Origin of the sequence: Streptomyces sp. GD-15H, assembly GCF_045291515.1 — a bacterium.
GTDB lineage: Bacteria > Actinomycetota > Actinomycetes > Streptomycetales > Streptomycetaceae > Streptomyces.
In genome coordinates, this window is the sequence record NZ_CP149447.1 from 1027357 (window position 1) to 1083644 (window position 56288).

Below are 56288 nucleotides of genomic sequence, written 5' to 3' on the forward strand. Positions count from 1 at the left end.
AGGACGCCCTGGAGGCAGGCTGGATCGCGGAGGCGTGCACCCTCTCGCTGCGCGAGCACCGTCCCGTCACGCTCGAGGAGGCACGCCGGGCATGAGCGGTGGTAGGCACTCCTGGACTCCGGTGACATGAGCAACGTGTGTGGGGGCAGCCCTTCGGAGGACGGCCCCCACACACATCACGTCGCCTCACCGGTACAGCGCGGGCTTCTCCGCCAGTTCGACCGCGACCCGGCCGCCTTCCTCCAGGGCCCGGACGCCGGCCTCGCAGACGGCGGCCGCCGCGTAGCCGTCCCAGGTGCTGGGGCCTGCGACCTCGCCCCGGCGGGTGGAGTCGACCCAGGCCTGGAGCTCGTCGTCGTAGGCCTGGGCGAAACGTTCGCTCCAGTCCTGGGTGATGGTGCCGCCCCAGCGGCCGGCCATGTGGGTGACCAGGTCGTGGCCGTCGCCGACGCGGGCGGTGCCGCGTTCGCAGACCACCTCGGCCTGGACCTGGTAGCCGAAGCCGCAGTTGACGAAGATCTCGACGTCACTGATCGCGCCGCCGTCGGTCTCCAGGACGACGAACTGCGGGTCGCGCAGCCCGTCCGGGGCGCCGGTGGAGGGGGTGGGGCGCAGCACCGTGACCGCGGTGATCTCGTGGCCCAGCAGCCAGCGGGTGGCGTCCACTTCGTGCGCCACGGAGTCGCTGATCAGCATGGAACTGGTGAAGAACGGCGGGCTGGCCACGTTGCGGTGCCGGTTGTGCAGCATCAGGGGGCGGCCCAGTTGCCCGCTCTCCAGCAGGGCTTTGAGGCGGACGTACTCGGCGTCGTAGCGGCGCATGAAGCCGACCTGGACGCGGCGGTGGCCGAGTGCCTGTTCGGCTTCGAGGACGCGCAGCGCGGAGGCCGCGTCGGGAGTGAGCGGTTTCTCGCACAGCACGGGCAGGTCGTGCTCGAACGCGGTGAGCAGGGCCGCCTCGTGGGCCGGTCCCGAGGAGGCGATGAGTACGGCGTCGACGTCGGCCGCCGCCATCGCGGCGGCCGGGTCGGTGTGGGCGGTGCAGCCGTCGACGCCGGCGGCCACCGCCTTGGCCCGTTCCGCGTCGATGTCGACGACGGCGGTGACCCGCGCGCCGCTGATGACCCGGTCGATCCGGCGCACATGGTCCGCGCCCATGCGGCCCGTTCCGATGACGGCGATTCCCAGGGGTCCGTGCCGGTTCATGTCGTCGCCTCCCCTTTCCGGGTGGTCGGGCGCCAGACCGTCAGGCGCCGCAGGAGCGCAGGAAGTTGCGGGTGCGGACCGCGATCGGCAGCGGCTTGTCCGGTTCGCAGGGGTACATGTCCTGCTCGACGATCGCGAACAGGTCCACGTCCAGCTTCTGGGCGGCCGTGAGGACCGGTCCCAACTCCGGTACACCGGCCGGCGGCTCGCACATCACGCCGCGCTGCACGGCGGGGCCGAACGGGATCTCGTCCTTGACCACGCCGGCGAGGATCTCCGGGTCGACCTGCTTGAGGTGCAGATAGCCGATGCGTTCGCCGTAGGTCTCGATCAGCTTGAGGCTGTCGCCGCCGCAGTAGGCGTAGTGGCCGGTGTCGAGGCAGAGGTTGACCAAGGAGGAGTCGGTGGAGTCGAGGAAGCGCTCGACGTGTTCCTCGGTGTCGATGTGGGTGTCGGCGTGCGGGTGGACGACGATGTCGAGACCGTAGGTGTCCCGCACCTCCCGGGCGAGGCGTTCCATGCCCGTGGTGAGGTGGCCCCACTGCTCGGTGGTGAGCTCCGGGGCCTCCAGGATCTCGGCGGTCTTGTCGTCGCGCCAGAAGGACGGGATGACGACGAGGTGCTTGGCGTCCATGGCCTGCGTGAGGGAGGCGACCCGGCCGACCTGCTCCCAGGTGGACTCCCACTCGGAGGGGCCGCGGTGCAGTCCGCAGAAGATGGTGCCGGCGGAGACCTTGAGGTCCCGCTTCCTCACCTCGTCGGTGAGGCGGGCCGGGTCGGTCGGGAGGTAGCCGTAGGGGCCGAGTTCGATCCAGGAGTAGCCGGCCTCGGCGACCTCGTCGAGGAAGCGCTGCCAGGGCACCTGCCGCGGGTCGTCGGGGAACCAGACACCCCAGGAGTCGGGGGCGGAGCCCACCCGGATGCGGTCGAGCGCGACTGCCATGTCAGGACTTCCCTTCCGAGGATGCCACTGCGGGGGCCTGGAGGTCTTCCACCTCGGGGAGCTCCTCCACATCGACGCCGCGCACCTGCGCCAACTCGTGCTTGAGAGCCGCGAGTTCGGTGCCGCCGGCCATGTGGTTGGTGAGTTCCTCGAGGGTGACGTCGCTGCGGGAGGCGGAGAGTTCCATGGTGCCCAGGCGCAGGACGCTGAAGTGGTCGCCGACCATGTAGGCGTGGTGCGGGTTGTGGGTGATGAAGATGACGCCGAGGCCGCGGTCGCGGGCGGCGGCGATGTACTTCAGCACCACACCGGACTGTTTGACGCCGAGGGCGGCGGTGGGCTCGTCGAGGATGAGGACGCGGGCGCCGAAGTAGACGGCGCGGGCGATGGCCACGCACTGGCGCTGGCCGCCGGAGAGGGTGCCGATGGGCTGCTCCAGGTCGTCCAGGACGATGCCCATGTTGCGCAGTTCCTCGTCCGCGGTCCTCTTCATCCGCTCGATGTCGAGGCGGCGGACGGGCCAGGGGCCCCTGGTCATCTCGGAGCCGAGGAAGAAGTTGCGCCACACCGGCATCAGCGGGATGACGGCGAGGTCCTGGTAGACGGTGGCGATGCCCTTGTCGAGGGCCTCGCGCGGGGTGGAGAACCGTACCGGGGTGCCGTCGACGAGGAACTCGCCCTCGGTGTGCTGGTGCAGTCCGGAGACGATCTTGATGAGGGTGGACTTGCCGGCGCCGTTGTCCCCGAGGACGCAGGTCACCCGGCCGGGGTGGACCGTCAGGTCGACCCCGTGCAGGGCGCGGATGTTGCCGTAGGACTTGCCGGCGCCGCGGAGTTCGACCAGGGGGTGTTCCCCGTCCGGGGCGGTGTCCTGCAGGACGGCACCGTGGGTGCCGGTCATGTCGTCGGTCATCGCTGTCACCTCCGGGTCGCCGTGCGCTGGACCCACAGATTGATGAGGACGGCGCCGAGAAGCATGACGCCGAGGAATGCCTTGAACCAGTCGGGGTTCCAGCCGGCGTAGACGATGCCCTGCTGCACCATGCCGAACATGAAGGCGCCGAAGACCGGGCCGATCGCGGAGCCGTAGCCGCCGGTCAGCAGGCAGCCGCCGATCACCGCGGCGGCGATGTAGATGAGCTCCTGGCCCACGCCCTCGCCGGACTGCACGGTGTTGAAGGAGAACAGCTGGTGCATGCCGACGAACCAGGCGCCGAAGCCGACCAGCATGAACAGCGAGATCTTGGTGAACGTCACCGGCACGCCAACGGCGCGGGCGCTCTCCTTGTTGCCGCCGACCGCGAAGATCCAGTTGCCGTACTTGGTGCGGAGCAGCACCCAGGAGGCGAGGACGGCGAAGACCAGCCACCACACGACGGTGATCTTCACCTGGATGCCGCCGACCTCGAAGCTCGAGGCGAAGACCGCCTTGGCCTGGTCGAAGCCGTCCATGTCGCTGATGTCGTCGGTCGCGACGTTCCCGGTGACCAGCTTGGTCACTGCCAGGTTGACGCCCTGGAGGATCAGGAAGGTGCCCAGGGTGACCAGGAAGCTCGGCAGGCCCGTCTTGACGAGGAACCAGCCGTTGAACATGCCGATCGCGAGGGACACCCCGAGGGCGACGATCACGCCCACCCAGATGTTCATGGTCAGTTGGTAGCTGAGCATGCTCGCGGTGAGCGCCGAGGTGATCACGGCGACACCTGCCGACAGGTCGAACTCGCCGCCGATCATCAGCAGCGCCACCGGCAGCGCCATGATGCCGATGGTCGACGACTGGTACAGGATGTTCGCCATCGAGCTGCCGTCCCGCACCGGCGGGGCGGTGAAGAGGAAGAAGACCAGGACGGCGACGGCGCCGAGGAAGACGCCGACCTCGGGCCGGGCGAGCAGTCGCAGCGCCAGCGGGCGCCGCACCGTCCGGCCGTCGGTCTCCTTCGGGCCGGGGCCGGCGGTGGGATCACCGCCGGCTCAGCCTGTCGGGTCATACTCATCACCGAGTGCCCTTCGCGGCGTACTCGGAGACCGCGTCGACGTTGGACTTGTCGACGAACGCCGGGCCGGTCAGCACCGGCTGCTCACCGCCGCCGCTGTAGTTGCCGTTGTTCTTGTAGAGCCACAGGCCGTCGATGGCGAGGTAGCCCTGGAGGTAGGGCTGCTGGTCCACGGCGAACTCGATGTCGCCGGCCTGGATCGCCTTGGTCAGGTCCTTGTTGAGGTCGAAGGTGGCGACCTTCGCCTCGCTGCCAGCGTCGCCCACCGACTGCACCGCGGTCGGCGCGAACGGGGCGCCGAGGGTGGCGACGTAGTCGATGGCGGAGTCCTGCTTGAGCTTGGCGGTGATCGTCGACTTCACCGACGGCATGTCGGTGCCGTTGACGTTGAGGATCTGGGTCTCGCCCTCGAAGGTCTTCTTCAGGCCGTCGCAACGCTGGGTCAGGCCGACGTTGCCCTGCTCGTGGATGACGCAGACGGTGTTCTTGGCGCCCACCTCGTTCAGCTTCTTGCCGAAGGCCTCGCCCGCGACGGACTCGTCCTGGCCGAAGAACTCGAGCAGCCCGAGGTCCTTCCAGTCGGTCAGACCGGAGTTGAGGCCGACGACGGGTATGCCGGCCTTCCCCGCCTTGCCGATGACGCTCTTGAGCGCGTCCGGCTTGGCGAGGGTGACGGCGATGCCGTCGACCTTCTGGTCGATCGCGTTCTGCACCAGGTTGGCCTGGTTGCCCGCGTTCGGGTCGGCGGAGTAGACGAGCTTGACGTTGTCCTTGGCGGCGGCGGCCTCGGCGCCCTTGCGGACGATGTCCCAGAAGGTGTCGCCGGGTGCCTGGTGGGTGACGAGGGCGATCGTCATGCGGGGCGTGCTCGCCTTGCCCGCCGAGGCCTCGTCCCCGCCTTCCTCCGACTTCTTGCCGCCGGAACCGCTGGAGCAGCCGGCAAGGGTCAGGGCGGCCGCCGCGGCCACCGCGACGAACGGCGCGATTCTGCGGGGGCGGTTGTGAGAAGAGCGGTCCATCTTGCCTGCACCTCACTGTGCTACGCGGAAAAAAGGGCGGGTTTCCGAGGATCCTCCCCGGAGCCTCGGACGTCCGGTCTGTGTCGTGCGAAACGGCTGTCGTGCTGTTGGGACGGGATCCAATCCCTTGACGCACACTCTGTCAATACTTTGTCAAGACATCCTTTCACTAGCTAGTCCGAATGTAAGTACAAACTATTGACATCGTCGCCCTCCGAGACCTACACCTGAGGGGCGGCAGGTCCCTGGTTTTCCACGTCCCCACCGTCGCAGGGCACTACGGGGCCCGCATCCCCAGCAGTTCGAGGAGCTTCGCTCGATGACCGACTCAGACGCACCACAGTATTTCGACCTGATCACCATGGGTCGCATCGGGGTCGACCTTTACCCACTGGAGACCGGCGTTCCGCTGGCGAAGGTCGAAACGTTCGGAAAGTTCCTCGGCGGTTCGGCCGCGAACGTCGCGGTGGCCGCCGCCCGCCTCGGTCGTTCCACGGCGGTGATCACCCGCACGGGAGACGACCCCTTCGGTACCTATCTGCACGAGGCGCTCAAGGAGTTCGGCGTCGACGACCGCTGGGTCACCCCGGTCGCCGCGTACCCGACGCCGGTCACCTTCTGCGAGCTCTTCCCGCCGGACGACTTCCCCCTGTACTTCTACCGTCGGCCCAAGGCCCCCGACCTGGAGATCCACACCGCCGAGCTGGACCTGGCGGCCGTCCGCGCGGCCGGGATCTTCTGGATCACCGGCACCGGTCTGAGCGAGGAACCGAGCCGGTCGGCGACGCTCGCCGCGCTGGAAACGCGTGCCAAAGCGGGTACCACCGTGTTCGACCTCGACTGGCGCCCGATGTTCTGGCGCGATCCAGACCAGGCCCGCCCTTACTACCGCGAGGCGCTGCGGCACGCCACGGTCGCGGTCGGCAACCTCGACGAGTGCGAGGTCGCCACCGGTGTGCGCGAGCCCGAGGCATGCGCCGAGGCGCTGCTGGCGGCCGGTGTGGAACTCGCGGTGGTCAAGCAGGGCCCGAAGGGCGTGCTCGCCGTGCACCGCGACGGCACCCGCGCCGAGGTGCCGCCGGTCCCGGTCGACGTGGTCAACGGCCTCGGGGCGGGCGACGCCTTCGGCGGCTCGCTCTGCCACGGCCTGCTCTCGGGAGGGGACCTGGAGCGGACCATGCGTCACGCCAACGCCGCCGGCGCCCTCGTCGCCTCGCGCCTGGCCTGCTCCTCCGCCATGCCGACCGGGCCGGAGGTCGAAGACCTCCTCGCGCGGGCCGTGCCACCGGGCGACGCGAGCCTGCCGAGCAAGTCCTGAACGGAGTCCTTCCCTTGAACCTCAGCATCTCCGACCTCACCGCGGTCCGGGCCCGGAACCCGGAGGCAGTCGCCGAGGCGGCGGCCCGCCGGGCACGCCGTCCGCTGATCGGCGACAGCGGACGGCTCATGATCGTGGCCGCCGACCATCCCGCGCGGGGCGCGCTCGGCATCGGCGACCGGCGTCTGGCCATGGCCGACCGCGCCGATCTGCTAGAACGTCTCTGCGTCGCGCTCTCCCGGCCCGGCGTCGACGGGGTACTGGCCACCGCCGACGTCCTGGAGGACCTGCTGCTGCTCGGCGCGTTGGAGAACAAGGTCGTCATGGGGTCGATGAACCGCGGCGGGCTGGCCGGTTCGGCCTTCGAGATGGACGACCGCTTCACCGGCCACCGTCCCGAGGACATCGAGCGGTTCGGCTTCGACGCGGGCAAGCTGCTGGTCCGCATCGACTACGACGACCCGGGCTCCCTGACCACCCTGGAGTCCACCGCCCGCGCCGTCGACGCCATGGCCGAACGCCGTCTCCCGGTGTTCGTGGAGCCGTTCATCTCGCGCCGGGTCGACGGCAAGGTCCGCAACGACCTGTCGGCCGAGGCCGTCATCCGTTCCATCACCATCGCCTCCGGCCTCGGCGGCACCTCCGCCTACACATGGCTGAAACTCCCCGTCACCGAGAACGCCGGCGACATGGCGGAGGTCCTGCGGAGCTCCACACTGCCCGTGGTGCTGCTCGGCGGCGAGGTCGGCGACCAGGAGGCCGCGTACGAGCGGTGGGGCAAGGCCCTGAGGCTGCCCTCCGTGCAGGGCATGGTCGTCGGCCGCTCGCTGCTCTACCCGGCCGGCGGGAGTGTGGAGGAAGCGGTGGACACGGCCGTGAGCCTGTTGTGACCGGAAAGCCCGTGGTAACCGGAAAGCCGTAGTGACCGGAAAGCCGTAGTGATCGGAGAGGCTGTTGTGATCGGAAAGGCTGCCATGACCCCTCACCTGCCCGCGGGCAGCGCCCGGACCGGCCCGTACCTCGTCGACATCGCCCCGGAGACCGCAGGCTGGGGCCACGCCGGCCTGCGGGTGCTGGAACTGCCGCCGGGCGGCACCCACACCTTCGACACCGGCGACAGCGAGTGGATCGTCCTGCCGCTCAGCGGCGGCTGCACGGTCGCCGTCGCCGACGACTTCGGCCACGACGCGTTCGAACTGACCGGCCGCACCGGCGTGTTCGACGGCGTCAGCGACTTCGCATATGTGCCGCGCGACGCCCGCGCGACCGTGACCTCGGACGCCGGCGGACGGTTCGCCCTCACCGGTGCCCGCTGCACCCGACGCCTGCCCGCCCGCTACGGGCCTGCCTCCGCCGTCCCGGTGGAGCTGCGCGGCACCGGCAACTGCTCCCGCCAGGTCAACAACTTCGGGGCGGCCGGGGTGTTCGAGTGCGACAAGCTGATCGCGGTCGAGGTCATCACCCCGGGCGGCAACTGGTCGTCCTTCCCGCCGCACAAGCACGACGAGCACCGGCCGGGCGAGGAGTCCGTACTGGAGGAGATCTACTACTTCGAGTTCGCGGACCACGACGGCACCCCCGGCCTCGGCTACCAGCGGGTCTCCCCCTCCGGTCCGGGCCGCGAGACGGACGTGCTCGCCGAGGTGCGCGACGGTGACGTCGTCCTCGTCCCGGACGGCTGGCACGGGCCGTCCATGGCCGTGCCCGGCCACCACATGTACTACCTCAACGTCATGGCGGGCCCCGAGGACGAACGCGCCTGGCTCATCTGCGACCACCCCGGCCACGCCTGGATCCGCTCGACCTGGCCGGACCAGCCCGCCGACCCCCGCCTCCCCCTCTACACCGCCCCCGAGAGGTCCGCATGAGCGCCGCCACCCGCCGACTGACGACCGCCCAGGCCCTGATGCGGTTCCTGTCCGCCCAGTACACCGAGCGGGACGGCGCACGGCACCGGCTGATCGCGGGCACCTGGGGCATCTTCGGCCACGGCAACGTGGCGGGCGTCGGGCAGGCACTCGTCGAGTACGCCGACGTCATGCCGTACCACCAGGGGCGCAACGAGCAGGCCATGGTGCACGCGGCCGTCGCCCACGCCCGCCAGCTCAACCGGCTCTCGGCGCAGGCCGTGACGACCTCGATCGGCCCCGGCGCCACCAACCTGGTCACCGGCGCCGCCCTCGCCACCGTCAACCGGCTGCCCGTGCTGCTGCTCCCCGGCGACTACTTCGCCTCGCGCGCCGCCGACCCGCTGCTCCAGCAGCTGGAGCACCCGGTCGAGGCCGACGTCTCCGTCAACGACACCCTGCGCCCCGTCTCGCGCTACTTCGACCGGATCACCCGCCCCGAGGCGCTGATCGCCTCCGCGCTGAACGCGATGCGGGTGCTCGCCGACCCGGCCGAGACCGGCGCCGTCACCCTCGCACTGCCGCAGGACGTGCAGGCCGAGGCGTACGACTGGCCGCAGGAGTTCTTCACCGACCGCGTCTGGCCCGTACGGCGTCCGGCGCCCGACCCGGCCGAGCTGACGGCGGCCGTGAACGCCGTACGGGCCGCCCGCCGCCCGCTGATCGTCGCGGGCGGCGGCATCCACCACAGCGAGGCCGAGGCGGCGCTCAAGGCCCTCGTCGACGCCACCGGCATCCCGGTCGCCTCCACGCAGGCCGGCAAGGGCTCCCTGCGCCACGACCACCCGGCCGACCTGGGCGGCATCGGCCACACCGGCACCGCGGTGAGCGACGACCTCGCCCGCACCGCCGACCTGGTGATCGGCGTCGGCACCCGCTACACCGACTTCACCACCGCCTCCTGCACCCTCTTCGCCCACCCCGACGTGCGCTTCCTCAACCTCAACATCACCGGCTTCGACGCCCACAAGCTGGCGGCGCACACCCTGGTCTGCGACGCCCGCACCGGTCTCGAGCAGCTGGCCGGGGCGCTGGCCGGGCACCGCGTGGACGCGGCGTACGAGGCGGAGTACCGCGCCGGCAAGGAGCACTGGGAGCAGGTCGTCGAGACGGCCTACCGCGCCGACGACGAGAACGCCGTACCGACCCAGACCCAGGTGCTCGGCGCGCTCGACGCGGTCGTGGGCGACGCGGACGTGGTCATCAACGCGGCCGGTTCGCTCCCCGGCGACCTGCACAAACTGTGGCGTGCGCGCAGCCCGCGCCAGTACCACCTGGAGTACGGCTACTCCTGCATGGGCTACGAGATCCCGGCCGCCCTCGGCGTCCAGCAGGCCGCGCCCGGCACACCGGTCTGGGCGCTGGTGGGCGACGGCACGTATCTGATGATGCCGACGGAGATCGTCACGGCCGTCCAGGAGCGGCTGCCCGTCAAGATGGTGCTGATCCAGAACCACGGATACGCCTCCATCGGCGGCCTGTCCGAGGAGACCGGCGGCGAACGCTTCGGCACCGCCTACCGCTACCGGGCCGAGGACGGCACCTTCACCGGCGCCCCGCTGCCCGTCGACCTGGCCGCGAACGCCGCCAGCCTGGGCATGGACGTGCTGCGCGCCAAGACGGTGCGGGAGCTGCGGGACGCCCTGGCCCGGGCCCGTACCGCCGACCGTCCGACGTGCGTGTACGTCGAGACGGACCCGGCCCCCACCGCTCCTTCGGCCGAGGCCTGGTGGGACGTGCCGGTGGCCGAGGTCGCCTCCCGCGAGGCCGCCGTCCGGGCCCGCGAACGGTACGACGCCCGGGTCTCCGCACGCCGCCGCCACCTCTGATCAGCTCCCGCCCCCGCCCCACCCCGACCGCCCCCTCGACAGGAAGGCACGTCCATGGCGAAGACCGGTGACCGGACCCGTGCCGGGACCGAACCCGCGCTCAGCACACTGGACTTCGCCCTGGACCGGGGCAGTCCGATACCGCTGTACCACCAGCTCGCCCAGCAGCTGGAGGCGGCGATCGAACGCGGCGTCCTCGCCCCGGGCAACCTCCTGGGCAACGAGGTCGACCTCTCCGTACGCCTCGGTCTGTCCCGCCCCACCGTCCGTCAGGCCATCCAGTCCCTCGTCGACAAGGGGCTGCTGGTCCGGCGGCGCGGGGTGGGCACCCAGGTGGTGCACAGCCAGGTCAGACGTCCACTGGAACTGAGCAGCCTCTACGACGACCTGGAGGCGGCGGGACAGGGCCCGACCACACAGGTCGTACGCCATGAGACGGTCCCGGCGCCCGCCGAGGTGGCCGCCGCGCTCGGCCTGGCCGAGGGCGGCGAGGTCGTCCTGCTGGAACGTCTGCGCCGTACCCACGGCCAGCCGGTCGCCCTGCTGTGCAACTACCTGCCGTCGGGACTGCTGGAACTGGACGACGCCCGGCTGGAGTCGACCGGCCTGTACCGCATGATGCGCTCGGCCGGCATCACCCTGCACAGCGCCCGGCAGACCGTCGGCGCCCGCTCGGCCACGCCCAAGGAGGCGTCCCGCCTGGACGAGAAGGAGGACGCCGCCCTGCTCACCATGCAGCGCACGGCCTACGACGACACGGGGCGGCCCGTGGAGTTCGGCAGGCACATCTACCGCGCGTCCCGGTACGCGTTCGACTTCCAGCTGCTGGTCAGGTCCTGAGGCTCGCGCTGAAGGGCGTGACCGGGCGCTGGAGGCGCTCACCGTCCACGGTGAGGTCGACCGCCTCGTTGAAGAAGGCCAGTCGGCCCCTGACCGCGGCCACGGCGGGCAGCGGATCGGGGTAGCTCCACACGATGTTCGGCGGTACGGCGCCCCCGCCGCGCCAGGACCAGTACTGGTCGGCCGTGCCCTTGTACGGGCAGTCGGTGCTGTGGTCCGTAACCTCGAAGAGGTCCAGGCGGACGTCCTGGCGCGGCAGGTAGTAGCGGATCGGCAGGGAGGTCTCGAACAGCAGGACCGGGGACCGGGTGTCGGCGACGACCGTGCCGTCGATCTCGACCCGGACGTGGCGGCTGCTCGGCATGGCGTCCACCCGTGTGTGCGGGTCACGGGGGTGGACGAAGACCTCCTCCTCTTCCTCGTACCAGTGGTCGAGTCCCGTGTCGGTGCGCCGGAACCACTCGAAGGCGAGGTGGCCGGCCAGGTCGTCCGCGGGGAACGTCCAGGCCGCATTCGGGCGCACCCCGCCGCCCGCCTCGAGGTCGTAGAAGACCGTCGAGCCGGTGTGCTTGCCCGTGGGCGGGTCCTGTGCGGGGCGGAGGAGGTCCGTGCGCACCTCCTCGCGGGGGAAGGCGTACTGCGGGACGGGCAGGCGGGGCTCCCAGACGAGGATCGGGTGGCGGCTGTCGACGACGGTGACGTCGCCCGCGGTACCGCGCACCCAGCGCTCGCTGGGCTCCCACAGCAGGCCTTCGGGGGTCGTCCGCATGGCGCGGGCGGCGGGGTGGGTGGTCATGGCCGCACTCCCTTCGGGTGTCCGGATGTCCCTTCCACGGTCCCACCGACGGACGCGGACGTCTCGGTGCGCCCCGTCCAGCCGGGCCCGCTGCTCCGCCGTCAGCTCCAGGTCCACCGCCGCCGGGTTCTCCTCCAGCTGGGCCGTCGAGGGCACCCCGGTCAACGGGACGATCGGCAGCTCGTGGCCGAGGCTGCCGTCGGGGAAGAGGTCCTCCGGCACGTCGGTGCGGGGACGCAGATGGCTGTGCGGGTACTGGAGCACCTCGTAGCCGGGCAGCCCGGCCGCTGCCGCAAGGGCGCGGACCCACTCCACCCGCCACACAACGGCGCGTTGGGGTTCAGCGGGCGAACGGCCCGTCCAGCGCGGCCCATTGAAGTAGCATGATGGTCTTGGCGTCGTTGATCTCACCGGTGCGGATCATCTCCAGGGCCCGGCGGAAAGGCAGTTCGAGGATCTCGATGTCCTCGCCCTCCTCGTCCAGCCCTCCGCCCGCGTGGGTCCGGGTCGAGGCTCCGTAGGCGGCGGCGTAGAAGCTGACGCGTTCGGTGACCGAACCAGGGCTCATGTAGACGTCGAAGACGTGCCGGACGACTCCGATGGTGTGCCCGGTCTCCTCCACCACCTCACGGCGCATGGCGATCTCCGGGTGTTCCTCCTCGTCGTCGAGCAGGCCGCCCGGTGTCTCGATCAGCATGCCGTCGGGGTGGCCGTTGACGTACACCGGGAAACGGAACTGGCGGGTGAGCAGCACGGTTTCCCGTTCGGTGTCGTACAGGAGCATCGTGGCGCCGTTGCCGCGGTCGTGCGTCTCACGTTCCTGGGTGCTCCAGGTCCCGTCGGCGCGCTGGAAGTCGAAGGTCGTCGTGCGCTCGACGTACCAGTGGCTGGACAGCAGCCGCACGTCCCGCACCTTCACCCGCGGGTTTCCGGTCAGATCCCGGCCGGCCCGGTCGAGTCCGGTGCGGCCCCGGCGGTCGGGGCTGTCGATCCCGGCGGTCATCGGCACCCCGCCGGGTGGGAGGACACGCGCAAGGAGGACACATACAGAGTGGTCATGCCCGCTTCTCTCCTCCACGCCCATCCGGGATCACGCACAGACGGCCACGCGGCGCGGCCACGAGCGAAAGGCGGATCAGCGGCGAAGGCCCGCTCCGGGGCTTCGTTTGTCACGCTGCCACCGTACGCCGCCACGACCGGCGAGACAGCGCCTCCGGGAGCGACGCCCGCAGTGGAAGAGGAGTACAGACATTTCGGCGACGCGGCAGGACGCGGCGATCAGTACGTCCCGTGCCCTTCAATCCACCGGGCCATCTCCTCGAACGCAGCAAAGGCAAGTCGAAGACGGAGATCATCCGGTGCCTCAAACGGTACGTCGCCCGCGAGGCTTACTACCTGATCAAACAAGACAGCACCCCGAACAGTCAGTCCGGAGGGGTTGACGTTCAGGAGAGCGTCGCCGGAAGCCACTACCTCTCCTTCGCCCTGGCCACCCACCTCGACCAGGCCGGCACCATACCCTCGGTCGGCTCGATCAGCGACGCCTCCGACAACGCGCTGAGGGAGTCCACGATCGGCCTCTACAGAAGGAGATCCGTACCCGCGGGGAACCGCGTCAGCCGTTGAGCAGGCCACGGGGCACGGCCACCACGTCGCAAGCGCCTCGGCCGCCGGATTCCTGGGCGTCGCCGGTCGAAACACATGCACTATGTATGTTTCTGCGAGGGGGCAGATCGAGAGGGGATGAAAAAAGTGGCCACGAAGGCGAGCTCACGCCGGAGCCAGCAGGAACGTACCAGGGCAACCACGGACGCACTGCTCTCGACCGCTCGCGAGCTCTTCGTCACTCACGGGTTCGCGGCCACCTCGCTCGGTGCGATCTGCGACCGGGCCGGGGTGACGCGAGGCGCGTTCTATCACCACTTCAGCAACAAGGAGCAGATCTTCCGCGAGGTCTACGCGGTGGAACAGAAGGAGCTGGCGGCTGTCGTCCGGCGGGCGTTTTGGACGCAGCGGGATGCGTGGGACGGGATGTTCGCGGGGTGCAAGGCCCTCCTTGAGGCCTCCCTCGAGCCCGCCGTACGCAAGATCACCCTGGTCGAAGCGCCGGGTGCGCTCGACTGGAACGCCATGCGGGACATCCAGGCCGGTTGCAAGGAGCAGATGCGGAGCGGGCTGGCCGTCGCCGTCGAGGCGGGCTGCATCCCCGCCCGCCCCTTGGCCCCGCTCACTTCACTGCTGTACGGCGCGATCTGCGAGAGCGCCCTGGACGTCGCACACGCAGAGGACCAGCGCGCCGCGCTGCGGGACACGCTGACGCAGTTGGATCTGCTGCTCGCCGGAGCGGCCGGTCGTGCGGCGCCGGGCTGCGCGCACAAGGATGAGTAGGTCCCCGCACAGACCTCGCCACCTCCATCCAATTTACATACACACTGTCGGTATGTATGTTCGGGGCACCGGGTAGTCCGTGCACAGAGGGGCGAGTGGTTCGAGCATGCGCGCGATGCAGCAGGCTGAATGGGGTGGCGCCGAGACCATGGCGCTGGTCGAGAAGGAAATGCCCGAGCCGGTGTTCGGCGAAGTACTGGTCAAGGTGGTCGCGGCCGGGGTCAACCCGGTGGATGTCTATACGCGCCAGGGCGTCGCCTACAACCGCGTACTGGACCTGCCGTTCATCAACGGCTGGGATGTCGCCGGAGTGGTGGAGGAAGTCGGCTACGGGACAACCCGTTTCCAGGTCGGCGACCATGTACTGGGTATGCCGTGGTTCCCGCGGGCGGCCGGCGGCTACGCCGAGTACACCACCGCGCCGGCCCGCCACTTCGCTCGTATGCCGGACGGGCTGAGCTTCGCCGAGGCTGCTGCGCTACCCCTGGCCGGACTGACGGCGTGGCAGATGCTCACCGAGGTCGCCCGTGTCGAACCGGGGCAGCGGGTCCTCATCGCGGGGGCGGCGGGCGGCGTGGGCCACTTGGCCGTCCAGGTCGCCAAGGCCCGCGGCGCCCATGTCATCGGCACCGCCCGCGCGGCCAAGCACGCATTCCTGGTCGGCCTGGGAGCCGACACGACGGTCGACTACACCACCGCAGATGTGTCTGCCGCAGTACGTGACGTGGACGTCGTCATCCAGATGTTCGGTGGTCGGCCCGGACTCAAGGCGCTCGAATGCCTACGGCCGGGCGGGATCCTCGTCAGCGGGCAGGCTGCCTGGACCCCCGGACTGCACGAGCGCGCCGCCGAGCTTGGCGTGCGCGCCCGCGGATACCTCGTCGACCCCGACGCCGTGGGCCTCGAGGCGCTCACCGACCTCGTCCGAAAGGGGCGGCTCAAAGTGCACATCGACAAAGAGTTCCCGCTGGCCCGGGCCGCGGAGGCACACCACCTGATAGCCCAGGGCCGCACCACCGGCAAGGTCGTGCTCAATGTCGCCGAACCGGTCTGAGCAGGCCGGCGACCAGGCTCCGTCCCACGTGAACACCGAACTTCCTGGAGGAATAAGTGCGGGAGAGGCACACATCACCGGTTGATGTCGTACGGGCCTACGCGACGGCCAAGAGCCGCGCCGACATCCCGGCGGCGCTGAAGAGCTGTCACCCCGACGTCGTCTTCGAAACGATCCCCTTTCAGGCCGTCGCGCGGGGCACCGAGGAAGCCGCACGGCAGTTCGCCGGCTTCCTGCGTGCGTTTCCCGACTACGACGTCGAGTTGGGGTACCTGCACGGGATGAGCGGTCTGGTGGTCGGCTCCGGAACGATCCGGGCGACCATGGCGGGGCCGCTGGCCGGGATCGACCCCACCGGCAAAGCCTATGCGCTGCCGTTTGCTTGCCACTGGACTGTGCGGGACGGGCTGATCGCCCACGAGCGGTTCTTCTTCGACTTCCATCAGATGTGCGAGCAGCTCGGCCTGTCCACCGACGCCGCGGGAGCCAAGGTCGCCGCCTGGCGGGAACACGCGCAGCGAGCGGCGCGATGACGACGTACGTATGCGTCCATGGGGCCTGGCACGGCGGCTGGTACCTGCGGGCCCGTGTCCGCCGCGCTGCGGAAAGCCGGCCACGAGGTCTTCACCCCGACGCTGACCGCCCGAGAAATGACGGCGCTTCGGATAGGAGGAGGGAGGGTGCCGGCCCTGCTCCCTCACCTGTGAGCTGCGGCCATGCGTGCCACGATGAGCGCATGGGTGGTGGACGCCGGTGCCTGCTCACAGAGAAGACGCCCTTCCCCGACGATCTCGACGAGGGACTGCGCGCCCAACTCACCTTCCTCATAGAGGTGGATCAGCTCCGAACCATCATCCGTCAGTCGCTCCTTGTCGCGGCAGACCGCCGCGAGAACGACGCGGAGCACTCGTGACTCCCCCGGATTAAATCCGGGCAGCTTCTCCTGGCGGTGACTGGGCCACGTCGGGAAGGGCCGGCCCTGAAGCGCGCGCCTGCCGTGCCACTGCGCCGGGGAGCATTCCCTCCGTCCGTTGCGTGCGCGCCGCGCACTGGAGGAGCACTGGTCCGCAAAAACGACCAAGGGGCGGTTCCGGATTACTCCGAAACCGCCCCTGATCTGCGACTCCCTCAAGTCGGGACGACAGGATTTGAACCTGCGACCCCTTGACCCCCAGTCAAGTGCGCTACCAAGCTGCGCCACGTCCCGGTGCGCTCACGTGCGGTGAACCGCGTGATCGCGCGGACAGTACTTTACCCCACGTCCCTGGCTGCGCCGAAGACGGTCCGGGCGCGGGACAATCGACGTATGGGCAGCATGGACAGCACCTCCCGGGACACGGACAGCACCTCCTCGGACATGGACAGCACCGCCCCGCGCCGGCCGGAGGGTGTGCGGGACCGGGACGGTGAGGGGCGGGCGCGCAACGCCCGGCCGCGGGACGGGCTGGGGCGGCCGCTGCCGTACGGCGCGGAGGGTGTGCCCCGGCAGCCCGAGGGGGTCGTCCGGCCGCCGGAGGAGAGCGTCGCCGAGGCGCAGCGGCTGCTGGACGAGGGGAAGCCGTTCCACGCGCACGAGGTGTTCGAGGACGCCTGGAAGTCGGGGCCCGAGGAGGAGCGGGAGCTGTGGCGGGGGCTCGCCCAGCTCGCCGTGGGGCTCACCCACGCGGCGCGCGGGAACGTCACCGGCGGGGCCCGGCTGCTGCGGCGCGGTGCGGGCGCGGCGGAGGAGTGGGCCGCGGGTGCCGGGTCCGCGCGTCCGCACGGGATCGATCTCGGCGGGGTCGTGGCCTGGGCCCGGGAGCTGGCGGCGGAAGTGGAGCGGGGGGAGGGCGTTCCCGTGGACGCCGGGGCGCGGGCGCCACGGCTGCGGGACACGTCCCGGCGAGGGTAGTCCCGGACGCGGTGCGCGGAGTGTCAGTGGGGTGCGGCAGACTCGGGGCGTGCGAAAAATCCATGTCATCGGTATCGGCGCGGGCGACCCCGACCAACTGACCCTGCAGGCGGTCAAGGCGTTGCGCGGCACGGACGTGTTCTTCCTCCTCGACAAGGGCGAGGTGAAGGCGGACCTGACCGGGCTCCGCCGGGACATGCTCGACGCACACCTGCCGGAGCGGACGTACCGCGTGGTCGAGGCGCGCGACCCGGAGCGGGACCGGAGGGCCGGCGGGGCGGCCTACTCCCCCGCCGTCGGTGACTGGCGCAGCGCCCGCGCGGACATCTACGAGCGGCTGATCGCCGAGGAGCTGGGCGAGGGCGAGGTGGGCGCGTTCCTGGTGTGGGGGGACCCGTCGCTGTACGACAGCACGCTGGGCATCCTCGAGGAGGTGCTGGCGCGGGGCGGGGTCGCCTTCGAGTACGACGTCGTGCCGGGGATCAGCAGTGTCTCGGCGCTCGTCGCCCGGCACCGCACGGGGCTCAACCGGGTCGCCCGGCCGGTCCAGATCACCACGGGCCGGCGGCTCGCGGAAGGCTTCCCCGAGGGGGTGGACGACGTCGTCGTGATGCTGGACGCCCACCAGACCTTCCGGCAGTACGCCGGCCAGGACGTCGACATCTACTGGGGCGCCTACATAGGCACCCCGGACGAGATCCTCGTCTCCGGCCCGCTCGCCGAGGCCGCTCCCCGGATCGAGCGGCTGCGCGCGGAGGCTCGCGAGCGCAAGGGCTGGATCATGGACACCTATCTGCTGCGGCGGAACCTCGGGGACGGCTGAGCCGCCTGAGACCTGTCGCGCCGGATGTCGCGTCAGAAGGATCCCAGGCGTTCCAGGGCGCTCGCCACGTCGGGCACCGGGCTGACGTCCTCCGGCAGTGGTGGGCGGCGTACGACCACGACCGGCAGGCCGAGGTCGCGGGCCGCCGTGAGTTTGGCGGACGTCGCCGATCCCCCGCTGTCCTTGGTCACCAGTACGTCGATGCGGTGCTCGCGCAGCAGGGCCGTCTCGTCGGCCACGGTGAACGGTCCACGGGCCAGCAGGACGCGCATGTGCGGCGGCACGGGCGGCTCGGGGGGCTCCACCGACCGGAGCGTGAAGTGGAGCCGGGTCAGCCGGGCGAAGGCGGCGAGGCCCAGGCGGCCGGTGGTGAGGAAGGCTCTCTGTCCGAGCCGGGGCAGTAGTTCGGCGGCGGCGTCCAGCGAGGGGGCCGGGTGCCAGCGGTCGCCCGGTCCGGGCTGCCAGCCGGGGCGACGCAGCACGACCAGGGGCACGCCGGTCGCGGTCGCGGCCCGTGCCGCGTTCGCCGTGATCCGCTCGGCGAACGGGTGCGTGGCGTCGACCAGGGCCGTCACGCCCTGGTCGCGGAGCCAGTCGGCGAGCCCCCGCGCCCCGCCGAAGCCGCCGACGCGCATCCCGCCCGCGACCGCTCCGGGCCGTGCCACCCGTCCGGCGAGGGAGGTGGTCACCCGCACTCCGGGACGGGCGGTCAGCTCGGCGGCGAGTTCGCGTGCCTCGGTGGTGCCGCCGAGGACCAGGACGTGCGCAGACATGACGCCGAGCGTACGAGTCCGGCCGCCGGAGGTGCCGGGGCGGGCCCGGAAGGGGCATCGGAGGGGCGCCCATGGGGCAGGCCCACGAATGTCGGACACGCGCTGTGACCAGGACTCGGGTGTCGGCAACGTCCGTGGCCCCGTACGTCTTACGATGACGCCGGGGACTGGAGGAGTCATGGCCGTGGACTTGAGCAGGCGGGCCTACCGGATCCAGCGGTGGTCCGCGCGGGTGGCGCTGGCCGCGGCCACGCTCGCGGTGCTGTTCCCGCTCCTCTACGGGGGTCTGCGGGGGCTCGCGCTGCTGCTCTGCGGCGCGGCGGGCCTCGCCGTGAGCGCCGCGGCCCTGTGGTGGACGCTGACCCTGCGGGGTCCGCTGCGCTGGGTTGCCGGGCTGGTGGCGCTGTGTGTGCCCGCGGCTGTCGTCACGCTGTTCGCCGTCACCCTGTTCTGGGTGCTGCCGCTGTCACTGGCCCTGTGGGGGCTGGCCGTGTGGAGCGGCCGGTACGCGCTGCGGGGGACGGGGAGCGAGCGGCTGGGAGAGCGGCGGGCACCGCCGCCCCGGCGGCCGGTGCTCATCATGAATCCCCGGTCGGGCGGCGGAAAGGTGGGCCGGTTCGGCCTGCGGGAGAAGGCGGAGCGCCTGGGTGCCCGGGTCGTCCTGCTCGATCCGGAGGGGCCGAACGACGTGACCGCTCTGGCCCGGGAGGCCGTCGCGGACGGCGCCGATCTGCTGGGCGCCGCCGGCGGTGACGGCACGCAGGCGCTGGTCGCGGCCGTGGCCGCCGAGCACGACATCCCTTTCCTGGTCATCAGCGCCGGGACGCGCAACCACTTCGCCCTGGACCTGGGCCTGGACCGCGGTGATCCGGCCGCCTGCCTCGACGCGCTCAGCGACGGGGTGGAGCTGCGCGTCGATCTCGGTTTCGCCGGTGACCAGCCCTTCGTGAACAACGCGTCCTTCGGCGCGTACGCGTCGATCGTGCAGAGCCCGGCCTACCGGGGCGACAAGATCGGCACCAGTCTGGAGCTGCTGCCCGACCTGCTCACCGGGCAGCAGGGTCCCCGGCTGGTCGCCCGCGTCGGCGACACGACACTCGACGCCCCGCAGGCGGTGCTGGTCAGCAACAACCCCTACCGCACCGATGACCCCTTCGGTCTGGGCCGGCGGGACCGGCTCGACTCGGGTGTCCTCGGTGTCCTCGGCGTCAAGGTGGAGGGCGCGGTTCACGCCGCCTCGCTGCTGCTGGATCCCGCGCCGGGCGGACTCACCATCCTGACCGCCCCCGAGGTCGTCATCGAGGGGGACCGCGCGGAGATAGAGGCCGGGGTCGACGGGGAGGCCCTGGTGCTGCCGGCTCCCGTCCACTGCCGTATCGCACCCGGCGCGCTCCGTGTCCGCGTCCCCCGCAAGCGGCCCGGCGTCACGCCGCCGCCACCGCGCCTGGACTGGCGGCGGCTGCGCAAACTGGCGGCGACGGTCGGCCGTACGGCGGCCCCCAGCCGATTCCGGCACCACGACGTCCCGCAGACGCAGGGCAAGGAGCCCTCTCTCGGCTCACGGTAGGTCCGGCGCACACCGCACCCACCGGCACCCGGCTTCCCGCACCCGACGCCCTGCTCCCTGCTCCCTGCTCAGCGCACCAGCAGTTGCACGCCGCCCACCACCGTCGCCGCGATCACCAGCCGCTCGAAGAGCTGCTGGTTGATCCGGCCCACGGCCCATTTGCCGAGGAACGCGCCGGGCACGACGAACAGTACGAGCGCCGCGTCGAGCAGCAGCGACTCCGCGTTGATCAGTCCGAGGCCCACGCTGAACGGCACCTTGGACGTGTTGACGATCAGGAAGAAGAAGGCCGACGTCCCCAGGAAGCCCAGCTTCCGGAAGCCCGCGGAGAGCAGGTACAGGGACATCACCGGTCCGCCCGCGTTGGCGACCATGGTGGTGAAACCGCCGAGGACGCCGTACGAACGCGCCTTGGCCTTGCCGGCCCGGGAGGTGACGGCGTCGGGTTCGTCCCTGGCCTCGTCCCCCTTCGCGGCTCGCCGCCGCCACACCGTCACCCCGGCCATCAGCAGCAGGATCGCCCCGATCGACGTCCGTACGGCCTCGTCGTCCGCCCACGTCAGGAAGACGGTGCCGACCACGACGCCCGCCGCGACCGCCGGGAACAGCCGCCACAGCGTGGGCCAGTGGGCGTGCCGCCGGTAGGTGAGGACGGCGAGCACGTCCCCGGCGATCAGGATGGGCAGCAGTACGCCGGTGGAGGCGCGCGCGGGCAGCATCGCCGCGAAGATGGCGAGGCTGACCGTGTTGGCCCCGCTCACAGCGGTCTTGGAGAAGCCCACGAGCAGGGCCGCGAAGGCGAGGGCGGCGAATTGCCAGCCGTTGAGGTCCCAGAGCGTCATCGTGTTCATTGCGGGGACCGATGCTATGTCCACCTGATGAGCGCGGTAAGCACCGTCTCGCCTGATGGCCCTGCCGTCAGCGCCCGCGGATCAGTGTCGTTCGGCCCCGGCCGAGCTGCCCGTCGGAAAGGGCGCGCCCACCCGCCGGATCGTGCGCGCGCCGCGGGGGTCGCCGTGTTTGCGCCGGAGCGCCCAGGGCACTCGCGCGGTCGGAAGCCGTCAGCCGCGACAGACACCGCAACAGACGGCGGACGGACGAGAAGGACAAGAACGAGAAGGGAACCCCCACCCCATGACCGTTGTGCGGAGCACGTTGCCCGACGAGGACCGCCGAATCGCCTGTGAGGCACTCCAGAGCACCCTGGTGGATCTCCTCGGCCTCTCCCTGATCGGCAAGCAGGCGCACTGGAACGTCGTGGGCCCGCGGTTCCGTTCGGTCCACCTCCAGCTGGACGAGGTGGTCTCGGTCACGCGCACCGGCGCCGACACGGTCGCGGAGCGCTCCGCGACGCTCGGCGTGCCGCCGGACGGCCGTCCGGAGACCATCGCCAAGGTCTTCTCACTACCCGCCCCCGATGAGGGCTGGCTGCGGGACGAGGACGCCGTGCGGGTGATGGCCGAGGCGCTGGGGACCGCGATCGTACGGTTGCGCGAGCGCGTCGACGCCACCGAGAAGGCGGACCCGATCACCCAGGATCTGCTGATCTCCCTCACCGCCGAACTGGAGAAGCTGCGCTGGATGTTCGAGGCGGAGAACGCCCCGGCCGGCTCCTGACGGACGCACGTGGCGCCCCCGCTCCACTCTCTCTTCCACTCCCCTGACCCCTCCTGCTCCCGCTCCCCTGTCCCGCTCTCCCGTTTCCCGGGACAAGGTGATCATCGCGCGGCACAATGACCGCGACGGCCGGATCCGGTCGTGGGAGCGAGGGAGGGCGAGAGACGTGGGTGAGAGTCACACCCCGCCGAGGGTCCCGGCGCGGCTGGACACCTCTGTCGCGCACAACGCGCGCGTGTGGAACCACTGGATCGGCGGCAAGGACGACTACGAGGTCGACCAGCGGGTCGGTGACCATGTCGCCTCGATCATCCCGGTCATCCGGGACATCGCCCGCGCGGACCGGGAGTTCCTGGGCCGGGCCGTCGCGTACCTGACCGGTGAGCGCGGGGTGCGGCAGTTCCTCGACGTCGGCACTGGACTGCCGACCGCGGACAACACCCACGAGATCGCGCAGCGGATCACGCCCGACGCCCGGATCGTCTACGTCGACAACGACCCGATCGTGCTGGTCCACGCCCGGACCCTGCTCACCGGCAGCCACGACGGCGCAACCGCCTACATCTACGCCGACGTGCACGACCCGGACGCCATCCTCGAGCGGGCCGCCGTCACACTCGACTTCGACCGTCCGGTCGCGGTGATGATGCTGGGCATCCTCAACTTCGTCCTCGACACCGACGAGGCCCGCGAGATCGTACGGCGGATCATGGCCGCCGTCCCCTCCGGCAGTTTCCTCGTGCTCACCCACCCCACCTCCGACGCCGAGGTGGGCGGCGAGAACCAGATCCCCGCGATGGAGTTCTGGAACGAGAACGCCACTCCCCCGATCACCGCCCGCAGCGCCGAGGACATCGCCGCGTTCTTCGAGGGGCTGAATCTTGTCGAGCCCGGCCTGGTGTCCTGCTCGCAGTGGCGTGCCGGGGCGGACGCCACGGTCGTCGTACCGCAGTACGGCGCGGTGGCCGTGAAACCCTGACGCGACCGTCGATCCGATCCGGCCGAGCCCTTCGAGGAGGACACACCGCCGCGGAGCGGCTGGCACCCCGTAAGCCCGACCCGTTGAAAGTATGATCAAGCGATGTCTGACACGACCGAAACCACGCCGGGATGGCTGTCCTCCGACGAACTGGAGATGACACGTGCCCGCATGCCGATCCTGTACGTCGAGTCCGTCCCCGTCCGGGTCGACGACAGCGGCGAAGTCACCAGCGTCGGCCTGCTGCTGCGTATAGGGCCCGACGGCACGGTCAGCCGGACGCTGGTCTCCGGCCGGGTGCTGCACCACGAGCGGGTCCGCGACGCACTGCTGCGCCACCTGGAGAAGGACCTCGGCCCGGTGGCGCTGCCCCGGATCCCGGCATCGCTCCAGCCGTTCACGGTCGCGGAGTACTTCCCCACGCACGGCGTCACGCCGTACCACGACCCGCGTCAGCACGCGGTGTCCCTCGCCTACATCGTGCCGGTGACGGGTGACTGCCGGCCCCGGCAGGACGCCCTCGACCTGGTGTGGTTCAGCCCGCAGGAGGCCCTGTCGGAGGCCGTGCAGAGCGAGATGCCGGGCGGGCACGGCGTGCTGCTGAAGCAGGCGCTGGCCCACGCGGGCTGCGTGAGCTGACCCGGCGGGAACGGCGCGAGCGGGATCAGGTGGCGTCCCGGCGCTCCGGATGGGTGAGGTTCGCCCCGGTCGAGGGGTCGAAGACATGCGCCTTGCCCATGTCGACCCGGAGTTCCACGGGTGTTCCCTCACGGGCGCGGGTGGCGGCGTTCAGCCGGGCCACGATCTGCTGCGTGGCGCCCGCGCCGGTGTCGCGCAGACCGGAGTCGGTGGCGAGTTCCTCCAGTTCGGCGGTCGTCACCGGTCCGCCCTCGGCGTTGAAGTAGACGTACACGTCGGAGCCGAGCGACTCCAGCACGTCCACGGTGGCCGTGACGACGGGGCCGCCCGACTCGCGGGCCAGGGCCGCGTCCTCGAAGGCCTCGGGACGCAGCCCGACGATGACGTCGCGCGGCGCGTTCCGCCGTTCCAGCGCCTGGCGCGTACGGTCGTGGAGCGGCAGGTCGCCCAGCGGTGAGCGCAGCACACCGGCCTCCAGGGCGGCGCCGACGAAGTTCATCGCCGGGGAGCCGATGAAGCCCGCGACGAAGAGGTTGCGCGGCAGGTCGTAGAGCTGTGCGGGCGTGCCGATCTGCTGGATCAGGCCCTGCCGCATGACCACGACCCGGTCGCCGAGGGTCATCGCCTCGGTCTGGTCGTGGGTGACGTAGACGGTGGTGGTGCCCAGGCGGCGTTGCAGCCGGGAGATCTGGGTGCGCATCTGCACCCGCAGCTTGGCGTCGAGGTTGGACAGCGGCTCGTCCATCAGGAACGCCTTGGGGTCGCGGACGATGGCCCGTCCCATCGCCACCCGCTGACGTTGGCCGCCGGAGAGGTTGGCGGGCTTGCGGTCGAGGAACTCGCTCAGGTCGAGGACCCGCGCGGCCTCCTCGACCTTGCTGTCGATGGTGGTCTTGTCCACCTTCGCCAGGCGCAGCGGGAAGCCCATGTTCTCGCGCACGCTCATGTGCGGATACAGGGCGTAGCTCTGGAACACCATGGCGACGTCACGCTCCTTGGGCGCGAGGTCGTTGACGACCTCGCCGCCGATGCGCAGGGTGCCCTCGGTGATGTCCTCGAGTCCGGCGATCATGTTCAGGGTGGTGGACTTGCCGCACCCGGACGGGCCGACCAGGATCACGAACTCGCCGTCGGCGATGTCGAGATCCACGTCCTTCACGGCGACGGACCCGTCGGGAAAACGCTTGGTGACTCCCTCGAGGACGATCTCGGCCATGGGTGGTGCCTCCTTGCCTTCATGACGGCCGGGTCCGGGTGTGGTGCGGGGTGGACCGATGCGGCCCGGTCACCCCTTGACCGCCCCGGAGGTCAGTCCGGCCACGATCCGCCGCTGGAAGAACAGGACGAAAACGATGATCGGGACGGTGATCACCACGGCGGCGGCGGCGATCGACCCGGTGGGCTGCTGGAACTGCGAGCTGCCGGTGAAGAACGCGATCGCGGCGGGCACCGTCCGCGCGGACTCGGTGGAGGTCAGCGAGATCGCGAACAGGAAGTCGTTCCAGCAGAAGATGAACACGAGGATGGCGGTGGTGAACACGCCCGGTGCGGCCAGCGGCACGATGACCAGCCGGAATGCCTGCGCGGGCGTGGCGCCGTCCACCTTGGCGGCCTTCTCCAGGTCCCACGGGATCTCCCGGAAGAACGCCGACAGGGTGTAGATCGCCAGCGGCAGCGAGAAGGTCATGTACGGGATGATGAGCCCGAGCCAGGTGTCGAAGATCCCGATGACCCGCTCGATGTCGAACAGCGGCGACACCAGGGAGATCGGTGGGAACATGGCGATCAGCAGCGACATCCCGATGAGCAGCTGCTTGCCGGGAAACCGCAGCCGGGCCACGGCGTAGGCGGCCATGGTGCCCAGGATCACCGCGATCACCGTGGCGATCAGCGCGATGCCGATCGAGTTGATCAGTGCCCGGGTGAACTGGGAGGTCTCGAAGATGCCCCGGTAGTTCTCCCAGGTCCAGTCCCGGGGGACGTAGTTGCCGTCGGAGAGGGTGCTGGGGTCCTTGAACGACAGCGCGGCGATCCACCACACCGGGAACAGGGCGTACAGCACCACCACGACGTTGACGACACCCCAGCGGGTGGCGTGCGTCCTGCCTGCTGCGGCCATCAGCGCTTCACCTCCGCGCCGGGTGCGGCGGCGCCGAACAGCTTGACGAAGGTGAAGGCGATGATCCCGACACAGAGGAAGATCAGGACCGAGATCGCCGATCCGACGCCCAGGTTCAGCGCGGTGAACAGGTTGCTGTAGCCCAGGATCGACAGGGAGCCGGTGCCGTGGGCGCCCGAGGTCAGGACGTAGATGTTGTCGAAGATCCGGAAGGCGTCCAGCGTGCGGAAGAGCAGCGCGACGAGGATGGCCGGCTTCATCAGCGGCAGTACCACCCTGGTGAACCGTTGCCAGGGGGAGGCGCCGTCCACCATGGCCGCCTTCAGGGTCTCCTCGGGGACCAGCGCGAGGCCGGCGAGCAGCAGCAGCGCCATGAACGGGGTGGTCTTCCACACCTCGGCGAGGATGATCAGCCACAGCGCGGGCCACTGCTCGGTGAGCGGGGCCTCTCCACTGGGCAGCAGTTCGGCGAGGTAGCCGAGCTCGGGGGTCCAGGCGTACTGCCAGGAGAAGGCGGCGACCACGGTGACGATGCCGTACGGGACGAGGACCGCGGTGCGCACCGTGCCGCGCCAGAACAGCGTGCGGTGCATCACCAGGGCGAGTGCCATGCCGAGGACGAGTTCGACGGCCACGGACACGGCGGTGATGAACAGCGTCACCCAGAACGCGTCCCACCAGAACGGGGAGGACAGCACCGCCCCGTAGTTGCTCAGGCCCACGAACTCGGCCCGGGCCGGGAAGCGCAGGTCGTAGCGCTGGAGGGAGAGGTAGACGGCGTATCCGATGGGGTAGGCGGTCACGGCGGTCATGACGATGACGGCCGGCGCGCACAGCAGCCAGCCGAGGCGCCGTTCCTGCTTGGCGCCGGCCGAGAGTGCTTTCCCGCCCTTGTCCGGGAGGCGGTGGCTCACGGGATCACACCCTCGGATCGCAGAGCATCGTCGATCTGGTCCCTGATGGTGGCGACCGAGCTCTCCGGCTTGATGGCGGACGGCGGGGACAGCGTGTGGGAGACGGCGATCGACACGTTCTGGTAGGCGGGAGTGACCGGCCGCACGCTCGCCGCCTCCAGAGCGGCCAGCACTTCTTCGGAGAACGGATACGCCTTCATGAAGGCGGGGTCGTCGTACAGTTCGCGCAGGGTGGGCGGCAGCCCGCCGTCGAGCGCGGCGGTGAGCTGGTTCTCCCGGTCGCGCAGGCACAGGGCCGCCTCGAAGGCGAGGTCGGGGTGGCGGGAGTAGGCACTGACGGCGAGGTCGATGCCGCCGATGGTGGTCCGGGCGGGGCGGTCGGCGTCGACGCGCGGGTAGGGCGCCCAGCGGAAGTTCTTGAACAGCTGCGGGTTGTTCGCCTCCATCGACGGATGGACGAACGGGTAGTTGAGTTCGAACGCCGCCACCCCCGATTCCATGGCGAGGCGGTTCTGGTCCTCCATCTGGTTCGGCAGGGAGGGGTCCGCGGCCGGCGAGTTGGCGAGGTCGTGCATGAGGGAGGCGGCCCGGACGGCCGGCGGGCCGAGGGACGGCGCGGTGGCGCTCGGGTCGAGGAGGGAACCACCCGCGCTGTTGACCAGCGTGTTGAACCAGACCGTCAGGCCCTCGTACTGGGCGCCCTGGATCTCCACGTAGTGGGGCTTCCCCTGCCGGGCGAGCTCGCGGGACATGTCCAGCATCTCGGACCAGGTCCTCGGCGGGGTGGGCACCAGGTCCTCGCGGTACCACAGGAGCTGGGTGTTGGTGTTGTACGGGACGGCGTACAGCTTGTCCTTCCAGGTGGCGGTCCGCAGCGGGACGCGCAGCGTGCCCTCGGTGGCCCGCCGTTTCGTCTCGCCGGTCCACTCCCGGACCCAGCGGGCCTCGGCGAACTCCGCGGCCCAGGTGACGTCGAGGCCCATGATGTCGATGGATTCGTCCTCCGCGGCGAGCCTGCGCACCAGTTGCTGGCGCTGGCCGTCGGCGCCTCGTGGCAGCTTGTTGTAGCTGATCCGGTAGCGGCCGCCCGATGCCCGGCTGCACCGGTCGGCGGCCTTCTGCAGGGCGCCGGAGTCGTCGGGGAAGTTGTACCAGTTGAGGGTGGGCCGGCCGGAGCCCTCCTGGCCACCGCCACAGGCGGCGAGCGTGGACGCCATCAGCGTCAGCGCGACCAGCACCCGTGTCCGCGCCCGGCGCCGTCGCGCCCCTCGGGGGCGTCGCCCCTCGCCGGGGTTCCCCGCATCCGGTCGGCCCCCGCACCTCGCGTGCACGCGCTCCACACCTCGCTTCCGGGATGGCGGCGCGGGTGTCGGGCCCCGCGGCGGTGCTTACCCGGCGAACGTTAAGCAGTACACAACGCGACATCAAGGACATCCATGGACGAATCAACCATGGAATGCGTCAAACAGCTCGCCAGACGTTGTCGAAGGCCGCGCTCTCGAGGCCTCGCCGCTGCCGTACGGCCTCCAGTTCCATGACGGCGTCGTTGACGGCGGCCAGGACGGTCACCACCTGTTCGTCGGCGATCTCGGCGACCAGGTCGTCGGTCGGCTGTTCCCCGATGCCCGCGGCGGCGGCGAGGCCGGCCAGCACCGGTTCACGCGACGCCCAGCGGCCGGCCGCCCGGCTCCGGGCCGACGAATCGGTCGGCACCGGTGGGTCCGCCCGGAAGGAGATCCGGCGGGCGTGCGGCCGGGTGACCAGCCCTTCCGACTCCAGGGCGGCAAGATGGGCGGCGGCCAGGTCACGGCCCCGGCGCCACAACCAGTCCTCGACGGATTCGTAGGGCGCCTGCCGCACGAGTGACGATGCGGCCTCGCGCAGCGGCCCCTCACCGCCGGCGGGCGGCAGCCTGGGTACGACAAGGTGCTCGTCCAGGGTGACGGCCTCGGCGTCCATGAGGTCGATCAGCTCCGCCCCCGCGAGCGCGAGCGACAGCTCACCCTGCGCCACGGGAGGAGTGGAGGGGGTGTCGAGGGCGACGATCATCAGGTCCCGTGCCGTGGTCATGGGCGACTCCCTGTCATGGTCCCCTGCCAAAGGGGCGGCGGCGCATCCACAGACGACACCTCCACAGGTCACACATCGTACGACCGCCGCACCGGGGACGACGAAAAACCGTCTCCTCATCCATGAGAAGACGGCCTCCGACCTGCTACAAGCTGGTCGGGACGACAGGATTTGAACCTGCGACCCCTTGACCCCCAGTCAAGTGCGCTACCAAGCTGCGCCACGTCCCGATGCCCGTCTGACCTGGGAATTCCCCCGGATCAACGTGCACGGAAACAATACCGCACTCGGGACGGTGATCGCGCACCCGTTTGCACGGCGGAGCTTGACCTGAAGTTTGGTTGAGGTTGCACGATCGCCGTATGACGATCACCGAGGAACACACGCATACGTACGGGTTCGCGGATCTGCCGGGGCTGATGGGCCGGATGACCGGGGACGAGAAGCACGGGCCTGCCGCCACCTCCACGCTGGACGTGCTGTGGGTGCTCTACGACCGGGTGCTGCGGGTGAGCCCCGAACTGATGGACGACCCCGGGCGCGACCGCTTCCTGCTGTCGAAGGGGCACGGACCGATGGCGTACTACGCCGTGCTGGCCGCCAAGGGCTTCCTGCCGGTGGAGTGGCTGCCGGGCTTCGGCTCGTACGACTCCCCGCTCGGCCACCACCCCGACCGGGTGCTGGTGCCGGGGGCCGAGATCGGCAGCGGATCGCTGGGGCACGGGCTGCCGCTCGCGGTCGGCACGGCGCTGGGACTGCGCGCGCAGGGGCTCGACGGACCGGGGGTGTGGGTGCTGATCGGCGACGCCGAACTCGACGAGGGCAGCAACCACGAGGCCATCGCCTTCGCCGGGCCGGCCGGTCTGGAACGGCTGCACACCGTCGTCGTCGACAACTCCTCCGCCAGTCACGCCCGGCCCGGCGGGATCGTCGCGCGTTTCGAGGCGGCCGGCTGGTCCGCGCTCACGGTCGACGGCCGTGACCACGAGGCGCTGTATGCCGCGTTCACCGCGCCGCATCCGGGCCTGCCGCACGTGGTGGTGGCCCGGGTCGAACCGAAGTACGCGTGAACCCTCTCCCTTCTTTCAGTCGTGTTCGGTATGCGGTAAGGAAAGGACTGACTTCCGTGGACACCATGCGTGACCGATTCGCCCCTGTCGTCACCCGGCTGCTCGACGAGGATCCCCGGGTCGCCGTCGTCCTCGCCGAGGTCGGCAAGGACGCCTTCACCGAGGCCGTGCGCCGGCATCCGGACCGGGTCGTCAACGTCGGCATCCGGGAGCAGCTCCTGGTGGGAGCCGCCGCGGGGATGGCGCTCACCGGCCTGCGGCCCGTCGTGCACACGTTCGCCAGCTTCCTCGTCGAGCGGCCCTTCGAGCAGGTCAAGCTGGATCTCGGGCATCAGAGCGCGGGTGCCGTGCTGGTGAGCGCCGCCGCCTCCTTCGACTGGCCTGGCCGGTTACACGCACATGGCTCCCGGTGACGTGGCGCTGCTGGACACCCTGGACGGCTGGACCGTGCATGTGCCGGGGCATCCGGACGAGGCCGAGACGCTGCTGCGGCATGCGGTGGCCGCCGGGGACGACAAGGTGTATGTGCGGCTGTCCCTGCAGTCCCACACGCACCCGCTGCCGGTGGACGGTGAGCGCTTCCGCACCGTCCGCGAGGGCCGCTCCGGAGTGGTGGTCGCCGTCGGGCCCGTCCTGGACGCCGTCCTCGCGGCCACGGAGGGGCTCGACGTCACCGTCCTGTACGCCACCACGGTCCGTCCCTTCGACGCGGCCGCGCTGCGGCGGGCCACCGGGACCGCCGCAGCGGACGTCGTCCTGGTCGAGCCGTACCTGGCGGGCACGTCGGTGGCGGAGGCGAACGACGCGTTGGCCGATGTGCCGCACCGGGTGCTGGGGCTGGGCGTGGGCCGGCGGGAACTGCGACGGTACGGGCAGTTCGACGAGCACGTCGCCGCGCACGGTCTCGACGCCGCCTCGCTCCGGGAGCGGATCACGGGCTTCGTCGCGGGTGGAGCGGATACGGCGGACGCGACGGGCGCGGTGCCGGCGTGAGACCTCGCCACGGGCCACTGACAACACCCGTCGGCCGTTCAGCCCACGGACGGCAGCCCCAGCCGGGGATGCGCTTCGAGCAGCCGGGGTGGGGCCGCCTGACGCCAGGAGTCGGCGAGGATGTCGTGCAGTTCGTCCTCGCCGTCGAGTGCGGTGAGGCGGACCCTGACCCAGGCGGACTGCGCCTCATGGCCCGCGATCCAGAACTTCCCCGGTTCGGCGAGGGCCAGTTCGTCCCGCTCCTCCTTGGGACAGCGCACGGCGATGGACGTCTCGTCCTCGGGCAGGGTGGCGAACATCTTCCCCGCGACCCGGAACGTGGGCATGCTCCATGCGATCTTCTCCGCGGTGTCCGGCAGGGACAGGGCGATCCGTCGTACGTCTTCGGCATCCGGCATGGCAGGAACGGTAACGGCCGCCACTGACATTGATATGACATTGATATGGGTGGGCAGGTTCTGGTGGTCGTGGCTCTGCCACTGACTGACGTCCTGCTGGACTGCCTTCCGGCTGTTCTGTCCGGCCGCCGGGGCCTGTTCAATCACCTGGTGGAAGGGGAGACCGTTACCGTGCCCAGGCGCTTGTGGCAGAGGGGCGTCGGCCGCAGGACGCCGGGACTGCCCTCGGGCGCCGGGCGGTTCCCCGCGACAGGCCTACGCCGCTCGGGCGGCCTCGCCGAGCGCGTCCAGCACCGGGCGGATCAGCGGGTGCTCCTCGGCTCCCCGGCGTACGGCGGCGAAGACCCGGCGGGTGGGTGCCACTCCGTCGACGGGGCGGACGACGACGCCCGTCAGGTCCATGCCGCGCAGCGCCGAGCGCGGGACCAGGGCGACGCCCACGTCCGCCGAGGCCAGCGCCACCACCGCGCGGAAGTCGTCCGAGGTGTGCTCCAGACGAGGCTGGAATCCGGCGTTCTCGCAGGCCAGGACGAGGACGTCATGGCAGGGGTTGCCGGGGTAGGGGCCGATCCACGGGTCCTTGGCCAGCTCGGCGAGCGGCACCTCGGCGGTGTCGGCCAGCCGGTGGCTGACGGGGACGACCGCGTCGAAGGGCTCCGCGTACAGCGGTAGGTGGGTCAGCCGCGGGTCGTCGGCGGGCGGCGCCCCCCGGTACTCGACGGCCACGGCGACGTCGATCTGCCGGTCCAGCAGCATCGGCAGGCTGGCGTCGCCCTCGGCGTCCTGGACGTGGAGGCGGATCCCGGGCGCCGTGGCGGCGAGGTCGACCACGGCGGGGACGACGACCTGGGCGATCCCGGTCGCGAAGGAGGCGATGGTGACGGTACCGGCCGCGCCCGAACTGTAGGCGGCGAGTTCGGCCGCGGCCCGCTCCAGCTGGGCGAGGACCACGTGGGTGTGGTCGAGCAGGATCTCGCCGGCCTGCGTCAGCCGTACCCCCTTGGCGCTGCGCTCCACCAGCCGATGGCCGGTCTCCTGCTCCAGCGCGGTGAGCTGCTGGGACACGGCCGAAGGGGTCAGATACAGCGCGGCGGCAGCCGCCGTGACCGTACGGTGGTCGGCCACCGCACGCAGGACGTGGAGCCGCCGCACCTCAATCATGAGACCGATCCTCTCAAACGCCGCCGCGCGCTCCGCTCAGGCGTCGAGCTCCGCCCGCGCCGCCACGAAGGCGTCCACCGCGCGGTTCACGTCCTCGGTGGAGTGGGCCGCGGACAGCTGGACCCTGATCCGGGCCTGCCCCTCGGGCACCACGGGATAGGAGAAGCCGATCACGTACACACCGCGTTCCAGCAGCAGTTCCGCCAGGCGTCCCGCGCGGGCCGCGTCGCCGATCATCACCGGGGCGATGGGGTGGTCGCCGGGGAGGATGTCGAAGCCCTCGCCGGTCATCAGGCGGCGGAACAGGGCGGTGTTCTCGCCCAGCCGGACCCTCAGGTCGTCCGCGGACTCCAGCAGGTCGAGGACCTTCAGCGAGGCCGCCGCGATCACCGGGGCGAGTGTGTTCGAGAACAGGTACGGCCGGGACCGCTGGCGCAGCAGGGCGACGATCTCCGCGCGGGCGGCGACATAGCCGCCGGAGGCACCGCCGAGCGCCTTGCCGAGGGTGCCGGTGAGGATGTCGACGCGGTCCATGACGCCGTGCAGTTCGGGGGTACCGCGCCCGCCGGGTCCGACGAAGCCCACGGCGTGCGAGTCGTCGACCATGACCATGGCGTCGTGGCGGTCGGCGAGGTCGCAGATCTCGGCCAGCGGCGCGACATGGCCGTCCATGGAGAAGACGCCGTCGGTGACGATCAGCTTGCGCCGCGCCCCGCCCTCGGCGGCCTCCTTCAACTGGCGCTCCAGGTCCGCCATGTCACGGTTGGCGTAACGGAAGCGGCGGGCCTTGGACAGCCGGATGCCGTCGATGATCGACGCGTGGTTGAGCGCGTCGGAGATCACCGCGTCGTCCGGGCCGAGCAGCGTCTCGAACACGCCGCCGTTGGCGTCGAAGCAGGACGAGTAGAGAATCGTGTCCTCCTGGCCGAGGAACGCCGACAGCCGGGCCTCCAGTTCCTTGTGCACCTCCTGCGTACCGCAGATGAAGCGCACCGACGCCATGCCGTAGCCCCAGCGGTTGAGGGCCTCGTGGGCGGCGGCGAGCACCTCGGGGTGGTCGGCGAGGCCGAGGTAGTTGTTGGCGCAGAAGTTGAGGACCTCACCGGGACGGCCGCCGGCCGTGACGTTCACGGTGGCGGACTGCGGGGTGCCGATGACGCGCTCGGGCTTGTGCAGTCCGGCGGCACGGATCTCGTCGAGGGTGGTGCGGAGGTCGTCGCGCACGGAGTCGAACATGGGGAAGCTCCTGGATGAAGGTGCTCGCGGATGAGGAGAATGCCGAGGAAGGTACTGGGTGGGTGCCGGTACGGGTGTGCCCGGGACGGGTGTGCCGAGGTCAGGCCGTCCAGTCGAGGATGATCTTGCCGCCGCGGCCGCTCGCCGCGTCCTCGAACGCCACCTCGAAGTCGCGGTGGGAGTACCGGCCGGTGATCACGGGGGAGAGGTCGAGGCCGCCTTCCAGCAGCACGGACATGGCGTACCAGGTCTCGAACATCTCACGGCCGTAGATGCCCTTGAGGGTGATCATCGAGGTGACGATCCGGGCCCAGTCGACCGGGAACTCCTCGGCGGGCAGGCCCAGCATCGCGATCCGGCCGCCGTGGGCCATGTTGGCGATCATGTCCCGCATCGCCTCGGGGCGGCCGGACATCTCCAGGCCGACGTCGAAGCCCTCGCGCAGGCCGAGGAGGTGCTGCCCGTCGGCGAGGGCCGACTCCCCCACGTTCAGCGCCAGGCTCACGCCGATCTTACGGGCGAGTTCCAGACGCTCCTCGCTGACGTCGGTGATCATGACATGGCGGGCTCCGGCGTGCCGGGCCACGGCGGCGGCCATCAGGCCGATCGGTCCGGCGCCGGTGATCAGGACGTCCTCCCCGACGAGCGGAAAGGACAGGGCGGTGTGCACGGCGTTGCCGAACGGATCGAAGATCGCGGCGACATCGAGGTCGACGGGCACGCGGTGCACCCAGACGTTGGTCGCGGGCAGCGCGACGTACTCGGCGAACGCGCCGTCGCGGCCGACGCCGAGCCCGACGGTGGCGCAGCACAGGTGCCGTCGTCCGGCCAGGCAGTTGCGGCACTTGCCGCACACGAGGTGTCCCTCGCCGCTGACCCGGTCACCGGTCTTGATCTCGCCGACGTCCCGGCCCGTCTCGACGACCTCCCCCACGAATTCGTGCCCGAGGACCAGCGGAGTACTGATCGTCTGCCGCGCCCAGCCGTCCCAGGACCGGATGTGCAGGTCGGTGCCGCAGATACCGGTGCGCAGCACCTTGATCAGCACGTCGCCGGGCCCGACGGCCGGCTCCGGGACGTCCGCGAGCCACAGCCCGGGTTCGGCCTTCTCCTTGACGAGCGCCTTCAACGCCACGACTCCTGAGGGTGAGTCCCGGTTCCCGGGCATGCCGGAGCAGCCCAGGCCGGGAGGCGGAGTGGATTCGCACTGCAATCTGCCGTACGCCACCCTCACCGGTCCATCGAGGATTTCTTAAGCGTGGCCACAGCTTTCCTTCACACCATCACCCCATCGGCCCACGCTCACCAGGCCCGTGGATTCACCACGGCAGCCCGTCGGTGTCTCCGCGGCCCCGGGTCTCCGTGTTCAGAACGGCAGACCGCCGGTCTCTCCGCGTTCGAGCCGTACGACGAGGTCCGCGGCCTGCTCCTTGATGGCGGTGAGTCCCGCCCATCCCCAGGCCCGCGGCCGGATGTCGGAGACCGACACGGTGCCCAGCACCGTGCCGGTGCTGTCGATGAGCGGGGCGCCCAGGTAGGAGCGCACCCCGAACCCGTCCACGACCGGATTGCCCGCGAACCGCGGGTAGTCGCTCACGTCTCCCAGGACCAGGGCCTTACGCCGGGCCACCACATGGGGACAGAAGCCGTGGTCGCGGGGCAGTGCCCGGCCCAGCAGGGCGCCGGTGCCGTCGCCGCGGACGACGGGCGCGACCGCCGGGGCGTGCAGACCGGCGAAGAACTGCCCGCCCTTCCCCAGAAAGTTGACCATGGCGTACGCCGCCCCGGTGAGCTCGGAGAGGCCATACGCGAAGGCGTCGAGCGCGGGCTCGGGGCGCTCACCCAGGCCCAGCCGGCGCAGCCGCTGGGTGCGGGCCGGGGCCTCCTTGTCCTCGGGGGTGAGCAGGAGACGACCGGCCGGGCGGGACGGGTCGTCACTCATGGGCGGGCTCCCTGGGTGTGGGCAAAACGCATAGACGGGCTCCGTGGTGATGTGCGGGGATCACATGTGGGCGCCATATCCCGTTACGGGGGTTGGGGCAGGGGCGATGAGGTGGCGTACCAGGGTCAGCAGGGTCTGGACGCCCGAGTGGGACATCCGGGCGTCGCAGCACACGACGGGGATCTCGTCGGTCAGGTCCAGGGCGGCGCGCACCTCCTGGGGGTCGTAGCGGAAGGCGCCGTCGAACTCGTTGACGGCGATGACGAAGCCGAGGCCGCGCTGCTCGAAGAAGTCGACGGCGGCGAAGCACTCCTCCAGGCGCCGGGTGTCGGCGAGGACGACCGCGCCGAGGGCGCCCTCGCAGAGTTCGTCCCACATGAACCAGAACCGCTCCTGACCCGGTGTGCCGAACAGGTACAGCACATGCTCCGGGTCCAGGGTGATGCGACCGAAGTCCATCGCCACGGTCGTCTCGGCCTTGTTCTCGATCCCGTCGAGCCGGTCGGTGGCGGCACTGACCGTGGTGAGCAGTTCCTCCGTGCTGAGCGGCGCGATCTCGCTGACCGCGCCGACGAAGGTGGTCTTGCCCACGCCGAACCCGCCCGCCACGAGGATCTTGAGCGCGGTGGGGAACGGGTCGGCCCCGGCGCCGCGGTCAGAGCCGTCGTCGTAGTCCATCGAGCACTGCCTCCAGAAGGGCCCGGTCCGTCGGGTTGTGGTCGAACACGGGGGGCTTGGTGGTGAGCCCCCCGCAGTCGACGAGGTCCGCCAGCAGCACCTTGGTGACGGCCACCGGCAGCTTGAGATGGGCGGCGACCTCGGCGACCGGGAGGGGCGCGCGGCACAGGTCGAGCGCCTGCGCGTGCTCGGGGCCGAGGTAGCCGAAAGGGGTGGCCCCGGTGGCCATCACCTGCGACATCAGGTCGAGTTCGACGGTGGGGCGGGTACGGCCGTCGCTGACGGTGAAGGGGCGCACCAGCCGCCCGGCCGCGTCGTCCAGCCAGGGGCCGTCGCCGACCGCCGCCACGTTCAAGGCCTCATCACCGGGGGTGCGACGGCGTGCTGCCGGGGAGCGGTCATCAGATACGGCCGGACGCTCTTGACCAGCATCGCCATCTCGTAGCCGAGCACCGCCGCGTCGGCCTCTCGGCCGGCCAGCACCGCGAGGCAGGTGCCGGAACCGGCGGTGGAGACGAACAACAGGGTCGAGTCGAGTTCGACGACGACCTGGCGGACGTCGCCGCCGTCGCCGAAGCGGATACCGGCGCTGCGACCGAGCGAGTAGAGGCCGGAGGCCAGGGCGGCCATGTGGTCGGCGCTGTCCGCGTCGAGGCCGTGCACGGACTTCACCAGCCCGTCGCAGGAGAGCAGCACGGCACTTGACGTGTGCGGTACCCGTTGCACGAGGCCGCTCATCAGCCAGTCGAGATCGGATACGTGGGCGGTCGGCGCATCGCTCGCCATGGTGGATCGACTCCTTGGGGTACGAAGGTCTGCGGGAGCGCTGGGAGTGGGTGCGGGCATACTCATCCGGCGGGTGCGCTCCCGTCGTCCCGGGCGGTGTGGTCGGTGCGGGACGCGGGCACTCCGTCGTGGGCACCGCCCGTTTCCCGGGGCACCGCGGGCATGTGGCGTGCCTCGATGGTGTGGGACTCCATCGTGTGGGACTCCATGGTGTGGGGTTCCACGGCACGGGTCTGGGTGGTGTGGAGCGGATCAATGAGGTGGGCGTCCATCGGCCGTGGGGGCAGCATGGATACGGACGCCGCGGGGTCGCCCACCATGCGCTCGCCGGCATTGTCGTCGCCCCCCGTGTCCGCGCGCCCCATGTCGTCGCGCCCCATGTGGCCGACTTCCATGGGCTGTTGGGTTTCGGCGAGGCTGACGCCCCGTTGGAAGACCGCCATCAGGTTGGGGTCGTGACCGGCGACGTGTTCGGTCTCCTGACGCGGCGTGGGACCGTCGCGAAGTTGGGGCGCGAGGTGCTCCTGGGCGCGGCGACGGGGCAGTTGGGGTTTGCCCATGGTGCCGCGCACCGTGCCGTCGCGCGGGGTGCGGGGAGCGGTTCCGGTCCCCGCCCCGTTCTCCGTCAGGATCCGCCGGTCGTCGGGGTTGACGCCGGGCATCGCCTCGGCCGGGTTGGGCCGTACCGGACGGGCACCGCGCAGCGGCAGGGGTGGCGCCACACCGTCGGGGGGCGACGGGGCCGGCACGGTGGCGTGGTCGCGGCGGTGCGACCGTGGTCCCGCGGCACGCGGCACCGGGGTGCGGGGCGCCCCGTGCCCCTGCAGCGGTCCGGGGCCGGCGCCCGCCTGCGGATCGGGCAGCGGGCCGGTGCCGTACCCGGCGGGTCCGGGCAGCGGGACATCCGCGGGCACGGGGTGCGCGGGCGTCGGCCCGTCGCCGTACTCCGCGCCCGGCACCGCCCCGATCTCTCGCGGCTGTCCCGTGACCTGCCCCGCGACCCACGGCTCCGCCCCCATCAGTGACTGCGGCACGACGAGCACGGCCTGCACTCCGCCGTAGATGTTGCTCTGCAGCCGGACATGGATGCCGTGCCGCTTCGCGAGTTGCGAGACCACGAACAGACCGATGCGCCCGTCGGCCAGCAGGCTGGCCACATTGACCTGGTCCGGGTCGGTGAGCAGGGCGTTCATCCGGTCCTGCTCGCCCACGGGCATGCCGAGCCCGCGGTCCTCGACCTCGACGGCGAGCCCGGAGGTGACGAGGTTGGCGCGGAGCAGGACCTGGGTGTGCGGGGCGGAGTACAACGTGGCGTTCTCGACGAGTTCGGCCAGCAGGTGGATGACGTCGGCGACGGCGTGCCCGCGCAGGGTGCCGTCGATCGGCGGTACGAGTTTGACCCGCGAGTACTGCTCGACCTCGGCGATGGCCGAGCGCAGCACCTCGGTCATGGGGACGGGGTTGCTCCACTGCCGCCGGGAGACGGCCCCGCCGAGCACGGCGAGGTTCTCGGCGTGGCGGCGGATGCGGGTGGCGAGATGGTCGACGTGGAAGAGGCCCTTGAGCAGGTCGGGGTCCTCGATCTCGTTCTCCATCTCGTCGAGGAGGGAGATCTCGCGGTGCACCAGGGACTGCAGGCGCCGGGCCAGGTTGACGAACACCTCGAGCTTCTGTTCGCTGCCCGCCTGGCTGGAGAGCTGGGACGCCTGCACGACGGCGGTGACGGCGCCGTCGTGTGCCCGGGACAGGTCGGCGGCGAGCAGGTCGAAGTCGTCGGCGTCCTCCGGCGTCCTGTCGTGCTGCCTCCGTGGTGGCGGGCCCTCTCCCCGGCGCAGGGCGTCCACCAGGCCCCCCAGGTCGGCCTCGCGCCGGGCCGTGCTCCGGCGCAGGCTCTCCACCCTCTCCTGCACGGAGCGGGCCGCGCGGTCGGCGGCCACGGCGGCGATGACGATGCCGGCCAGGGCCACCGACACCGCGCCGCCGAGCACGGCCCACAGTGCGGCGTCGGGTCGTACTCCGGTGGAGCGGACCGTGAAGAGCACGGCCGCGCAGGCGCTGAGGGCGACCGCGACGGGCGGCAGCACGGCGAGCCGCAGCAGCTGGGGCCGTATCTGTGTCTCGGGGAACGCGGGGGCGGGCCGGGAGGGCGGGCGTCCGTGCCGTCCGCCCTCCCGCCGGTCCGTGCGGGAGGCCGGAGCGCGGGAGTCGGGCATCGGTGTCCTCGAACTGGTACTGGTCCGTCGGTTCCGGGTGCCGGGCACGCCCGAGACGTTGGCCGGGCCCGGTCGGCGGGACCCCTCGCCCCGTCGGCTCCCTCGTCCGCCTTCTGCCTGCACGTACCGGTCCCCGCTCCCTGATCCGATCTGATGGGCACGCCCCCGGGACGCGATGTGCCTGGCGACGACTGGTGTCGTCGCGGTGTCGCCGTACCGGTCGGGAGCGCACCGAAAGGCCGAGGGCGTCGGCCATGCGTCGCCCGATCGGCACTCACCGTAGTCACCACCGCATCACGCGCGGTGGGCAGTTGACAAACTTGCCCGGACAGCGTCCCGCTCTGGTATGAGGCGTCGTACGACAGACCGATAAACCCGTCAGCGAGCCACCCAGAAACCGTCACGGCTCGATCCAACCTGGTCAGAAGTGGTCACGGGAAAAACGCTGAGGGCCGGGGAGCTCACGGCTCCCCGGCCCTCGTCCTTCCGTCGTCCACTCACCCGGACCGCCACAACGGCCGCGGTCGCTCCGTCGAAGCGGTCCCCGAGAACCCTTCGTACCTGAGGGATGTCCGCAAGATTTTTACTCTCCGTAGCAGCGTGGGCCACGGCTTCGGGCGGCGTCAGTCCTCTCCCACCAGGTCCAGGTCCCCGTGGGAGGAGGCGGAGGAATCCGTGACGGGGTCGGGTAGCGGCCACTTGTGGTCCGGGACGTGTCCCACGTCCCGCCACCAGGTCTCCGTCGGCAGCTCTCCCGCGGGTTCGAACGGCAGGCCCGGGACGGGGAAGGCGGCGGGCTGACCGACCGCGTCGGCGGCCGCCCTCGTCCACTCGCCGGGCTCCGCCCAGGGGTGCGGCGCCAGGTTGAAGGTGCCCCAGTGGATCGGCAGGAAGACACCGTCCGGGCGGCCTCTTTGCAGGTCCAGATGGGCCTGGATGCCCTCGGCCGGGTTCATGTGGATCTCGGGCCAGGAGCCCGGTCCCGGGAGCGGGTCCGGCCTGCCCTTGGGCCAGAAGTCCGAGTACGCGCCGATCTGGATCATCGTCGCGTCGAACGGGCCGTGGTCGGCGCCGATGTCCTTGAAACCGTCGAAGTAGCCGGTGTCACCGCTGTGGTACACACGGTGCTCCGCACCCGCGACGACCCAGGAGGCCCATAGGGTGTGCTGGGTGTTGCGCAGCCCCCGGCCGCAGAAATGGCGGGCCGGGGTGGCCGTGAGGGTGAGCCCCCCGATCCGCGCCGCCTCGTGCCAGTCCAGTTCGCGCAGCCGGTCGGCGGACACGCCCCAGTGCTCCAGATGAGCGCCCACTCCGAGCGGCACGGCGAACAGCGTGTCCGTGCCGGCCAGCGCCTTGATGGTGGGCAGGTCCAGATGGTCGTAGTGGTCGTGCGAGATCACCACGACGTCGACCGGGCCGAGCGCGGCCAGCGGCAGGGGCACCGGGTGCAGCCGTCGGGGCCCGGCGAAGGGGAAAGGGGAGCAGCGCTCTCCCCACACGGGGTCGAACAGGACCCGCTGACCGTCGATCTCCGCGAGCACGCTGGAGTGGCCCATCCAGGTGAGGCGCAGCCCGGTGGCCGGCGGGCGGGCCAGGTCGGCGAGGGTGGTGGAGTGCACCGGTACGGTGCCGTGCGGCGCACGGTTGTACCGGGTGTCCTTGTCGAAGTAGGTCTTCGCCAGGTCTCGGGACGAGCCCGCGGGCCGGGACCGGGTGGGGCCCCCGGGGTTCTGGAACACCCCGTCCCGGTAGTGCGGGGATCTGCGGATGCGCGCCATGCGCTCACCACTCGGGTCCGCGCCGAAGGCCGCGGGTCGCAGCGCACGGAGCCCGGAGCTCTGGGAACGGAAACCGGCCACGATGCCTCCCAGCGGAGTCGGTCAGAAACCCCATTATGTGCGGACTGCCCGGTACCGCGGTGTCGGACGGGACGGAACCGGCCGCACGGGGCGATGGCCCCCGAGGGCTCCGGTTCGCGGGTGCGGGAGTCCGTGCCCGCACCCGCCCCCGCATCCGCTCCCGTGCCCGCCGCGGCCGTTCCCGCCCGGCGTTACGCCACCGAGGCGATCCGCACCTTGATGTCGTCCGGGGACAGCGTCCCCTTCGCCGTCACGTGGTCCCCCGACGACTCCCCGCGCAACCGGCGCCCTATCCACGGCACCAGGTACTCGCGCGCCCAGTGGACGTCGTCCCGCCGGACGTCGAGGTTGCCGCGCGGCGGCAGCGGGGGCCAGGGCTGCTCCGGGTCGGCCGGGACCTCCAGGCCGAGAGTCCGGCCCGCGCGGAGCGCCACGCGCGTGTGCCCCTCGGGCGACAGGTGGAGCCGGTCGGCGTCCCAGGCCCTGCGGTCCTGGACGCTCCTCAGGGACCACAGGTCGAGCACCGGGCAGCCGTACCGGTCGGCGACGGCCCGCACGTGTCCGTTGTAGGTGGCGATCTTGCCGCGCAGATGCTTGAGCAGCGGCACTCCACGGGTGTCGAACCCGGTCGTCACCAGGACCGTGCCGCAGACCGCCGTGAGCGCGGCGACGGCCCGCTCGAAGCGCTCGGCCACCTCGTCCGGATCGGTGCCGGGGCGGAGGATGTCGTTGCCACCCGCACAGAACGAGACCAGTGCGGGAGCCAGTTCGACGGCCTGCGGAACCTGGTCGGCCATGATCTGGTCGAGCAGTTTTCCGCGCACCGCGAGATTCGTGTACTGGAAGTCGCCTTCGGGACGGCGGTCGGCGAGAAGTACGGCGAACCGGTCGGCCCAGCCGACGAACGCCCCGTCCGGGCCGGGGTCGCCGACGCCCTCGGTGAAGCTGTCCCCCACCGCCACGTACGACCCGATCACTGAATTGCTGTCACTCTTCGAATCGTCTGCCACGAAGGGACATGATTCACCTTCGAATGTGACCTACGCGACCGTAGGAAGGGATTGACGTACGGTGAGATAAGCCACTCCCGAAGCAGTGCCTCATTCCGGAATAGTCGGCAAAGACGTTGAGGGGCGAAACACGCCGAAGGCCGGACCCGGGGATCGGGGTCCGGCCTTCGGCGGTGTGTCAGGCAGGCTGTCGCGGGGGTCAGCCGAGGGAGACGCCCTTCGAACCGAGGTAGGCGACCGGGTCCACGTCCGAGCCGTAGTTCGGCGTGGTGCGGATCTCGAAGTGCAGGTGCGGGCCGGTCGAGTTGCCGGTGGACCCCGAGAGGCCGACCTGCTGGCCGCCGCTCACGGTCTGGCCGGCCGAGACGGACAGCGAGGACAGGTGGGCGTACTGGGCGTAGTGGCCGTCGTTGAGCTTGATGACGACCTGGTTGCCGTACGCACCGGCCCAGCCCGCGGAGACGACGGTGCCCGGGCCGACGGCTTTCAGGGAAGTGCCGGTCGGAATGGCGAAGTCGACACCGGTGTGGTAGCCGCTGGACCACATGCTGCCGGCCACCTTGTAGGCGGTGCCGAGGCCGCTGCCGGGCACCGGCGAGCTGTAACCGGAGGTGTTCGCGACCTGCTTCGCGGTCGTGGCGCCGGAGGAGGCCTTCGGAGCGGACTGCTTCGAGGCCACCGAAGCGGCCTTCGGCGCGGACTTCTCGGCGGGCTGCCCGGCCGACGACTTCGACGCGGAGGACGGGGCGGACGGAGCAGTGGAACCGGAAGGGCTGGACTTCTTCGGCGCGCTCGTCGCGGCCTTGCCGTCGACCGAGAGCTTCAGGCCGGGGTGGATGAGTGACGGGTCGTCACCCACGGCCTCACGGTTGTCGGCGTAGAGCTGCTTCCAGCCGCCGTCGACGTTCTCGGACTCGGCGATCTTCGCCAGGTAGTCGCCGCCCTTGACTATGTACGTGCGGGTGTCGCCGTTCTTGCCGCTGTCGGCCTTCTTTCCGTCAGCCTTCTTGTCGGTGACGGAGAACGACTGGACGGCCTTTTCCGGGGCCGCCTGCGGAGTGGCGGCGTTCGCGCCGGTGGCGCCGAGAAGCGGCAGGGCGAGCGCGGCGCCACCGGCGCCGGCGACGGCGATGGAACGGGTGAGGCGCGAAGCGCTGGGAAGGCGGTGCTTACCCTTTGCGGGCATGACGAATTTCCTCTCCGGCGCCTACGAGGTGAGCTGTCGGGTTCGGACTGGAGATGCCCGGCCGCGTCGAAACGCGGCTTAACCCCAAGCCTGTTCCGGAGACCGGAACAGGCAGTCGTACCTGTGGGTCCCCCGCTCCTGCCGTACACGGGTCAGTGTGTGCGGGCTCCGGGCGGCGGCAGGATTAGGCGTCCGTCCGGATCGATGGCGAACGTAGGCGACCACGACGCAAAGGGACAAGCGAGAGGTTCCGAGCGAAGGCGCTTTTCCGTGATCCATTTACCTGAACACCGTCACCCAGAGTCGTCCCGGATTTCCCGCGCCCCCCGAATTCCCCTGCGAAACGCCGGAATTACGTGAGCATGATGACAACACATCGTCACCGATATGACGATGCTCACCACGCCTTCCCCATTTCCCCTCACATCTGGGCATGTTCTGGCGAAATCCGCTAAACGGACAGAATGCCCTTAATTGGGGGATCGCGGGCGTCCCGCTCCGGCCGGACGGTGGGTTCGGAAGGTCCGCGCCGGCCGATCCACGGACAACTCATTGCCCCTGACAGGCATGTCGTATCGTCGGGTGACACCCGCCGGCGCCGCCGCGCCGGCGGCGGCGAGTGGGAGAGGGGCCCCCGTGACGCAACACATCCCGTCGACCGAACCCGAGCTGACCGGAGTGCGGAACTTCCGCGATGTGGGCGGACTGCCGACCGTGGACGGCCGCCGGGTGCGGCACGGAGTGTTGTTCCGCAGCGGTCATCTCGCCCACGCCACCGCGTCGGACGCCGCCTTCCTGTCCTCCCTGGGACTGCACACCGTCTTCGACTTCCGCAACACGGCCGACCAGAAGCTGGACGGGCAGGACATCGAACTGCCGGGTGTGCGCAATGTGAACCTGCCGCTGAGCGACCCGGCCGGCGGCGCCCGGTTCTGGAAGATGGTCCGCGACGGCGACCTGGACCAGCTGCGCTCGCTCCTCGCCGACGGCAAGGGGGCGGACCGGATGATCGCCTCGTACCGCATGACCGTCAGGGAACGCACCGCCGAGCACTCCCAGGTGCTGCGCTCACTCACCGAGGACGGCGTCCCCGCGCTGATGCACTGCGCGGCGGGTAAGGACCGCGCGGGCGTGTCGGTGGCGGTGACGCTGCTCGCCCTGGGCGTGGAACGGGACGCGATCTTCGACGACTACCTCAAGTCCAACGCCAAGCACCGCCGCTACAAGGTGCGCCGCAGCGGCAGCCCCGCCTCGGCCTACTCCCCCGAGGTCATGGAGCTGCTCGACCCCCTGTTCGACGCCCGCGCCGAATACCTGTCGGCCGCCCTGGAGACCATCGAGGAGACCTGGGGCGGCGTGGACCCCTATCTCGAGACGGCTCTCGGGCTCACCCCCGAGAGCCGGGAGCGACTGCGCGAGCGTCTGCTCGACTGAGGCACTGCTCGACCGGGCAGTGCCTCACTGGGGCACTGCCCGGCTGAGGGCTACTGCTTCGCGCCCAGCTCGAACAGCAGGTAGATGAAGCCCGCGAAGAGGTGCCCCACCACGACGTAGACGAACAGCCTCACCCACAGGGCGCGAGGGAACTTCTCCTCCAGGTCTTTCATGACACATCTCCATGGGTGGGGCCCAGGCACAGGGTGGCCGTGGGGCTCTGCAACAGGGTATGGACGAAGAGCAGCTCGACCCCGTCGGGGTCCTGAGCGGCGATACGGTGCGGGGTCAGCGAGTCGAAGTGCGCGCTGTCGCCCGGGGCCAGCCGGTGCAGCGCGTCCCCGAGTCGCAGCAGCAGCCGCCCCTTGAGGACGTACAGCCATTCCTCACCGGGGTGGACCCGCACGATGCCGCCCTGGGAGCCGTGGGGCACCTCGACCCGCAGGGCCTGCATCCCGCGCCCGGGGGAGCCGGCCTGCCGGTACGTCCAGCCGCCCGCGACGGTCGGTTCCACGTCGGCGGCGCGCAGCACCGTGTCATGGTCGGCGGTCGTCTCGCCGAGCAGTTCCGAGACGGTCGTACCGTAGATCCGGGCCAGGGAGAGCAGCATGGGCAGCGAGGGCTGACGCTGCCCGGTCTCCAGCCGGGAGAGATGGGCGGGCGACAGCCCCGCGTCGCGGGCCGCGGCCTCCAGGGTCAGGCCTGCCCGGCGGCGCAGCGCGCGCAGGTGCGGCGCGACCGCGGGAAGCGCGGCGGCCGGTTCGGCCGCCTGCTCGGCCTCGGGGGTGCTCATGACCCTATTCAGCAGCATTATTGCCCGCGGGGCAAATTTCTTGCCTCATGGGCAAAACGGGCCGGGTGTCACGGCCCGGCAGGCATCACGGCCGGACGGGACCAGTGTCTCACCGGTTGGCGACCGCCTGTTTCACCAGGGTCCTGCCGAACTCCCACACCAGACCGCCGTCATGGGCGTCGTCCATCACCGCCGTGAAGGCGTCCACGAACCGGTCCACGTCCCGCTCGTCGATGATCAACGGCGGGATCAGTTTGATCACCTCCATGTGGTCGCCGGAGACCTGGGTGAGGATCCTGTGCCGCCGCAGCAGCGGGACCACCACCATCTGCGCGAAGAGTCCCTTGCGTGCGGCCTGCAGCGCGGCCCAGCGGCCGCGCAGCCTGAGCGACCGCGGCCGGCCGAACTCGATGCCGATCATCAGGCCCCGGCCGCGGACGTCGGCCAGCAGCTCGTACTTCTCGGTCAGTGCCGCGAGCCGGGACCGCAGCAGCTCACCGGTGGCCCGGACGTGCGCGACGATGTGCTCGTTCTCCATGACCGACAGGACCGCGAGACCCGCGGCCATCGCCTGGGCGTTTGCCCCAAACTGGCCGAGTGGACCAGCAACCGGTCCATCGACGAGTAGACCTTGCGGAAGATCCAGTCCTTGCCGAGCGTGGCCCCCACCGGCACATAACCGCCGGAGAGCGCCTTGGCCACGCACACCAGGTCCGGCTCGACCCCCTCCTCGTGCTGGTAGGCGTAGAAGTCGCCGGTCCGCCCCAGGCCGGTCTGCACCTCGTCGGCGATCAGCAGCGCCTTGTGCCGGTGCAGCAACTCCTGCGCGGCGCGCAGATAGCCGGGCGGGGCCTCGTGCACGCCCTTGCCCTGGATCGGCTCGACGATCAGCGCGGCGACGTCCCCCTTCCGCAGCTCCCGCTCCAGCGCGTCGAGATCACCGAGCGGTACGGCCGTGTCGGGCAGCAGCGGGGCGAAGCCGTCGCGGAAGCCGGACTCGCCGTTGACGGACAGGGAGCCGGTGGTCAGTCCGTGAAAGGCGTGCGCGCAGTACAGGACACGCGGTCTGCCCGTCACGTAGCGGGCGAACTTCAGCGCGCCCTCGACCGCCTCCGTTCCGCTGTTGCCGAAGAACACCCGGTCCAGATGGGGGCTGTGCGCGAGCAGTTGCTCGGCCAGCAGACCGGGCAGCGGCTGGCAGTCGAAACGGGTGAGGTCGGCGAGCGAGGCATCGAGGACGTCGTGCAGTGCCTTGCGGACCACGGGGTGGTGGCGCCCCAGGCCCATCACCCCGAATCCGGCGAGCATGTCCAGGTGGTCATTGCCGTCCGCGTCCCAGAAATGGGCGCCCTCGGCTCGTTCGTAGACCTTGTCGAAGCCGATGGTGTGCAGCATGCGCGGGAGCTGGTGGTTGAGGTACCGGGTGTGCAGCTCGTAGCGCTCGGCTCCGCGCTCGGCCAGCAGCGCGCCGAGGTCGAACTCCCCGGCCCGCGACGGCTCCGGCGCGGACTCCGCGATGGTCATAGCGGTGGCTCCTGTCGGTCCTGCGGCTGTTTCGACAACTCGTCCCTGACGGTCGGACTCGCGCTGATCCGGCCGGCGATCTCGACGGGCGTCAGGCCGATGTCGGCCAGCACCTCGCCGCGTTTGGCGTGCGCGAGGAACTGCTCCGGGATACCGAACCGCCGTACCGGTACGTCGACATCGGCATCACCCAGCGCCAGTGCCACGGCCGAGCCCGCACCCGCCGCGCGGCTGTTGTCCTCGACGACGGCCACGAGCCGGTGCGCGGCGGCCAGCCCGACCAGCGCCGGGTCGACGGGCTTGACCCAACGGGGGTCGACCACGGTGCAGCGGACGCCACGGGCTTCGAGCAGCTCGGCGGCCTGGAGGCAGACGGACGCCATCACGCCGACCGCCACCAGCAGTACCTCGGGATCGCCGGCGCGATGCAGCACGTCCATGCCGCCGACCCGGTCGAGCGCCGGGACCGCCGGGCCCACGGGCTCCTTGGGGAACCGCAGCAGCGTCGGCGCGTCGTCGACGGCGACCGCCTCCCGCAACTGGGCGCGCAGCTGGTCCGCGTCGCGTGGTGCGGCGATGCGCAGGCCGGGGACGACCTGGAGCACCGAGAGGTCCCACATGCCGTTGTGCGAGGGCCCGTCGGCCCCGGTGACCCCGGCCCGGTCCAGGACGAAGGTGACCCCGCAGCGGTGCAGTGCCACGTCCATCAGCAGTTGGTCGAAGGCGCGGTTGAGGAAGGTGGCGTAGACGGCGACGACGGGGTGCGTACCACCGGTCGCCAGCCCGGCCGCGGAGACGGCGGCGTGCTGCTCGGCGATGCCGACGTCCCAGACCCGGTCCGGGAACCGCTCGGCGAAGGCGCCCAGGCCGACCGGACGCAGCATGGCGGCGGTGATCGCCACCACGTCCTCGCGTTCCTCCCCGATGCGGACGATCTCCTCGCCGAAGACCGAGGTCCAGGACGGTGCGCCGGCCGGTGCGAGCGGCGCGCAGGTGAGGGGATCCATCACGCCGACGGCGTGGAAGTGGTCCTCCTCGTGGGCGACGGCGGGTTCGTAGCCGCGGCCCTTCTCGGTGAGGCAGTGGACCAGGACGGGCCCGTGGAAGCGTTTGGCGCGGCGCAGGGCGGACTCCACGGCCTTGACGTCGTGCCCGTCGATGGGGCCGACGTACTTCAGGCCCAGGTCCTCGAAGAGGCCCTGGGGGGCGAAGGCGTCCTTGAAGCCCTTCTTCGCGCCGTGTAGCGCCTCGTAGACGGTGTCGCCGATCACGGGGGTGTGCTGGAGTACGTGTTTGCCCCAGGCCAGCACCCGTTCGTAGCCGTCGGTGGTGCGCAGGGTCGCCAGGTGGTTCGCGAGGCCGCCGATGGTCGGGGCGTAGGAACGTTCGTTGTCGTTGACGACGATGATCAGCGGGCGGTCCTTGGCGGCGGCGATGTTGTTCAGCGCCTCCCAGGCCATGCCACCGGTCAGGGCGCCGTCGCCGATCACGGCGACGACGTGGCCCTTCTCCCCCTGCACCCGGCGGGCCTTGGCCAGTCCGTCGGCCCAGCCGAGGGCCGTGGAGGCGTGGCTGTTCTCGATGACGTCGTGCTCGGACTCCTCGCGCGAGGGATAGCCGGACAGGCCTCCTTTGCCGCGCAGCTTGGAGAAGTCCTGACGCCCCGTCAGGATCTTGTGGACATAGCTCTGATGACCCGTGTCCCACAGGATGCGGTCGACGGGTGACTCGAAGACCCGGTGCAGGGCGACGGTGAGTTCCACCACGCCCAGGTTGGGCCCGAGATGGCCTCCGGTCCTGGCGACCGCGTGCACCAGGAACTTCCTGATCTCTTCGGACAGTTCACCGAGTTCCGCCTCGGACAGCGCCTTCAGGTCACGTGGTTGCCGGATGCTCTCCAGAATCGTCATGCTCGGGCCCCCTCTCGGTCCGTGCCTTGCCTCAGCTCACCGTCACTGCCGGTTTTCCGGTGCCGGCCGGGGCGCCGGAGGCCACGCCGTCGGCCTCCATCCGCTCGGCGATCTTCATGGCCTCCTCGATGAGGGTCTCCACGATCTTCGACTCCGGGACGGTCTTGATCACCTCACCCTTCACGAAGATCTGCCCCTTGCCGTTGCCCGAGGCCACCCCCAGATCGGCCTCACGCGCCTCCCCCGGCCCGTTCACCACACAGCCCATCACCGCCACCCGCAGCGGCACGTCCATCCCCTCCAGCCCGGCCGTCACCTCGTCCGCCAGCCTGTACACATCCACCTGCGCGCGGCCGCACGACGGACACGAGACGATCTCCAGACCCCGCTGCTTGAGATTCAGCGACTCCAGGATCTGCAGACCCACCTTGACCTCCTCCGCCGGCGGAGCCGACAGCGACACCCGGATCGTGTCCCCGATGCCCTGCGAGAGCAGCGCCCCGAACGCGACCGCCGACTTGATCGTCCCCTGGAACGCCGGACCCGCCTCCGTCACCCCCAGGTGCAGCGGATAGTCGCACTGCGCCGCGAGCTGCCGGTACGCCTCCACCATCACCACCGGGTCGTTGTGCTTGACCGAGATCTTGATGTCCCCGAACCCGTGCTCCTCGAACAGCGACGCCTCCCACAGCGCCGACTCCGCCAGCGCCTCCGGCGTCGCCCTCCCGTACTTCCGCAGCAGCCGCCGGTCCAGCGACCCGGCGTTGACCCCGATCCGGATCGGCGTGCCGTGCTCGTGCGCCGCCTGCGCGATCTCCTTGACCTTGTCGTCGAACTGCTTGATGTTGCCCGGGTTGACCCGCACCGCCGCACAGCCCGCCTCGATCGCCGCGAACACGTACTTCGGCTGGAAGTGGATGTCCGCGATCACCGGGATCTGCGACTTGCGCGCGATCGTCGCCAGCGCGTCCGCGTCGTCCTGGGTGGGACACGCCACCCGCACGATCTGGCAGCCCGACGCGGTCAGCTCGGCGATCTGCTGCAACGTGGCACCGATGTCCGCGGTACGCGTCGTCGTCATCGACTGCACCGATACCGGCGCGTCCCCACCCACCGCCACCGACCCGACCTGGATCCTCCGGCTCTTGCGGCGCGGGGCCAGGGTGATCGGAACGGACGGCATGCCGAGAGAGACAGCGGTCATGACCTCACTCCCTGTTTCCCGAGGAGCCCGAGGAGCCCGAGACCGTATCGCGCATGGCGCGCAGGGATTCCTTGAGCGACCCCATGGTGGCGAGGACGGCGGTGGGCTCGTACCCGCAGTGCGCCATGCAGTTGGCGCAGCGCGGGTCCTTGCCGCGGCCGTACTTGTCCCAGTCGGTCTCCTCGATCAGCTCCCGATACGTCGGCACATAGCCGTCGCTCATCAGATAGCAGGGGCGCTGCCAGCCGAAGAGCGAGTAGTTCGGGATCGCCCACGCGGTGCACGGGAAGTCGACCCTGCCCTCGAGGAAGTCCAGGAACAGCGGGGAGTGGTTCAGCCGCCAGCGGCGGCGGTTGCCGCCCGCGAAGGCATTCTTGAACAGCGCGCGGGTCTGCTCCACTCCGAGGAAGTGCTCCTGGTCGGGGGCCTTCTCGTAGGCGTAGGCGGGCGAGATCATCATCTCGTCGACGTGGAGGTCGTCATTGAGGTAGTCGAGCACCTCGATGACGGTCTGCGGGGTGTCGGTGTTGAAGAAGGTCGAGTTGGTGGTGACCCGGAAGCCGCGCCGCTTGGCCTCCTTGATGGCGGCCACGGCCTCGTCGAACACGCCCTCCTTCGCGACGGACTCGTCGTGCCGCTCGCGCAGCCCGTCGATGTGCACGGCGAACGCGAAGTAGGGCGACGGCCTGAACTTGTCCATCTTCTTGCGCAGCAGCATGGCGTTGGTGCACAGGAACACGTACTTCCTCCTGGCCACCAGCTGGCTTACGATCTCGTCGATCTGCGGGTGCATCAGCGGCTCGCCGCCGGCGATCGACACCATCGGTGCCCCGGATTCCAGCACCGCGCCCACGGCCTGCGCGACCGGCATGCGCTGCTTGAGCACCCCGGCCGGGTGCTGGATCTTCCCGCAACCCTCGCACGCGAGGTTGCAGGCGAAGAGCGGTTCCAGCTCGACGATGAGCGGAAACTTGTCCCGCCTGCGGAGCTTCTGTTCGGCCAGGTACGTAGCGACCTTGATGGTTTGACGCAGTGGCATGGCCATCTGGCTCACCTCCGGGGGAGCAGCAAGGAACGGTGCCATTCGAGATACGCGGGAAGAACGGAACGAAGGACGCGGAAAGCCGATATTCCACCGCGCACCGTGCCGATCCGGACCAGTTCGTGTTCAGGAGCGTCCACGACCACCCGTACGGCCGCAACAGGGCGCGCACCCACGCGGACGGCGCTCAGGAGCGTGGCCGCGGACTCCATGTCGACGGCGATCGCGCCGGTGGCGAGCAGCTCGGACCGTTCGTGCCCGCGGACGACGTGCTCGGAACCGGTGAGCGGACCGGTGTGGACGGGCCGCCCCGGGGCGGCCCGCACCAGTTCCTTCACCAGCAGCTCGGTGCCGTCGCAGGGGACGCTGCCGCGCGGGTCCCGGGTCTCCTCGGCGACCACTAGGTCGCCGGGGTGCATCCCGGGGGCCAGCCCCGCGCAGAAGCCGGTGGCCAGCACGACGGCGTCGCGCAGCACCGGTTCGGCGAGCACCCGGGTGACCGAGCGCTCGGCTGCCTCCGGCCCCATGCCCGTACGCACGACGGTGGCCAGCCGCCGGCCCCGGCCCGCCCCCGCCCGCGCAGGGCGAGCTGCTCGATGCCGAGCGCACAGGCGATCAGCAGCGGGGCCGGGGCCGGCCGGGCGCTCATCAGCTGCCCTTCGCCTCGGCGAGCCGCTGTTTTGGTCCGGCATTCGAGGCACCGGCGTCGGACGCGCCGACACCCGACGCATCCGATGCGCCCGAGGAACCCGCGACACCGGAAGGACCCGGTGCGCCCTCGCTCGCCGTGTCCGCGCCCGGCTGCGCCGCGGCGGACTTCTCGGCGAACGGTTCCCCGTTCACATACCGGCCGAGCGCGGTGAGCGGGAAGACCTGCCGGTAGAGGTGGTAGTTGATGGAGAAGTCCCAGGGGAAGCCGGTACCGGTGAAGTAGGGCTCGTCCCAGGAGCCGTCCTCCCGCTGGGTGGCGGCCAGCCACTCGATGCCGCGTTCGACGGCCCGGGACTCCTTCTCGCCGGCCGCCAGCAGGGCCATCAGCGCCCACCCCGTCTGCGACGCGGTCGAGGCGCCCCGGCCGCTCCACTCACGGGCGTGCCGGTAGGAGCGCAGGTCCTCACCCCAGCCGCCGTCGTCGTTCTGGACCGACTCCAGCCAGGCGACGGCCCGTCGGATCGCCGGGTGCGAGCCGGGGATCCCGGCGGCGACCAGCGCGGGCACCACGGACCCGGTGCCGTAGAGGTAGTTGACGCCCCAGCGTCCGAACCATGAGCCCTCCGGCTCCTGTTCGGCGAGCAGCCACCGGATGCCGCGCCGGGTGCGCGGGTCGTGGGCGAGTCCCTCGACGGCGAGCATCTCCACGACGTGGGCGGTGACATCGGCGGACGGCGGATCGATGACCTCGCCGAAGTCGCAGAACGGCAGCCGGTTGGGGAACGCGCTGGTGTTGTCGACGTCGAAGGCGCCCCAGGCACCGTTGCGGGACTGCATGCCGAGGTTCCAGCGCACCCCGCGGCCGACGGCGTTGTCGACCCGCTCCGGGTCGTGGTGCTTGACCCGGCGGAGCGCGAGGACCACCTCGGCGGTGTCGTCGATGTCGGGGTAGTTGTCGTTGTGGAACTCGAACGCCCAGCCGCCGGGAGGCAGTCCGGGCCTGCGGACGGACCAGTCACCGGGTCTGACGACCTGTTCGCCGAGCATCCAGTCGGCGGCCCTGACCAGTTGCGGGTGATCGGCGGGCAGACCGGCGTCGGCGAGGGCGATGGTGGCGAGGCAGGTGTCCCACACCGGGGACTGGCAGGCCTCGATCATCCGGGCGCCGTCCTCGCGCCATACGGCGAACCGGTCGAGGGACTGGAGTCCGGCGCGCATCACCGGGTGGTTCAGGTCGTAGCCGAGCAGGTGCAGCGCGATGATGGAGTACACGGCGGGCGGCTGGATGCCGCCCCAGCAGCCGTCGTTCTCCTGCCGCTCGATGATCCAGCGGGCCGCGGTGTGCATCGCCGCCCTGCGCAGCCCGGGCGGGACGGCCCTGCGCAGCGCGTGCAGGACCTTGTCCAGCCGTTGGAATGCGCTGTCCCAACTGGCTGCCGGAGCGAGCGGTACGGGCGGGTTGGGGCGGTCCGGGTCGGTGTGCAGTTCGTCGAGCGGGAACGGGGCGGGCCGTACCGGCCGCTTGGCGGAGACGATCGTCAGCGGGACGATGGTCTGCCGTGCCCAGCAGCCGAAGTCGTAGATGTTGAGCGGCATCCAGGACGGGAACCAGATCAGCTCGGGCGGGAGTTCCGGCAGGTCCTCCCACTTCCACCAGCCGAACAGTGCCAGCCAGATCCGGGTGAAGACCCGGGAGGCGGCGACCCCGCCGTGCTCGCGTACCCAGGCGGAGGCCCGTGCCATGTGCGGGGCGTCCGGCGGATCACCGGCCAGCCGCAGGGCGACGTACGCCTCGATGGTGGTGGAGAGTTCGCCGGGGCCGCCGTGGAAGGTGGCCCAGGTGCCGTCCTCGCGCTGCTCGCCCCGGATGAACAGGGCGGCGGCGTGGGTGGTCTCCTCGTCGAGGATGCCGAGGAACTGACGCAGCAGCAGGTCCTCGGCGTCCATCGTGACGTTGGTCTCGAGGTCTCCCTTCCACCAGCCCTCGGCGTCCTGGCGGGACAGCAGGAACTCGGTGGCGCGCCGCATGGCGCCGGCGGCGATGTCGGATGCCCCGGCCGCCACGGGGATGTCGGTGTCGTTTTCGCTGGCCGCGGTCACTCGGGACGGCAGGGCCGCCCCGGTGCTTCCGTCGGTCGTCGCTGTCATGGCTTCCCCTTCGTGCAGTCCTGCAATGTGTGCGTCTGCTGTGGGTCCGCCGTCGGCCGGTGCCGTACTCCTCGCCGCACCGGCCGGCGACTACGCGAGGGCTATTCGACAGATAGTGATCATCTCTTTCGTACGACGACGAAGTCCGCGAGCGCCGTGAACTGGTCCCGTACCCGGTCGGGCATGTCGACGGCGTCGAGGGCTTCGATGGCGGTGGTGTGCTGACGACGTGCTTCCTCGGCGGTCCACTCCCGTCCGCCGGCCTGTTCGATGAGGGCCGCGCGGGCCGCGAACTCCTCCTCGGAGAAGTTCGCGAAGTCGCTGCTCTCGGCGTCGGTGGCGAGGAGGTGGGCGAGCTGTTCGGAGGCGGAGCCGCCCGCGGCGAGCGCCGCCACGACCGGGAGGGACTTCTTGCGCTGCCGCAGGTCGCTCCAGGTCTGTTTGCCGGTGGCAGCCGGGTCGCCCCAGATGCCGAGCAGGTCGTCGACGGCCTGGAACGCCAGGCCGAGGTGGTAGCCGTAGGTCTCCAGGGTGTCGGCGGTGCGCCGGTCGGCGCCGCCGAGGACGGCTCCGACGGAGCTGGCGCAGGCCAGCAGGGCGCCGGTCTTGTTGCCCTCCATCTCCAGGCACTCCTCGACGCCGACGTGTTCGCGGTGCTCGTAGGAGATGTCCTGCGCCTGGCCGTCGATGAGGGCGCGGCTGGCGGTGGTCAGCCGGCGGGCGGCCCGGCCGGCCTCGACGGTGCCGAGTTCCAGCAGCACCTCGTTGGCGAGGGCGAACAGGGCGTCGCCGACCAGGATGGCCTGGGCGGGACCGTGCACCTTCCAGACGGTGTCGCGGTGCCTGCGCTGTTCGTCGCCGTCCATCAGGTCGTCGTGCAGCAGGGAGAAGTTGTGGACGAGTTCGACGGCGACCGCGCCGGGGACGCCAACCTCGGGGGCGGCACCGGTGACCTCGGCGGACAGCACGGCGAGAGCGGGGCGCACGGCCTTGCCGCCGTCGCCGTCGGCGGGCCTGCCCTCGGCGTCGATCCAGCCGAAGTGGTAGGCGGCGACGGTGTCCATGGGAGGCGCCAGGCGGCCGATGGCCGCCCTCAGTACCGGCATGGCCAGTGTCCGGCCGCGCTCCAGGAGCGCGGGCACGTCCGCCGCGGTCCTTCCAGCGGCCTTCGAGGCCGGGGGCACAGTGGGCACAGTCTCTCCTCTTGTTGCGGTACCGGGGGTGCGGGGACCTACCGCGGCGGGTGCGTCGGCCGTCACCGGATCCCACCTCGCACGGCGGCGCCCGGGGCGCCGCGGTCGGCCGCCTCCTCCCCTGCGAAGAGGTGGCGGGGGCGGGGGCGGCCCAGGGCGCTCAGCGCGGCGTCCGCCGCGTCGACGCCGCTGCGGACCGCACCCTCCATGGTCGCGGGCCATCCGGTGGCGGTCCACGCTCCGGCCAGGTACAGGCCGGGTGCCTTGGTGCGGGCGCCGGGCCTGAGCCGTCCGACGCCGGGTGCGGGAGCGAACGTGGCGGTGCGCTCCCGGGTGACGAAGAAGTCCCGTACGCCGGCGCCGCGGGTGCGCGGCAGCAGCCGTTCCAGTTCGGGCAGATAGCGTGCGCGCAGCGCGGCCACGGGCTCGTCGATCTCGTTCTGCGCGACCGACTGCGACACGGCCAGGTACTGCCCCTGCCGCAGGCCGGACGCCCCGGTGCGGTCGAAGACCCACTGCACGGGGCTGCCCAGGGCAGCGAAGAAGGGCCGGGCGAGCACCTTGCGGTCGTAGACGACGTGGACGTCGAGGATCGGCGCGGTGCCGATCCGGAGCAGCCGCTCCGGATCGTCGAGCGCTCCCGCGGGCAGCAGATCGTACGCCTCGCGCTGCGGTACGGCGAGGACGACCGCGTCCGCCTCGAGCGTCTCGCCCGGAACCTGGACGCTCCACCCTCCGTCGCCGTGCGGGGAGACGGAGGTGACGCGGGTACGGACCTCGGTACGGACGCCTGCGGAGTCGAGCGCCTTGCGGGCCAGCCGGTCGTGCAGGTCGCCCAGCGGGACATGGGCCCAGCCGATGTCGGCCGCGCCCGGGTCGGACAGCAGTCCGGTCTTGAACACCATCGCGGCGAGCGCCAGGGAGGAGTCCGGGGCGACCGCGTTGAGGGTGGCGACCCCGACCAGGTCCCACAGTGCCTCGATGGCGCGCGCCGACTGGCCGTGCGCGGTCAGCCAGCTGCCGAAGTCCTGTTCGTCGAGGGCCGGATCGGCGAGGTCGAGCCCCTTGAGCGCGAGCGCGGCCCGGCCCACCCCGACCCGCTCGGCGAGCGAGAGGTGCGGGTACGTGGCGAGGCTGCGCCCCAGGTGGAGGGGTACGGGCAGCGCGTCGC

At 70.9% G+C, this 56288-nt stretch carries 51 protein-coding genes, 2 tRNA genes, 5 pseudogenes and 1 riboswitch (2 of these 59 only partly in view); of the genes and pseudogenes, 20 read left to right on the forward strand and 38 right to left on the reverse strand.

All coding sequences use genetic code 11. The features are described 5' to 3' along the window. On the forward strand, positions 1 to 95 hold the final stretch of the coding sequence (locus tag WJ438_RS05075; RefSeq protein ID WP_406724144.1) for a Gfo/Idh/MocA family oxidoreductase. It extends 910 nt beyond the left edge of the window; the window shows 95 of its 1005 coding nt (coding positions 911-1005); its start codon lies beyond the left edge, outside the window; it ends in the stop codon at positions 93 to 95. Between the two features lie 91 nt (positions 96 to 186). Here WJ438_RS05075 and WJ438_RS05080 read toward each other — a convergent pair whose 3' ends face one another. The 5 genes and pseudogenes from WJ438_RS05080 to WJ438_RS05100 all read right to left on the reverse strand — a co-directional run bounded on the left by WJ438_RS05080 (position 187) and on the right by WJ438_RS05100 (position 5162). Further along, complete coding sequence (locus WJ438_RS05080; protein ID WP_406724145.1) at positions 187 to 1206, reverse strand: Gfo/Idh/MocA family protein; 1020 nt, start codon at positions 1204 to 1206, stop codon at positions 187 to 189. Positions 1207 to 1246: 40 nt separating this feature from the next. Next, positions 1247 to 2149: a sugar phosphate isomerase/epimerase family protein gene (locus WJ438_RS05085; protein ID WP_406724146.1), complete on the reverse strand. Its 903-nt coding sequence runs from the start codon at positions 2147 to 2149 to the stop codon at positions 1247 to 1249. Position 2150: 1 nt separating this feature from the next. Next, the gene (locus tag WJ438_RS05090; RefSeq protein WP_406724147.1) at positions 2151 to 3062 is read right to left on the reverse strand and encodes an ATP-binding cassette domain-containing protein; all 912 of its coding nucleotides are present in this window, start codon (positions 3060 to 3062) and stop codon (positions 2151 to 2153) included. A 5-nt stretch (positions 3063 to 3067) separates the two neighbouring features. Continuing rightward, positions 3068 to 4143: pseudogene (locus WJ438_RS05095) on the reverse strand (ABC transporter permease). Further along, the gene (locus WJ438_RS05100) at positions 4143 to 5162 is read right to left on the reverse strand and encodes a sugar ABC transporter substrate-binding protein (protein WP_406724148.1); all 1020 of its coding nucleotides are present in this window, start codon (positions 5160 to 5162) and stop codon (positions 4143 to 4145) included. The pseudogene WJ438_RS05095 and the gene WJ438_RS05100 overlap by 1 nt, the downstream one beginning before the upstream one ends. 319 nt (positions 5163 to 5481) lie before the next feature. On the opposite strand from WJ438_RS05100, the gene iolC reads away from it, so the two are divergent. The 5 genes from iolC to WJ438_RS05125 all read left to right on the forward strand — a co-directional run bounded on the left by iolC (position 5482) and on the right by WJ438_RS05125 (position 11056). Next, complete coding sequence (gene iolC / locus WJ438_RS05105; protein ID WP_406724149.1) at positions 5482 to 6480, forward strand: 5-dehydro-2-deoxygluconokinase; 999 nt, start codon at positions 5482 to 5484, stop codon at positions 6478 to 6480. 14 nt (positions 6481 to 6494) lie between these two features. Next, a complete protein-coding gene (locus WJ438_RS05110; protein WP_406724150.1) occupies positions 6495 to 7370 on the forward strand; it encodes a deoxyribose-phosphate aldolase in 876 nt (291 codons plus the stop codon). Between the two features lie 84 nt (positions 7371 to 7454). Next, positions 7455 to 8348 (forward strand): 5-deoxy-glucuronate isomerase, encoded by an 894-nt coding sequence (iolB, locus tag WJ438_RS05115; protein WP_406724151.1) that lies wholly within the window; start codon positions 7455 to 7457, stop codon positions 8346 to 8348. Then, a complete protein-coding gene (gene iolD / locus WJ438_RS05120; RefSeq protein ID WP_406724152.1) occupies positions 8345 to 10216 on the forward strand; it encodes a 3D-(3,5/4)-trihydroxycyclohexane-1,2-dione acylhydrolase (decyclizing) in 1872 nt (623 codons plus the stop codon). The genes iolB and iolD overlap by 4 nt, the downstream gene beginning before the upstream one ends. A gap of 54 nt (positions 10217 to 10270) precedes the next feature. Next, entirely contained in the window at positions 10271 to 11056 is a 786-nt protein-coding gene (locus WJ438_RS05125) for a GntR family transcriptional regulator (protein ID WP_406724153.1), read from the forward strand. Here the strand turns inward: WJ438_RS05125 and WJ438_RS05130 are convergent. Both WJ438_RS05130 and WJ438_RS05135 read right to left on the reverse strand, forming a co-directional pair. Continuing rightward, positions 11046 to 11852 (reverse strand): DUF427 domain-containing protein, encoded by an 807-nt coding sequence (locus tag WJ438_RS05130; protein ID WP_406729593.1) that lies wholly within the window; start codon positions 11850 to 11852, stop codon positions 11046 to 11048. The genes WJ438_RS05125 and WJ438_RS05130 overlap by 11 nt on opposite strands. 340 nt (positions 11853 to 12192) lie before the next feature. Continuing rightward, positions 12193 to 12855, reverse strand: coding sequence for an NUDIX domain-containing protein (locus WJ438_RS05135; protein ID WP_406724154.1), 663 nt, complete (start codon positions 12853 to 12855; stop codon positions 12193 to 12195). A 287-nt stretch (positions 12856 to 13142) separates the two neighbouring features. On the opposite strand from WJ438_RS05135, the gene WJ438_RS05140 reads away from it, so the two are divergent. From WJ438_RS05140 to WJ438_RS05160, 5 genes are all read left to right on the forward strand, one after another. After that, entirely contained in the window at positions 13143 to 13478 is a 336-nt protein-coding gene (locus WJ438_RS05140; RefSeq protein WP_406724155.1) for a hypothetical protein, read from the forward strand. A gap of 126 nt (positions 13479 to 13604) precedes the next feature. After that, positions 13605 to 14240 (forward strand): TetR/AcrR family transcriptional regulator, encoded by a 636-nt coding sequence (locus WJ438_RS05145; RefSeq protein WP_406724156.1) that lies wholly within the window; start codon positions 13605 to 13607, stop codon positions 14238 to 14240. Positions 14241 to 14355: 115 nt separating this feature from the next. Further along, complete coding sequence (locus WJ438_RS05150; RefSeq protein ID WP_406724157.1) at positions 14356 to 15294, forward strand: NADP-dependent oxidoreductase; 939 nt, start codon at positions 14356 to 14358, stop codon at positions 15292 to 15294. Positions 15295 to 15350: 56 nt separating this feature from the next. Further along, positions 15351 to 15827: an ester cyclase gene (locus WJ438_RS05155; protein ID WP_406724158.1), complete on the forward strand. Its 477-nt coding sequence runs from the start codon at positions 15351 to 15353 to the stop codon at positions 15825 to 15827. Between the two features lie 203 nt (positions 15828 to 16030). Next, the gene (locus WJ438_RS05160; protein ID WP_406724159.1) at positions 16031 to 16207 is read left to right on the forward strand and encodes a hypothetical protein; all 177 of its coding nucleotides are present in this window, start codon (positions 16031 to 16033) and stop codon (positions 16205 to 16207) included. Between the two features lie 220 nt (positions 16208 to 16427). Here the strand turns inward: WJ438_RS05160 and WJ438_RS05165 are convergent. Then, positions 16428 to 16501 (reverse strand) — tRNA-Pro (locus WJ438_RS05165). Between the two features lie 150 nt (positions 16502 to 16651). Between WJ438_RS05165 and WJ438_RS05170 the strand changes: the two genes are divergently transcribed. Both WJ438_RS05170 and cobF read left to right on the forward strand, forming a co-directional pair. Further along, positions 16652 to 17185 (forward strand): DUF309 domain-containing protein, encoded by a 534-nt coding sequence (locus tag WJ438_RS05170; RefSeq protein ID WP_406729594.1) that lies wholly within the window; start codon positions 16652 to 16654, stop codon positions 17183 to 17185. Positions 17186 to 17234: 49 nt separating this feature from the next. Continuing rightward, entirely contained in the window at positions 17235 to 18008 is a 774-nt protein-coding gene (cobF, locus tag WJ438_RS05175) for a precorrin-6A synthase (deacetylating) (RefSeq protein ID WP_406724160.1), read from the forward strand. Between the two features lie 32 nt (positions 18009 to 18040). On the opposite strand, the gene WJ438_RS05180 is transcribed toward cobF, so the two are convergent. Beyond that, on the reverse strand, positions 18041 to 18781 hold the full coding sequence (locus WJ438_RS05180) for a cobalt-precorrin-6A reductase (RefSeq protein WP_406724161.1): 741 nt from the start codon (positions 18779 to 18781) through the stop codon (positions 18041 to 18043). Positions 18782 to 18959: 178 nt separating this feature from the next. Between WJ438_RS05180 and WJ438_RS05185 the strand changes: the two genes are divergently transcribed. Then, positions 18960 to 20348 carry a diacylglycerol/lipid kinase family protein gene (locus tag WJ438_RS05185; protein ID WP_406724162.1) on the forward strand — a complete coding sequence of 463 codons (1389 nt, stop codon included), beginning with the start codon at positions 18960 to 18962 and terminating at the stop codon, positions 20346 to 20348. Positions 20349 to 20416: 68 nt separating this feature from the next. Here the strand turns inward: WJ438_RS05185 and WJ438_RS05190 are convergent, their stop codons facing one another. Further along, the gene (locus WJ438_RS05190) at positions 20417 to 21199 is read right to left on the reverse strand and encodes a sulfite exporter TauE/SafE family protein (protein ID WP_406724163.1); all 783 of its coding nucleotides are present in this window, start codon (positions 21197 to 21199) and stop codon (positions 20417 to 20419) included. 283 nt (positions 21200 to 21482) lie between these two features. On the opposite strand from WJ438_RS05190, the gene WJ438_RS05195 reads away from it, so the two are divergent. From WJ438_RS05195 to WJ438_RS05205, 3 genes are all read left to right on the forward strand, one after another. Continuing rightward, entirely contained in the window at positions 21483 to 21965 is a 483-nt protein-coding gene (locus tag WJ438_RS05195) for a Dps family protein (RefSeq protein ID WP_406724164.1), read from the forward strand. Between the two features lie 166 nt (positions 21966 to 22131). Continuing rightward, positions 22132 to 22944, forward strand: coding sequence for an SAM-dependent methyltransferase (locus WJ438_RS05200; protein WP_406724165.1), 813 nt, complete (start codon positions 22132 to 22134; stop codon positions 22942 to 22944). 102 nt (positions 22945 to 23046) lie between these two features. After that, positions 23047 to 23583, forward strand: a complete 537-nt coding sequence (locus tag WJ438_RS05205; RefSeq protein WP_406724166.1) for an NUDIX hydrolase family protein — start codon at positions 23047 to 23049, stop codon at positions 23581 to 23583. 25 nt (positions 23584 to 23608) lie between these two features. On the opposite strand, the gene WJ438_RS05210 is transcribed toward WJ438_RS05205, so the two are convergent. The 6 genes from WJ438_RS05210 to WJ438_RS05235 form a co-directional block, all read right to left on the reverse strand. After that, positions 23609 to 24799, reverse strand: a complete 1191-nt coding sequence (locus WJ438_RS05210) for an ABC transporter ATP-binding protein (protein WP_406724167.1) — start codon at positions 24797 to 24799, stop codon at positions 23609 to 23611. A gap of 69 nt (positions 24800 to 24868) precedes the next feature. Continuing rightward, positions 24869 to 25702, reverse strand: a complete 834-nt coding sequence (locus WJ438_RS05215; RefSeq protein ID WP_406724168.1) for a carbohydrate ABC transporter permease — start codon at positions 25700 to 25702, stop codon at positions 24869 to 24871. Then, positions 25702 to 26616 (reverse strand): carbohydrate ABC transporter permease, encoded by a 915-nt coding sequence (locus WJ438_RS05220; protein ID WP_406724169.1) that lies wholly within the window; start codon positions 26614 to 26616, stop codon positions 25702 to 25704. The genes WJ438_RS05215 and WJ438_RS05220 overlap by 1 nt, the downstream gene beginning before the upstream one ends. Further along, positions 26613 to 27833, reverse strand: a complete 1221-nt coding sequence (locus WJ438_RS05225; protein ID WP_406729595.1) for an ABC transporter substrate-binding protein — start codon at positions 27831 to 27833, stop codon at positions 26613 to 26615. Before WJ438_RS05225 ends, WJ438_RS05220 begins: the two co-directional genes overlap by 4 nt. Before the next feature lie 244 nt (positions 27834 to 28077). Next, entirely contained in the window at positions 28078 to 28686 is a 609-nt protein-coding gene (locus WJ438_RS05230; RefSeq protein WP_406724170.1) for a GPP34 family phosphoprotein, read from the reverse strand. A 153-nt stretch (positions 28687 to 28839) separates the two neighbouring features. Continuing rightward, positions 28840 to 28916 (reverse strand) — tRNA-Pro (locus WJ438_RS05235). A gap of 132 nt (positions 28917 to 29048) precedes the next feature. Here WJ438_RS05235 and WJ438_RS05240 point away from each other — a divergent pair. After that, complete coding sequence (locus WJ438_RS05240; RefSeq protein WP_406724171.1) at positions 29049 to 29756, forward strand: transketolase; 708 nt, start codon at positions 29049 to 29051, stop codon at positions 29754 to 29756. A gap of 56 nt (positions 29757 to 29812) precedes the next feature. Then, positions 29813 to 30749 (forward strand): annotated as a pseudogene (locus WJ438_RS05245) (transketolase family protein). 38 nt (positions 30750 to 30787) lie between these two features. Here WJ438_RS05245 and WJ438_RS05250 read toward each other — a convergent pair. From WJ438_RS05250 to WJ438_RS05305, 12 genes are all read right to left on the reverse strand, one after another. Further along, the gene (locus WJ438_RS05250; protein WP_406724172.1) at positions 30788 to 31147 is read right to left on the reverse strand and encodes an MmcQ/YjbR family DNA-binding protein; all 360 of its coding nucleotides are present in this window, start codon (positions 31145 to 31147) and stop codon (positions 30788 to 30790) included. A 255-nt stretch (positions 31148 to 31402) separates the two neighbouring features. Continuing rightward, the gene (locus tag WJ438_RS05255; RefSeq protein WP_406724173.1) at positions 31403 to 32308 is read right to left on the reverse strand and encodes a LysR family transcriptional regulator; all 906 of its coding nucleotides are present in this window, start codon (positions 32306 to 32308) and stop codon (positions 31403 to 31405) included. Between the two features lie 36 nt (positions 32309 to 32344). Then, entirely contained in the window at positions 32345 to 33544 is a 1200-nt protein-coding gene (locus WJ438_RS05260; RefSeq protein ID WP_406724174.1) for a glycine C-acetyltransferase, read from the reverse strand. A 100-nt stretch (positions 33545 to 33644) separates the two neighbouring features. Beyond that, entirely contained in the window at positions 33645 to 34673 is a 1029-nt protein-coding gene (gene tdh / locus WJ438_RS05265) for an L-threonine 3-dehydrogenase (RefSeq protein ID WP_406729596.1), read from the reverse strand. 237 nt (positions 34674 to 34910) lie between these two features. Continuing rightward, positions 34911 to 35486 (reverse strand): GAF domain-containing protein, encoded by a 576-nt coding sequence (locus WJ438_RS05270; protein WP_406724175.1) that lies wholly within the window; start codon positions 35484 to 35486, stop codon positions 34911 to 34913. Positions 35487 to 35546: 60 nt separating this feature from the next. Continuing rightward, positions 35547 to 36164, reverse strand: coding sequence for a GTP-binding protein (locus tag WJ438_RS05275; protein ID WP_406724176.1), 618 nt, complete (start codon positions 36162 to 36164; stop codon positions 35547 to 35549). Further along, a complete protein-coding gene (locus tag WJ438_RS05280; RefSeq protein ID WP_406724177.1) occupies positions 36142 to 36513 on the reverse strand; it encodes a DUF742 domain-containing protein in 372 nt (123 codons plus the stop codon). Before WJ438_RS05280 ends, WJ438_RS05275 begins: the two co-directional genes overlap by 23 nt. Before the next feature lie 2 nt (positions 36514 to 36515). Further along, positions 36516 to 36950 carry a roadblock/LC7 domain-containing protein gene (locus WJ438_RS05285; protein WP_406724178.1) on the reverse strand — a complete coding sequence of 145 codons (435 nt, stop codon included), beginning with the start codon at positions 36948 to 36950 and terminating at the stop codon, positions 36516 to 36518. Between the two features lie 62 nt (positions 36951 to 37012). Further along, positions 37013 to 39163 (reverse strand): ATP-binding protein, encoded by a 2151-nt coding sequence (locus WJ438_RS05290; protein ID WP_406724179.1) that lies wholly within the window; start codon positions 39161 to 39163, stop codon positions 37013 to 37015. 623 nt (positions 39164 to 39786) lie between these two features. After that, positions 39787 to 41022, reverse strand: a complete 1236-nt coding sequence (locus WJ438_RS05295; RefSeq protein WP_406724180.1) for an MBL fold metallo-hydrolase — start codon at positions 41020 to 41022, stop codon at positions 39787 to 39789. Positions 41023 to 41213: 191 nt separating this feature from the next. After that, complete coding sequence (locus WJ438_RS05300; protein WP_406729597.1) at positions 41214 to 41999, reverse strand: SGNH/GDSL hydrolase family protein; 786 nt, start codon at positions 41997 to 41999, stop codon at positions 41214 to 41216. Between the two features lie 232 nt (positions 42000 to 42231). Further along, a complete protein-coding gene (locus tag WJ438_RS05305; protein WP_406724181.1) occupies positions 42232 to 43218 on the reverse strand; it encodes a peptidoglycan DD-metalloendopeptidase family protein in 987 nt (328 codons plus the stop codon). A gap of 3 nt (positions 43219 to 43221) precedes the next feature. After that, positions 43222 to 43386: riboswitch (cyclic di-AMP (ydaO/yuaA leader) on the reverse strand. A 468-nt stretch (positions 43387 to 43854) separates the two neighbouring features. Here WJ438_RS05305 and WJ438_RS05310 point away from each other — a divergent pair. Further along, positions 43855 to 44652 (forward strand): tyrosine-protein phosphatase, encoded by a 798-nt coding sequence (locus WJ438_RS05310; RefSeq protein ID WP_406724182.1) that lies wholly within the window; start codon positions 43855 to 43857, stop codon positions 44650 to 44652. Positions 44653 to 44702: 50 nt separating this feature from the next. Here WJ438_RS05310 and WJ438_RS05315 read toward each other — a convergent pair whose 3' ends face one another. The 10 genes and pseudogenes from WJ438_RS05315 to hpnE form a co-directional block, all read right to left on the reverse strand. Continuing rightward, complete coding sequence (locus tag WJ438_RS05315) at positions 44703 to 44825, reverse strand: DUF6126 family protein (RefSeq protein WP_055595265.1); 123 nt, start codon at positions 44823 to 44825, stop codon at positions 44703 to 44705. After that, positions 44822 to 45445 carry a helix-turn-helix domain-containing protein gene (locus tag WJ438_RS05320; RefSeq protein ID WP_406724183.1) on the reverse strand — a complete coding sequence of 208 codons (624 nt, stop codon included), beginning with the start codon at positions 45443 to 45445 and terminating at the stop codon, positions 44822 to 44824. Before WJ438_RS05320 ends, WJ438_RS05315 begins: the two co-directional genes overlap by 4 nt. A 109-nt stretch (positions 45446 to 45554) precedes the next feature. Next, positions 45555 to 46969, reverse strand: a pseudogene (locus WJ438_RS05325) (aspartate aminotransferase family protein). Next, positions 46966 to 48879, reverse strand: coding sequence for a 1-deoxy-D-xylulose-5-phosphate synthase (gene dxs, locus WJ438_RS05330; RefSeq protein ID WP_406724184.1), 1914 nt, complete (start codon positions 48877 to 48879; stop codon positions 46966 to 46968). Before dxs ends, WJ438_RS05325 begins: the two are co-directional and overlap by 4 nt. Before the next feature lie 31 nt (positions 48880 to 48910). Beyond that, positions 48911 to 50083, reverse strand: coding sequence for a flavodoxin-dependent (E)-4-hydroxy-3-methylbut-2-enyl-diphosphate synthase (gene ispG, locus WJ438_RS05335; RefSeq protein ID WP_406724185.1), 1173 nt, complete (start codon positions 50081 to 50083; stop codon positions 48911 to 48913). A 4-nt stretch (positions 50084 to 50087) separates the two neighbouring features. Next, entirely contained in the window at positions 50088 to 51128 is a 1041-nt protein-coding gene (gene hpnH, locus WJ438_RS05340; RefSeq protein ID WP_406724186.1) for an adenosyl-hopene transferase HpnH, read from the reverse strand. A gap of 5 nt (positions 51129 to 51133) precedes the next feature. Continuing rightward, a pseudogene (locus WJ438_RS05345) lies at positions 51134 to 51774 on the reverse strand (1-hydroxy-2-methyl-2-butenyl 4-diphosphate reductase). After that, positions 51774 to 53924 carry a squalene--hopene cyclase gene (shc, locus tag WJ438_RS05350; protein ID WP_406724187.1) on the reverse strand — a complete coding sequence of 717 codons (2151 nt, stop codon included), beginning with the start codon at positions 53922 to 53924 and terminating at the stop codon, positions 51774 to 51776. Before shc ends, WJ438_RS05345 begins: the two are co-directional and overlap by 1 nt. Before the next feature lie 119 nt (positions 53925 to 54043). Next, entirely contained in the window at positions 54044 to 55108 is a 1065-nt protein-coding gene (locus WJ438_RS05355) for a polyprenyl synthetase family protein (protein ID WP_406729598.1), read from the reverse strand. Positions 55109 to 55179: 71 nt separating this feature from the next. Further along, positions 55180 to 56288: pseudogene (gene hpnE / locus WJ438_RS05360) on the reverse strand (hydroxysqualene dehydroxylase HpnE) (its annotated part continues 367 nt past the right edge of the window); the annotation flags it as partial.

Coding starts and splice junctions, on each gene's coding strand:
- WJ438_RS05285 (WP_406724178.1), bottom strand. CDS start 36,950: ATGGCGAGCGATGCGCCGACCGCCCACGTATCCGATCTCGACTGGCTG.
- WJ438_RS05135 (WP_406724154.1), bottom strand. CDS start 12,855: ATGACCGCCGGGATCGACAGCCCCGACCGCCGGGGCCGCACCGGACTC.
- iolC (WP_406724149.1), top strand. CDS start 5,482: ATGACCGACTCAGACGCACCACAGTATTTCGACCTGATCACCATGGGT.
- WJ438_RS05185 (WP_406724162.1), top strand. CDS start 18,960: ATGGCCGTGGACTTGAGCAGGCGGGCCTACCGGATCCAGCGGTGGTCC.
- WJ438_RS05150 (WP_406724157.1), top strand. CDS start 14,356: ATGCAGCAGGCTGAATGGGGTGGCGCCGAGACCATGGCGCTGGTCGAG.
- WJ438_RS05080 (WP_406724145.1), bottom strand. CDS start 1,206: ATGAACCGGCACGGACCCCTGGGAATCGCCGTCATCGGAACGGGCCGC.
- WJ438_RS05085 (WP_406724146.1), bottom strand. CDS start 2,149: ATGGCAGTCGCGCTCGACCGCATCCGGGTGGGCTCCGCCCCCGACTCC.
- WJ438_RS05205 (WP_406724166.1), top strand. CDS start 23,047: ATGTCTGACACGACCGAAACCACGCCGGGATGGCTGTCCTCCGACGAA.
- WJ438_RS05240 (WP_406724171.1), top strand. CDS start 29,049: ATGACGATCACCGAGGAACACACGCATACGTACGGGTTCGCGGATCTG.
- WJ438_RS05170 (WP_406729594.1), top strand. CDS start 16,652: ATGGACAGCACCGCCCCGCGCCGGCCGGAGGGTGTGCGGGACCGGGAC.
- WJ438_RS05160 (WP_406724159.1), top strand. CDS start 16,031: ATGGGTGGTGGACGCCGGTGCCTGCTCACAGAGAAGACGCCCTTCCCC.
- WJ438_RS05275 (WP_406724176.1), bottom strand. CDS start 36,164: ATGGACTACGACGACGGCTCTGACCGCGGCGCCGGGGCCGACCCGTTC.
- WJ438_RS05100 (WP_406724148.1), bottom strand. CDS start 5,162: ATGGACCGCTCTTCTCACAACCGCCCCCGCAGAATCGCGCCGTTCGTC.
- WJ438_RS05225 (WP_406729595.1), bottom strand. CDS start 27,833: ATGGCGTCCACGCTCGCCGCCTGTGGCGGTGGCCAGGAGGGCTCCGGC.
- dxs (WP_406724184.1), bottom strand. CDS start 48,879: ATGACGATTCTGGAGAGCATCCGGCAACCACGTGACCTGAAGGCGCTG.
- WJ438_RS05320 (WP_406724183.1), bottom strand. CDS start 45,445: ATGAGCACCCCCGAGGCCGAGCAGGCGGCCGAACCGGCCGCCGCGCTT.
- iolD (WP_406724152.1), top strand. CDS start 8,345: ATGAGCGCCGCCACCCGCCGACTGACGACCGCCCAGGCCCTGATGCGG.
- shc (WP_406724187.1), bottom strand. CDS start 53,924: ATGACAGCGACGACCGACGGAAGCACCGGGGCGGCCCTGCCGTCCCGA.
- WJ438_RS05250 (WP_406724172.1), bottom strand. CDS start 31,147: ATGCCGGATGCCGAAGACGTACGACGGATCGCCCTGTCCCTGCCGGAC.
- WJ438_RS05270 (WP_406724175.1), bottom strand. CDS start 35,486: ATGAGTGACGACCCGTCCCGCCCGGCCGGTCGTCTCCTGCTCACCCCC.
- WJ438_RS05130 (WP_406729593.1), bottom strand. CDS start 11,852: ATGACCACCCACCCCGCCGCCCGCGCCATGCGGACGACCCCCGAAGGC.
- WJ438_RS05190 (WP_406724163.1), bottom strand. CDS start 21,199: ATGAACACGATGACGCTCTGGGACCTCAACGGCTGGCAATTCGCCGCC.
- WJ438_RS05125 (WP_406724153.1), top strand. CDS start 10,271: ATGGCGAAGACCGGTGACCGGACCCGTGCCGGGACCGAACCCGCGCTC.
- iolB (WP_406724151.1), top strand. CDS start 7,455: ATGACCCCTCACCTGCCCGCGGGCAGCGCCCGGACCGGCCCGTACCTC.
- WJ438_RS05210 (WP_406724167.1), bottom strand. CDS start 24,799: ATGGCCGAGATCGTCCTCGAGGGAGTCACCAAGCGTTTTCCCGACGGG.
- WJ438_RS05230 (WP_406724170.1), bottom strand. CDS start 28,686: ATGACCACGGCACGGGACCTGATGATCGTCGCCCTCGACACCCCCTCC.
- WJ438_RS05290 (WP_406724179.1), bottom strand. CDS start 39,163: ATGCCCGACTCCCGCGCTCCGGCCTCCCGCACGGACCGGCGGGAGGGC.
- WJ438_RS05255 (WP_406724173.1), bottom strand. CDS start 32,308: ATGATTGAGGTGCGGCGGCTCCACGTCCTGCGTGCGGTGGCCGACCAC.
- ispG (WP_406724185.1), bottom strand. CDS start 50,083: ATGACCGCTGTCTCTCTCGGCATGCCGTCCGTTCCGATCACCCTGGCC.
- WJ438_RS05305 (WP_406724181.1), bottom strand. CDS start 43,218: ATGCCCGCAAAGGGTAAGCACCGCCTTCCCAGCGCTTCGCGCCTCACC.
- hpnH (WP_406724186.1), bottom strand. CDS start 51,128: ATGGCCATGCCACTGCGTCAAACCATCAAGGTCGCTACGTACCTGGCC.
- WJ438_RS05090 (WP_406724147.1), bottom strand. CDS start 3,062: ATGACCGACGACATGACCGGCACCCACGGTGCCGTCCTGCAGGACACC.
- WJ438_RS05260 (WP_406724174.1), bottom strand. CDS start 33,544: ATGTTCGACTCCGTGCGCGACGACCTCCGCACCACCCTCGACGAGATC.
- WJ438_RS05215 (WP_406724168.1), bottom strand. CDS start 25,702: ATGGCCGCAGCAGGCAGGACGCACGCCACCCGCTGGGGTGTCGTCAAC.
- WJ438_RS05195 (WP_406724164.1), top strand. CDS start 21,483: ATGACCGTTGTGCGGAGCACGTTGCCCGACGAGGACCGCCGAATCGCC.
- WJ438_RS05180 (WP_406724161.1), bottom strand. CDS start 18,781: ATGTCTGCGCACGTCCTGGTCCTCGGCGGCACCACCGAGGCACGCGAA.
- WJ438_RS05315 (WP_055595265.1), bottom strand. CDS start 44,825: ATGAAAGACCTGGAGGAGAAGTTCCCTCGCGCCCTGTGGGTGAGGCTG.